This is a genomic window from Thalassotalea euphylliae (genome assembly GCF_003390375.1).
GTDB classification, from domain to species: Bacteria; Pseudomonadota; Gammaproteobacteria; order Enterobacterales; family Alteromonadaceae; genus Thalassotalea_F; species Thalassotalea_F euphylliae_A.
Window position 1 is genome coordinate 807,400 of record NZ_QUOT01000001.1, and the last position, 57,671, is coordinate 865,070.

At 43.3% G+C, this 57,671-nt stretch carries 47 protein-coding genes (2 of these 47 only partly in view); 17 read left to right on the forward strand and 30 right to left on the reverse strand.

Translation table 11 applies throughout. The annotated features are described in order from the left end of the window. Positions 1-111 carry the 3' end of a hypothetical protein gene (locus DXX94_RS03610; protein ID WP_116013912.1) on the forward strand. It extends 306 nt beyond the left edge of the window, so the window shows 111 of its 417 coding nt (coding positions 307-417); the start codon falls outside the window, past its left edge; the stop codon is at positions 109-111. Positions 112-303: 192 nt separating this feature from the next. Beyond that, positions 304-1,599: a Na+/H+ antiporter NhaA gene (gene nhaA, locus DXX94_RS03615; RefSeq protein WP_116013914.1), complete on the forward strand. Its 1,296-nt coding sequence runs from the start codon at positions 304-306 to the stop codon at positions 1,597-1,599. 57 nt (positions 1,600-1,656) lie between these two features. Here the strand turns inward: nhaA and norR are convergent, their stop codons facing one another. Then, entirely contained in the window at positions 1,657-3,291 is a 1,635-nt protein-coding gene (gene norR / locus DXX94_RS03620) for a nitric oxide reductase transcriptional regulator NorR (protein WP_116013916.1), read from the reverse strand. Between the two features lie 476 nt (positions 3,292-3,767). Between norR and DXX94_RS03625 the strand changes: the two genes are divergently transcribed. Genes DXX94_RS03625 through hmpA form a run of 3 tightly spaced genes read left to right on the forward strand, consistent with a single transcriptional unit; the run spans position 3,768 to position 6,527 of the window. Further along, positions 3,768-4,052, forward strand: a complete 285-nt coding sequence (locus DXX94_RS03625; RefSeq protein ID WP_258872090.1) for a hypothetical protein — start codon at positions 3,768-3,770, stop codon at positions 4,050-4,052. A gap of 1 nt (position 4,053) precedes the next feature. Continuing rightward, positions 4,054-5,283: an NnrS family protein gene (locus DXX94_RS03630; RefSeq protein WP_258872091.1), complete on the forward strand. Its 1,230-nt coding sequence runs from the start codon at positions 4,054-4,056 to the stop codon at positions 5,281-5,283. A 35-nt stretch (positions 5,284-5,318) separates the two neighbouring features. Further along, positions 5,319-6,527, forward strand: a complete 1,209-nt coding sequence (gene hmpA, locus DXX94_RS03635; protein ID WP_116013917.1) for an NO-inducible flavohemoprotein — start codon at positions 5,319-5,321, stop codon at positions 6,525-6,527. A 66-nt stretch (positions 6,528-6,593) separates the two neighbouring features. Here the strand turns inward: hmpA and recR are convergent, their stop codons facing one another. The 3 genes from recR to DXX94_RS03650 all read right to left on the reverse strand — a co-directional run bounded on the left by recR (position 6,594) and on the right by DXX94_RS03650 (position 8,378). After that, complete coding sequence (recR, locus tag DXX94_RS03640; protein ID WP_116013919.1) at positions 6,594-7,199, reverse strand: recombination mediator RecR; 606 nt, start codon at positions 7,197-7,199, stop codon at positions 6,594-6,596. Between the two features lie 202 nt (positions 7,200-7,401). Continuing rightward, the gene (locus DXX94_RS03645; protein WP_116013920.1) at positions 7,402-7,719 is read right to left on the reverse strand and encodes a DUF962 domain-containing protein; all 318 of its coding nucleotides are present in this window, start codon (positions 7,717-7,719) and stop codon (positions 7,402-7,404) included. Between the two features lie 2 nt (positions 7,720-7,721). After that, positions 7,722-8,378 (reverse strand): GNAT family N-acetyltransferase, encoded by a 657-nt coding sequence (locus DXX94_RS03650; protein WP_116018275.1) that lies wholly within the window; start codon positions 8,376-8,378, stop codon positions 7,722-7,724. Between the two features lie 306 nt (positions 8,379-8,684). Here DXX94_RS03650 and DXX94_RS03655 point away from each other — a divergent pair, with 306 nt between their 5' ends. Further along, on the forward strand, positions 8,685-8,915 hold the full coding sequence (locus DXX94_RS03655) for a DUF2789 domain-containing protein (protein ID WP_116013922.1): 231 nt from the start codon (positions 8,685-8,687) through the stop codon (positions 8,913-8,915). Between the two features lie 126 nt (positions 8,916-9,041). On the opposite strand, the gene DXX94_RS03660 is transcribed toward DXX94_RS03655, so the two are convergent. After that, positions 9,042-9,407, reverse strand: a complete 366-nt coding sequence (locus tag DXX94_RS03660; protein WP_115999897.1) for a DUF3192 domain-containing protein — start codon at positions 9,405-9,407, stop codon at positions 9,042-9,044. A 171-nt stretch (positions 9,408-9,578) separates the two neighbouring features. On the opposite strand from DXX94_RS03660, the gene DXX94_RS03665 reads away from it, so the two are divergent. Then, positions 9,579-9,935: a DNA-binding protein gene (locus DXX94_RS03665; RefSeq protein ID WP_116013923.1), complete on the forward strand. Its 357-nt coding sequence runs from the start codon at positions 9,579-9,581 to the stop codon at positions 9,933-9,935. A 40-nt stretch (positions 9,936-9,975) separates the two neighbouring features. Here the strand turns inward: DXX94_RS03665 and syd are convergent, their stop codons facing one another. After that, positions 9,976-10,548, reverse strand: coding sequence for a SecY-interacting protein (gene syd / locus DXX94_RS03670; RefSeq protein ID WP_116013925.1), 573 nt, complete (start codon positions 10,546-10,548; stop codon positions 9,976-9,978). A 66-nt stretch (positions 10,549-10,614) separates the two neighbouring features. Here syd and queF point away from each other — a divergent pair, with 66 nt between their 5' ends. Further along, positions 10,615-11,466: an NADPH-dependent 7-cyano-7-deazaguanine reductase QueF gene (queF, locus tag DXX94_RS03675; RefSeq protein WP_116013927.1), complete on the forward strand. Its 852-nt coding sequence runs from the start codon at positions 10,615-10,617 to the stop codon at positions 11,464-11,466. Positions 11,467-11,557: 91 nt separating this feature from the next. Here queF and DXX94_RS03680 read toward each other — a convergent pair whose 3' ends face one another. Next, positions 11,558-13,345: a M61 family metallopeptidase gene (locus DXX94_RS03680; RefSeq protein WP_116013928.1), complete on the reverse strand. Its 1,788-nt coding sequence runs from the start codon at positions 13,343-13,345 to the stop codon at positions 11,558-11,560. A gap of 339 nt (positions 13,346-13,684) precedes the next feature. Here DXX94_RS03680 and DXX94_RS03685 point away from each other — a divergent pair, with 339 nt between their 5' ends. The 5 genes from DXX94_RS03685 (at position 13,685) to DXX94_RS03705 (ending at position 19,426) form a co-directional block, all read left to right on the forward strand. Then, on the forward strand, positions 13,685-15,310 hold the full coding sequence (locus DXX94_RS03685) for a GGDEF domain-containing protein (protein WP_116013930.1): 1,626 nt from the start codon (positions 13,685-13,687) through the stop codon (positions 15,308-15,310). 91 nt (positions 15,311-15,401) lie between these two features. Beyond that, a complete protein-coding gene (ppnN, locus tag DXX94_RS03690; protein WP_116013931.1) occupies positions 15,402-16,796 on the forward strand; it encodes a nucleotide 5'-monophosphate nucleosidase PpnN in 1,395 nt (464 codons plus the stop codon). Then, positions 16,793-17,596, forward strand: a complete 804-nt coding sequence (xni, locus tag DXX94_RS03695) for a flap endonuclease Xni (protein WP_116013933.1) — start codon at positions 16,793-16,795, stop codon at positions 17,594-17,596. Before ppnN ends, xni begins: the two co-directional genes overlap by 4 nt. Before the next feature lie 182 nt (positions 17,597-17,778). Then, a complete protein-coding gene (locus DXX94_RS03700) occupies positions 17,779-18,156 on the forward strand; it encodes a DUF3192 domain-containing protein (RefSeq protein ID WP_116013934.1) in 378 nt (125 codons plus the stop codon). A 262-nt stretch (positions 18,157-18,418) separates the two neighbouring features. Further along, on the forward strand, positions 18,419-19,426 hold the full coding sequence (locus DXX94_RS03705) for an isocitrate dehydrogenase (RefSeq protein ID WP_115999888.1): 1,008 nt from the start codon (positions 18,419-18,421) through the stop codon (positions 19,424-19,426). A 150-nt stretch (positions 19,427-19,576) separates the two neighbouring features. On the opposite strand, the gene rlmM is transcribed toward DXX94_RS03705, so the two are convergent. From rlmM to DXX94_RS03725, 4 genes are all read right to left on the reverse strand, one after another. Then, a complete protein-coding gene (gene rlmM / locus DXX94_RS03710) occupies positions 19,577-20,665 on the reverse strand; it encodes a 23S rRNA (cytidine(2498)-2'-O)-methyltransferase RlmM (RefSeq protein ID WP_116013936.1) in 1,089 nt (362 codons plus the stop codon). Between the two features lie 10 nt (positions 20,666-20,675). After that, a complete protein-coding gene (locus tag DXX94_RS03715; RefSeq protein ID WP_116013937.1) occupies positions 20,676-21,086 on the reverse strand; it encodes a DUF423 domain-containing protein in 411 nt (136 codons plus the stop codon). Between the two features lie 62 nt (positions 21,087-21,148). Then, positions 21,149-21,925, reverse strand: coding sequence for an alpha/beta family hydrolase (locus tag DXX94_RS03720; RefSeq protein WP_258872092.1), 777 nt, complete (start codon positions 21,923-21,925; stop codon positions 21,149-21,151). Positions 21,926-21,986: 61 nt separating this feature from the next. Beyond that, entirely contained in the window at positions 21,987-22,904 is a 918-nt protein-coding gene (locus DXX94_RS03725; protein WP_115999885.1) for a transcriptional regulator GcvA, read from the reverse strand. Between the two features lie 307 nt (positions 22,905-23,211). On the opposite strand from DXX94_RS03725, the gene DXX94_RS03730 reads away from it, so the two are divergent. Beyond that, positions 23,212-23,496 carry a hypothetical protein gene (locus DXX94_RS03730; RefSeq protein WP_116013939.1) on the forward strand — a complete coding sequence of 95 codons (285 nt, stop codon included), beginning with the start codon at positions 23,212-23,214 and terminating at the stop codon, positions 23,494-23,496. 279 nt (positions 23,497-23,775) lie between these two features. Here the strand turns inward: DXX94_RS03730 and DXX94_RS03735 are convergent, their stop codons facing one another. The 10 genes from DXX94_RS03735 to DXX94_RS03780 all read right to left on the reverse strand — a co-directional run bounded on the left by DXX94_RS03735 (position 23,776) and on the right by DXX94_RS03780 (position 41,515). Further along, the gene (locus DXX94_RS03735) at positions 23,776-27,033 is read right to left on the reverse strand and encodes a WD40/YVTN/BNR-like repeat-containing protein (protein WP_116013941.1); all 3,258 of its coding nucleotides are present in this window, start codon (positions 27,031-27,033) and stop codon (positions 23,776-23,778) included. A 104-nt stretch (positions 27,034-27,137) separates the two neighbouring features. Continuing rightward, positions 27,138-30,416: a VPS10 domain-containing protein gene (locus tag DXX94_RS03740; RefSeq protein ID WP_116013942.1), complete on the reverse strand. Its 3,279-nt coding sequence runs from the start codon at positions 30,414-30,416 to the stop codon at positions 27,138-27,140. Between the two features lie 345 nt (positions 30,417-30,761). Beyond that, entirely contained in the window at positions 30,762-31,589 is an 828-nt protein-coding gene (locus DXX94_RS03745) for a transporter substrate-binding domain-containing protein (RefSeq protein ID WP_147302235.1), read from the reverse strand. Between the two features lie 338 nt (positions 31,590-31,927). Next, positions 31,928-33,592 carry a reprolysin-like metallopeptidase gene (locus tag DXX94_RS03750; RefSeq protein ID WP_181901470.1) on the reverse strand — a complete coding sequence of 555 codons (1,665 nt, stop codon included), beginning with the start codon at positions 33,590-33,592 and terminating at the stop codon, positions 31,928-31,930. A 496-nt stretch (positions 33,593-34,088) separates the two neighbouring features. Continuing rightward, on the reverse strand, positions 34,089-34,565 hold the full coding sequence (gene greA, locus DXX94_RS03755) for a transcription elongation factor GreA (protein ID WP_115999879.1): 477 nt from the start codon (positions 34,563-34,565) through the stop codon (positions 34,089-34,091). Between the two features lie 168 nt (positions 34,566-34,733). Next, positions 34,734-37,949, reverse strand: a complete 3,216-nt coding sequence (carB, locus tag DXX94_RS03760; RefSeq protein ID WP_116013947.1) for a carbamoyl-phosphate synthase large subunit — start codon at positions 37,947-37,949, stop codon at positions 34,734-34,736. A gap of 14 nt (positions 37,950-37,963) precedes the next feature. Next, on the reverse strand, positions 37,964-39,097 hold the full coding sequence (gene carA / locus DXX94_RS03765) for a glutamine-hydrolyzing carbamoyl-phosphate synthase small subunit (protein ID WP_116013949.1): 1,134 nt from the start codon (positions 39,095-39,097) through the stop codon (positions 37,964-37,966). Positions 39,098-39,441: 344 nt separating this feature from the next. Next, positions 39,442-40,245, reverse strand: coding sequence for a 4-hydroxy-tetrahydrodipicolinate reductase (dapB, locus tag DXX94_RS03770; RefSeq protein ID WP_116013951.1), 804 nt, complete (start codon positions 40,243-40,245; stop codon positions 39,442-39,444). Then, positions 40,242-40,754 carry a hypothetical protein gene (locus tag DXX94_RS03775; RefSeq protein WP_116013952.1) on the reverse strand — a complete coding sequence of 171 codons (513 nt, stop codon included), beginning with the start codon at positions 40,752-40,754 and terminating at the stop codon, positions 40,242-40,244. Before DXX94_RS03775 ends, dapB begins: the two co-directional genes overlap by 4 nt. A gap of 140 nt (positions 40,755-40,894) precedes the next feature. Then, entirely contained in the window at positions 40,895-41,515 is a 621-nt protein-coding gene (locus DXX94_RS03780) for an FKBP-type peptidyl-prolyl cis-trans isomerase (RefSeq protein ID WP_116002336.1), read from the reverse strand. A gap of 453 nt (positions 41,516-41,968) precedes the next feature. Here DXX94_RS03780 and DXX94_RS03785 point away from each other — a divergent pair, with 453 nt between their 5' ends. After that, on the forward strand, positions 41,969-43,279 hold the full coding sequence (locus DXX94_RS03785; RefSeq protein WP_116013954.1) for a Na+/H+ antiporter NhaC family protein: 1,311 nt from the start codon (positions 41,969-41,971) through the stop codon (positions 43,277-43,279). Between the two features lie 192 nt (positions 43,280-43,471). Here DXX94_RS03785 and DXX94_RS03790 read toward each other — a convergent pair whose 3' ends face one another. After that, on the reverse strand, positions 43,472-45,556 hold the full coding sequence (locus DXX94_RS03790) for a bifunctional metallophosphatase/5'-nucleotidase (protein ID WP_116013955.1): 2,085 nt from the start codon (positions 45,554-45,556) through the stop codon (positions 43,472-43,474). Positions 45,557-45,705: 149 nt separating this feature from the next. On the opposite strand from DXX94_RS03790, the gene DXX94_RS03795 reads away from it, so the two are divergent. Next, positions 45,706-45,903 carry a protein-tyrosine phosphatase family protein gene (locus DXX94_RS03795; RefSeq protein WP_374188844.1) on the forward strand — a complete coding sequence of 66 codons (198 nt, stop codon included), beginning with the start codon at positions 45,706-45,708 and terminating at the stop codon, positions 45,901-45,903. A 104-nt stretch (positions 45,904-46,007) separates the two neighbouring features. Here the strand turns inward: DXX94_RS03795 and sohB are convergent, their stop codons facing one another. Next, positions 46,008-47,054, reverse strand: coding sequence for a protease SohB (gene sohB, locus DXX94_RS03800; RefSeq protein WP_116013958.1), 1,047 nt, complete (start codon positions 47,052-47,054; stop codon positions 46,008-46,010). Positions 47,055-47,190: 136 nt separating this feature from the next. Further along, positions 47,191-49,611, reverse strand: a complete 2,421-nt coding sequence (locus DXX94_RS03805; protein WP_116013960.1) for a VolA/Pla-1 family phospholipase — start codon at positions 49,609-49,611, stop codon at positions 47,191-47,193. A 270-nt stretch (positions 49,612-49,881) separates the two neighbouring features. Between DXX94_RS03805 and DXX94_RS03810 the strand changes: the two genes are divergently transcribed. After that, positions 49,882-50,619, forward strand: a complete 738-nt coding sequence (locus DXX94_RS03810; protein WP_116013961.1) for a YciK family oxidoreductase — start codon at positions 49,882-49,884, stop codon at positions 50,617-50,619. Between the two features lie 220 nt (positions 50,620-50,839). Here DXX94_RS03810 and fadD read toward each other — a convergent pair whose 3' ends face one another. The 6 genes from fadD to DXX94_RS03840 form a co-directional block, all read right to left on the reverse strand. Next, on the reverse strand, positions 50,840-52,495 hold the full coding sequence (fadD, locus tag DXX94_RS03815) for a long-chain-fatty-acid--CoA ligase FadD (RefSeq protein WP_116013963.1): 1,656 nt from the start codon (positions 52,493-52,495) through the stop codon (positions 50,840-50,842). Positions 52,496-52,716: 221 nt separating this feature from the next. After that, entirely contained in the window at positions 52,717-53,586 is an 870-nt protein-coding gene (locus DXX94_RS03820; protein WP_116013964.1) for an alpha/beta fold hydrolase, read from the reverse strand. Then, positions 53,583-54,257, reverse strand: a complete 675-nt coding sequence (locus DXX94_RS03825; protein ID WP_258872093.1) for a M50 family metallopeptidase — start codon at positions 54,255-54,257, stop codon at positions 53,583-53,585. Before DXX94_RS03825 ends, DXX94_RS03820 begins: the two co-directional genes overlap by 4 nt. Before the next feature lie 118 nt (positions 54,258-54,375). Continuing rightward, positions 54,376-54,993 (reverse strand): hypothetical protein, encoded by a 618-nt coding sequence (locus DXX94_RS03830; protein ID WP_116013967.1) that lies wholly within the window; start codon positions 54,991-54,993, stop codon positions 54,376-54,378. 107 nt (positions 54,994-55,100) lie between these two features. After that, positions 55,101-55,793: a tRNA (adenosine(37)-N6)-threonylcarbamoyltransferase complex dimerization subunit type 1 TsaB gene (tsaB, locus tag DXX94_RS03835; protein ID WP_220348031.1), complete on the reverse strand. Its 693-nt coding sequence runs from the start codon at positions 55,791-55,793 to the stop codon at positions 55,101-55,103. Continuing rightward, positions 55,790-57,671, reverse strand: partial view of an ATP-dependent DNA helicase gene (locus tag DXX94_RS03840; protein WP_116013970.1) — the 3' portion only. It continues 50 nt past the right edge of the window; 1,882 of the gene's 1,932 nt are visible here — the last part of the coding sequence; its start codon lies off the right edge, out of view; it ends in the stop codon at positions 55,790-55,792. The genes tsaB and DXX94_RS03840 overlap by 4 nt, the downstream gene beginning before the upstream one ends.

The following is a 57,671-nucleotide window of genomic DNA, read 5'->3' on the forward strand; positions in this document are numbered from 1 at the left end:
GACTATCAGACATTCAAAAGTGTGCTAAAGAAAGCTGCAATTAATTATAACGCTCAGCTTGATGTGGAATCGGTCACCGACATTCTGGCGCGACACTACAGTTGCAAATAACACGCAGTTAATAGCACGTAAGCGCCACCTACTAACCTCACAAATGCGTTCAACGTGCCTATCAGCCCCATGCACTATATTTACTAATAAGTTCATAAGCTATTAACTCGCTTATGGCGCTTAAGGGCTTTCTCGTGATAACAAATCTTTCCTAACCGGAACTAAAGGGTAATTTCGACAACAGGTTAAGCTATGACCACGATTAAGAAGTTTTTGCAGCTGGAAGCTGCCGCAGGATTGATTCTTTTATTTGCAACGCTGTTAGCGTTATTAGTCGCTAACAGCGCTTTGTCTGTCTACTACGAGATGCTGATCCAAATTCCAGCAGGCATTCATATCGGTGGTCTAGCGATAAATAAGCCGATTTTACTTTGGGTAAACGACGGCCTAATGGCAGCGTTTTTCTTTTTGGTCGGTTTAGAATTAAAGCGCGAACTGCTTGAAGGACACTTATCTGAACCTAAAAACACCCTACTTCCAATTTTTGGCGCTGTCGGCGGTATGGTTATACCAGCGCTCATTTATTTAGCGCTCAATTATCACGATGAAGTAAATCGCATTGGTTGGGCCATTCCAGCCGCAACCGATATCGCTTTTGCGCTCGGCATTCTAATGTTACTTGGCAAGCAAGTTCCTGCCGCACTTAAAATATTCCTAGTGACCCTTGCCATTATTGATGATATTGGCGCCATTGTTATCATCGCGGTTTTCTACACTCAACAAATAGAAACCGTACCGCTATTTATCAGCGCAATATGTTTAGTGATCTTAACTTTGCTCAATAAAAAAGGAGTGTCTGACATACCGGCCTATATTTTAATTGGCGGTATTCTTTGGGTAGCAGTTTTAAAATCAGGCGTTCATGCCACTTTAGCTGGGGTATTACTCGCTTTCTTTATCCCAATGCGCGATAGCAAGAATCCCGACCACTCGCCAGTTAAGCAACTAGAATCTAGCCTACACAGCTCTGTTGCCTTTGTTATTCTGCCACTTTTCGCCTTTGCCAATGCTGGCATCGATTTTCGAGAGCTCACTTCAGAGGCGATAACTCATCCTATCACCTTAGGTATTGCGCTTGGATTAGTGGTAGGCAAGCCACTGGGTATTATGTCGATGTGTTTTATTGCCATCAAACTCGGCGTTGCTAGGCTACCAACAGGTATTGGGTGGTATCATATTTTCGGTGTATCAGTGCTATGTGGTATCGGCTTTACCATGAGTTTGTTTATCGGCTCGCTCGCCTTTGAAACAACAGGGAGCAACATTATTGTTGATGAACGCCTTGGTATTTTATTAGCGTCATTTATTTCTGCCATTCTTGGCTTTATGATCTTAAAAAATGCGTCTGCAACACAAACGTTAAGTGATGATGGTAATGATAATCGCCAGAAAGAAAGCGGTTTATCTGGAGACAAAACCAATCATTCTGATGATCAAAGTCATTTTGCAGCTAACAGCCGTAAAACAAATACTTCCAGTGAGGCATAGTGTGCATAAATTGTGTGCTTTAATTTGGCACATCATTGCTTTAGCTTAACTGGTAGACTAACGAATAACTTTATCAATATGAATATCAAGCCGTTTTGCAAGGCGTGTTAAGTTAGCGCGATCAACCCCCAGATGCTTAGCAGCCCTGCTCCAATTTCCTTGATAAAGGGATAAGGCACGACGCACCAGCTGACGCTGATAGGCATCAACGTTGTCTCGTAAATTTATTGGCGTGTCGTCAAATTGCTTGTTGGCAAATTCATTGCCTATTTCTGTTTGAGTAGAAACTGCTAACAAGTCCTCTTCTGTTGCTTGTTTCGAACCACTAAAACCACCAATTGGGGCTACTAATTCACTATCGTTATCCGTAATTGTTACTATCGATTCATAACGATTAGCAGCTGGCACTTTTGCACATGCTTTTAATGCCGCTCGATTTAACAAATGTTCTAATTCCCGAACATTACCAGGCCAAGTGTAATGCGTTAGCTGCTGCATTAGCTTGGTTGATAATTTTAATTGGCCGACACCAAGCTTGCGTTTTGCACGTTCAATAAAAAAGCCAGCCAGCAAGGCGACATCACCATGGCGATCGCGCAATGCTGGTACTTTGATCGGGTAAACGTTTAGTCGGTGATATAAATCAGCGCGAAAACGGCCATTTTCGACTTCATCTTTTAAATTGCGATTTGTTGCCGCAATCACGCGAACATTGACAGTGATAACTTCATCTTGCCCAACCGGTTGAACCTCTTGGCTTTGTAGCACTCGTAATAACTTGCTCTGCGCAGCAAGCGGCAGTTCGCCCACTTCATCAAGAAAAATAGTGCCGCCGTCAGCAATAACAAACTTACCAGCGCGCTTACTATCGGCACCAGTAAAGGCGCCTTTAACATGTCCGAATAGCTCACTTTCAATCAAATTTTCGGGTAACGCAGCACAATTCACGTGAATGATTGCTGCTTCAGAGCGGCTCGATTGCTGGTGAATACTATGAGCAATAAGCTCCTTACCTGTGCCACTTTCTCCCTCAATCAACACAGAGTAATTTGAAGGCGCAACCATACTTATCTCATGATTAAGCTTTTCCATCGCGGCACTTTGTCCAATAAGTTCGGTATGAGCACCCGACATGCTAGGTTCGTTGATAGCACGCATTACCGCTTTAGAGTGATCAATATTCGATTCGAGTGAGTTTAAGGTAAGCGCTGTGTGCAAATTAACCGCGACCATTGCACTTACCAAAGACAGTGCACGCTCAGACAAACCATTGAATATATTCGGTGTTAAGCTATCAAGCGTTAATACGCCAATTAAGTTTTCATCGAAATAAAGCGGTAGCCCCATGCAAGCGTGGATCGGTAAATCGCCTTCTTTGCTACTCAGCAGGCCATCATAGGGATCGGGAAGTGGCGAGTCAGCCGCAAATCGTATCGCTTCTATTGCATTGCAAATTTGGCGAAACCTAGGGTGCTCATCAATGGCAAAACGTCGCCCCATGGTATCAGCACTTAACCCTTGGCTAGCTATCGGTTGCAAGTATTCACCTTTGATAACGAGCAAAGCGATAGCATCACAGGTAATAACCTTGCGAATTGCCGTTAGGACATCATCAAAGCGCTGCTCGTTTGCCGCGCTCTGTGCCAATTCAATAGATAATTCTAATAATTGATTGTCAGCTAAATTGTTCATTTGATGGTTGTTCTTTTGATTGCCGTTATTTTGATTACTGTTTTTTTGTTTTTAATTTTGTGCTGTGTTCATTATGTCGGTATGGAAACGACTAGCTAGCTTCTCTCTACCTTTTTCTCTAATTAACTACCTACCTTTTTATCTAAGTACCTAGTTAAACCGTTAGCAGCTTTCAGCTGACTCAACCCAACTATATCAAATACACACAACCATGTCTTTATGACCTGTTTAAATCCTGTGTTATTTTGACTCAATAAAATCATAAAATTAAAATATTTATATATATTTCAATACATTAAAAGATTGGCACTAGTCTTGATATGACTCGTGTAGGTAACGCTTAGATAACTAAGCCTTAGAAAGTCATTCTAAGGTCAATAGCGCGCAGATAAGCCCCGCTAGCACTCCAAGAGAAATGACGTCGCGTAAGTTACAGATTTTAGCAAAAGCATTAAACCCAAAACGTCGGAGCCATTATGTACCCTGCACCATATTCAAATTTTCTAATTGCTGATGACCGTCAATTTGACCAAACACAGCTGAATTTTCAAAAATGCATTCTTATTGGCAATTGGATGATGCTTACTTCTTTAACCGTCACCTTGATGTGCGTTGCCATTACTTTTGGTTTTGACCAATACTTTTCGATTGCAAGCCAAGTCACCGCGCATATCGCGACAATCATTTTTGCTGGTGTTTTAAAAGTGGGTTACGTTTTACGCTGCGTTGGTGTCCACGGGTTAGGTCACAAGGTGTTTTAAGATGATGATATCTGAACCACCTGTAAATGCTGAAAACAATACCTCAGCTTTATCCATATTTAATGATCGCCATCCACTATGGCAATTGTCATTTCGCGCCTTCTTTTTAGCGGCAAGCTTGTTTTCTGTAGTTGCCGTTGCGCTTTGGGTGGCATCGCTATCAGATCTTAGTTTTGAGAGTCCAATTACTGCTAAAGCTCTCTACTTACCCAGCTTAGTTTGGCACGCTCATGAGATGATATTTGGTTTTGCTGCCACTGTTGCTATTGGGTTTATCTTAACCGCGGTGCAAACTTGGACAAGTTCACCAAGCATTAGCGGTCGTCCAGTTATGGCACTGCTTGCAATTTGGGTCATGGTGAGAGCGCTTCTTTGGTACAACACAATAACAAGTCTAGCTTTTGCCATTGCACTACAGAGCCTTTGGTGGCTTGCTATTATTGGCTACTATGTGCGTATTGTGTTGCGCGCGAAGAACAAGCGAAACTACTTGTTTATTCCTCTACTTAGTGCGCTAGCAACGGTCAATTTGCTCGTATTAGGCTGTGGTTTAGCAGGGAAAACAGATTTAGCACTGTATTTTGCACGCTCAGCGGTACTCATTTTTACCCTAGTGATGGCGGTTGTTGGTGGCCGTGTAATCCCGTTTTTTACAGTTCGCGGGGCTGGTACTGAGCCCAAGCAACCGCTACCTTCGCTGGAAATGGCGCTACTACCAGTCGCCATTGCTGGCATCACTATTTTTATCCTTGGGCAGTTTATCTCCCTGCCAATCACGCCAGCCCTATTTATGCTATCTGCTGGCATACTGCATCTAGTGCGCTGCGCTCGTTGGTCAGGTATGAAAACACTGGATGTGCCACTGCTTTGGTCGTTGCACTTAGCCTACTTATTAATGAGTCTAGGGCTTATCGCGCTGGGTTTGAGCTACCTTACCCCTATGGTTCAATTTAGCGCTGCACTGCATTTAATCACTATTGGCGCAGTAGGTTTGATGATCATTGCTATGATGAGTCGAGTATCACTAGGCCATACGGGGCGCGCGTTAATCACAAAACGCCATATCAATTTGGCATTTTACTTGGTAGCTGCCGCCGCATTAGTTCGTTTTATCTTGCCACACCTAGGCTATACCCTGCTGAGCTGGCAGCTTAGCGCCTTGCTATGGGGTATCGCATTTAGCTTATTTTTCTTCACTTACTGGCCAATACTTACTAAACCTCGTCAGTAAGCTCACTTTTAACTTTCTAGTTTGTTGGAGTAGACATGCAATCTAATCAAGCCCTTTCCGTTCAAGATATTAGCCTAGTGCAATCAACCTTACCGCTTATTGAGCAGGCCGGTGATGCTGTAACAGCGCACTTTTATCAACGAATGTTTCACCACAATCCTGAGCTGAAAGATATTTTTAATTTAACCAATCAAGAAACCGGTCGACAGAAAGCAGCATTGTTCGAGGCGATTGTCGCCTATGCGAAAAACCTAGATAAGATTAACGTGTTAAAACATGCCGTTGAGCGTATCGCCAATAAACACGTGAGCTTTCATATTAAACCAGACGATTACAAAATTGTTGGTCATCATCTTATTGAAACCATGCGCGAGCTGCTGGGCGAGCATTTCACACAAGCGATTGAAAAAGCATGGTCAACCGCATATCAAGTACTCGCCAACTTGTTTATCAACCTGGAAGAAGAATTATATGTTAACCGTGAAACTGCGACAGGTGGCTGGCGTGGTAAACGTGCCTTTAGCCTAGTAGAGAAAATTCAAGAATCTGAGTTGGTCACAAGCTTTGTTTTTGAACCGATTGATCAGCAGCCTGTCATGAACTACTTTCCCGGTCAGTACATAGGCATTGAGTTAAAGCCGACAACATCACCTTACAACGAAATTCGACAATACTCGCTGTCAACTAGCCCAAATGGTAAGAGCTACCGCATTTCGGTAAAACGTGAGTTAAGCGATGTAAGCGAGCGCAATGGTGTGATGTCGAACTATTTACACGATCATTTAAACCTAGGTGACATTGTTGATTTACACGCCCCTACCGGCGACTTTTATTGGCAAGATCGTCAACGACCTGTAGTGCTAATTTCAGCTGGTGTTGGCATTACCCCAATGCAAGCCATGTTGGATACGCTCGCTCAGAACAACTATTCACAACAGGTTATTTATTTACATGCCTGTGAAAACAAGGCGCAACACTCTTTTGCCAATCACACAGCAAAGCAATGTAAACAACAAGGTTGGCAAGCGTATACTTGGTATCGAGAAGGAGCAGCTGACCAACCAAACACCTTCACAGGTATATTGGATTTTTCAGTAATTGATTTACCATTAGATACAAATGGTGATTTTTATCTTTGTGGTCCAGTCGGATTTATGCAGTTTGCCAAGCAGCAACTACTCAAACTTGGTGTAGATGAGTCATGTATTCATTATGAGGTATTTGGCCCGCACGCCAACCTTTAAGGGCTATCGGGTAACAAGGATTTGCGGTGTCGAGTAAACCACTTGTCACCGCAGTTTTATAGTGAACTATACCTGATAGCTTTTTCGGCCTGACAACGCATGTGACAAAGTATTGCCATCAACATACTCAAGCTCGCCGCCTACTGGCACTCCGTGAGCAATACGCGATAAATTGACTTCAAATGACTTTGCCATTTCCGCGATAAAGTGCGCAGTGGCTTCCCCTTCAACTGTAGGGTTGGTGGCTAAAATCACTTCCTTAATACCGCCCTGTTGCAGTTGTGCTTCAAGCAAGTCTAACCCTAAATCTTCTGGGCCAATGCCGTCGATTGGTGATAAGTGCCCCATTAAAATAAAGTATCGACCTTGAAACTCACCCGTTTGCTCGATGGCAATAACATCTGCTGGGCTTTCAACAATACATAATTGTTCAGCATGCTGGCGACGCGGGCTTTCACAAATATCGCATAAGGTTTGTTCAGTAAAGTTACGACACTGCTGACAATGCCCGACCTGCTCCATTGCTTTTGCCATCGTTTCCGCCAGCTTAGCACCACCTTGACGGTTTCGCTCTAATAAGTGAAACGCCATACGCTGGGCAGTTTTGGCGCCAACACCAGGTAAACAACGAAAAGATTCAATTAATTCTTGGACAAGTGGGCTGAACTTCATAGAGATATAAATTAGGTAATTAAGGTCAAAAACGGGCAAAGTGTAGCAAGCTAAACGTCAGCAAGACAATAAAAATCAAGCCTATTCACGCGCATTGACATCTATTGGCACAGAGCCTAAGTAAATGAACGCTATTAACATAAAAAAAGCACCAATTGATTCCATCAATTTGGTGCTTTCACTAAATTCGCAATTTATAACACTATTGTTTTGGGCTTTGGCGGTTCGTTAAAAACTCTTTAAGCATTCGCCAGTCACCAATAAAGCTGTACCAAGGATAGGTAAAGGTTGCCGGACGATTCTTCTCAAAGAAAAAATGTCCGACCCAAGCAAAGGCATAGCCGGAAACAAGAGCTAGCAATACCAGCCACCAAGTTTGCTTAACAAAGGCTAATGCGAGTAATGCAAGTGCTACTGCGCTGCCGATGTAATGTAAACCTCGGCAAATTTTATTTTGGTGTTGCGATAGGTAAAACGGGTAAAATTCTTCAAAGCTTTGATATTTTTTGGGCGTTGCCATGCTTAGCTCCCCGTTAGTGTATTTTCTCTGTGATGCACCATGAGCGCACCCTTTACTTTACCCACTTGCACTTCTTTAATCAGTTCGTAATCGACGTCTTTGAAAAACTCTCGATACTTATCATTAGTGGCGTATACGGCAACACCTTGGCTATCAGGGTGTTCTTCAAGCACAGTATTAACCGCAGCCATTAAATAATGACCAAAACCGTGATGTTGATGCAAAGGGTGAATGGCAATAAAACTGAGCATATGGAATTTCGCTAAGGGCACTTGCGACATGATCAGCTTTTCTTTTTCCATCATTTGTTTGGTTGAGAAGTACCCTGCGTTTAACAGCATTTTTAAGCGCCAATGCCAAAAGCGTTCAAAACCAACGCCATCATCTGGACCATTTAAACAAGCAACGCCCACCATGGCCTCACCAAGATACAAGCCAACCATCGGTTGTTTAGCTTGCCAAAACGCGCCCAATTCTTCACGAATTGATGTGCGCAACCGTTGTTCATAATCTTCTTTGTCGCCATGGAAAATTTCTAAAAAGACAGGGTCATCGTGGTAGGCTTGATACAGTAAAGAAGCGGCAAGCTTAAGATCCTCTGCGGCTAAATAAGTTGCTCGAATATCAACATCTTGTGGTGCGGATACCGTTTGCGTCATAGACTCCCCCATTTTTTAATTGCTTGATAGCGTGTGATTTGTGCTTTTATATTCATACCAATTGAAATAAGCATCTTTATCACGGCAATAGCGTACAAACCTGTTGTTAATTTATTGTAGTAGTACGTGCACTATTCGCTAATCGTTTTTATTTTTCTTGTTTGCAATACCACCATAGCAACAAGCGAAGAATTAGGTCAATAAACAATCAGCATTCGCCTTTGCTACTTTTCCTCTCACCCTTGTTAAGCTTCACTATAATTAAACGACAAAAACATAACCTCGTTAGCTTTGAAAGGCCTGCTTATGGACACTTCCTTACATTCAATGAACACGCTGTTTGCACAATTGGGACTTGCAAATTCACCCGCTGAAATCAATGCCTTTATCGCCAAACATAAAGGCATACCCAGTTCAGTTCGGCTGGCGCAGGCAAGTTTTTGGAGTAAAGCACAACAAGGTTTTATTGAGCAAGCAATTGCGGAAGACGCTGATTGGGCAGAAATTGTTGATAGCCTAGATTCACAGCTAAGGTAGCTTTAACTTCTGATATCAATTTAATTAACTGAAACACCAATTCAAAATAGCCGAAAAACATCAGCACAAAAAAAGCGCTAACGTTAAGGTTAGCGCTTCGGCTTTAAGGTTAGCTGGTTTGTCGTTTTAAAGTTGAGCGTAAGCCATTTCACCCCAACTAACTAACAAACCATCGCGGAAAATGAGTGGTGTACATTCGTCTTTAGTAGTGATGCCGTCTTTGTGTTTACGGTTAGTGCGGTAATAAAGTACTTGCACATTTTCACCGTCTTTTTGGTAAACCTCGTTAAAATCTGCAACACCTAAACGTGATTGCACATCAGCAAAAGATGCATTCAATTGTAAGCGTGCGATCTTTTTACGGTTTTCGTATTCTCGATCACCTAAATCATACCCGTAGTGACCATCGTCACCCCCCACTGAAACTACACAGCCACTCAATGCCATTGTTAGCGGTAATGCAGTTAATAATAAAACAAGTGACTTTTTCATCTTCTATAATTCCCTAAGTTTGATTATTATTGCTTACCACTCAGCAAGTCATGCACCAAGATTTCAAGCTATTGATTTTATTATATTTTCAATGAATGCATCAAAGCTTTGAAATTTAGCACTTGGTCATATTTGCTAATACTTGTTAATTTTTTCACACGAATAAGCATTATGACGATTAAAGACGAAATTTTAGCCATTGCTAACCAGCTTGCCAACGATGGACAAAGCCCAACAGTCGCGAAAGTGAAAGCAAAGCTCAGCGAAGCCGCGCCATTACCCACGATTATTAACACCCTTAAAAGCTGGCAGCATCAGCCAGAGAAGACCAGTGTTGATAAGGCGAATAAGGGGTTAAATAGTGCTGATAAAAGTAGTGAAAATATCCAAACGGTAGAGTTATCTGAGGCACAATTGGCCCTGTTGCAAGATAAGCTACAAAGTCATATCGAGAAGGCGGTTGCAGCAGCGATTGAGCCACTGCAAGAAGAGCTTGCTGAAATAAAACAGCTACTTAAAGCTAAATAACCTCTGGCCTAGGTTGCGTCACAAAAACAATATTTTGCAATTAATCATAAATCATAGGCGTTAACTGGCTTAGAAACTCTGTTAAATTGTCTGCAAGCTTTTTATGTGGCGCTTTTCCTACCTGCTCGACCCAAACTTCACCCGTTTGGTTATCAAGCGATAAAATAAAGTCGTCTTGATCGGTAAGTGCAAAAAATATGGTCACGTCTTGTTTAAGCTTACGCTTCATTAGCACATGGCCAATAATGTTCTCTTGCAAACGAGCAAAATCGGCTTCGCTCCAAGGAAATAATAAGGTCAAGTTGCCATCATCACAGCTTAGATCGAAACTTTCGCTATAAAGTGTCGTGAAATAAGTTTTGATATCGGGGTGTAATGACAATTCAAGCGCCTGCTCAACATTATCAAAAGACAATGGGCTTTCTGTGCTTTCGGCACTTGTAGGCTGCCAAAAATTTGCATCAGCTGAGTATTCCCCTGCCAAACAAGGAGATGGCCATTCTTCGTCTTTTTCGATAACTGGCAAATGACCATGTTTGTCTTGAAATGCCGACACAAAACTTGATGCTAAGGCGTGTAATTGTCTGCTTAATTCATTGTCTGGGCGTGTCATCTTGGTCAAAATCCTAGTAAAATAGCGCCATTAGTTCGTTAACATTTCAATTTTATTAAGCAGTTCATGGCAAAGTATCAAAACAGTGGCCTATTAGAAGGTTTAACGTTAGGAAAAGCAACAGATTATAGCGACCAGTATGATCCAAGCTTGCTGCAAGGGGTGCCACGTAGTTTAAATCGCGACGATTTAGACATAGACCAAAGTAAATTACCGTTTTTTGGTGAAGATATCTGGTATGGCTACGAAGTTTCTTGGCTGAATGCTAAAGGTAAGCCAGTCGTTGCGGTTGCAGAATTCCACTTTCCTTGTTCAAGTGATAATTTAATCGAATCTAAGTCGTTCAAATTGTACCTAAACAGCTTCAATCAAACGCGTTTTGGTAGCCAAGCGCAAGTGATTGAGCATATGACCAATGATTTATCGAAAGTGGCAGGTGCTCACGCAACCGTGCGTTTATTTCCTGTCGATAACTGCCCGCCTCTGGCAATCGCAGCGACAAAGGCCACTTGTATTGATGAGTTAGATATCGAGATTGATCAATACCAATATCAGCCAACACTGTTAGCTGACGCTGCAGGCAAGGGTAAAAAACAAGTAACCGAACAGCTGGTTAGCCATTTGTTAAAATCGAATTGTTTAATCACCAATCAGCCAGATTGGGCCAGTGTTTATATTAGCTATACGGGCAATGAAATTGATAAAGAAAAGCTACTGAAATATCTAATCTCATTTCGTGATCACAATGAGTTTCACGAACAATGTGTCGAACGTATCTATTGTGATATTCAGCAGTTTTGTAACCCTAAGTATTTAACGGTTTTTGCTCGCTATACTCGTCGAGGTGGATTAGATATCAACCCTTATCGCAGTTCGCTGCCGTCAAACGCGCCTAGCTCACGCTCGCTAAGACAATAGCGTCCATTTAAATACAATTTAAATTGGTTTAAAAAAGCACCCTAGGGTGCTTTTTTTGTTTGTTCAACGTTTAATCCCAACTGAATTAACGCTATTTTTCAGGAAATGCTAAGCCTGTCCACGCTTGATAGAAGGCTTTTTGCGCTTCGCTCGCGTCAGCCATAGGTTGCACTTTTAGCTTACCTGCTGGTAGCTCACCAAGTTTAACTGTTTTAGTGACAAGCTGATCACGACGAAAGAAAGTAAACGTCACTTTTTGCTTTGGCTTAAAGTTGCTTAAGCGTTTAGTTAAGTCTTTATCTTTCATGCGCAAGCCATCAACCGCAACAATAATGTCATCGGTAGTTAATCCGGCACGCCATGCAGGGCTACCTTTTTCAACACTGGTAAGTTTCAAACCATTAGTATCGGCTTTAGTAGCAATACCTGACCACGCCTTAGTTTTATCCGTTTTACCATAGCTGATCTCTAAGCCGGCTTTGGCGAGCAGTTTGTCGAAGCTTGGCTTGGCATGGCCGTCGATATTTTCTGCCCACCACGCTTGATAATCTTCGCCAGTTACTCGTTTTAGGATATTGCGAACGTCTTGGTCGTTAAAGGTTTTAGGAATACTAAACTCTTTGTATAAAATGTCGTGAACATTGCGGTAGCTCTGTGCTAACCCCGTTTTTTCTAGAATGTCGACGTCCAACATCCAAGACACTAAGAAACCTTCTGAGTAAATATTCACGCTATGGTTTTTGTGGTAATCACCGCCTTCGCTGATCCACTTATCAAAACTCGCCTCAGCCACTGATTGACTGTCACGGCCCGGTTTTCTTAAATAGCTATTGATGCGACGAGCAAGGTGATCCAGCCATTCTTTGCTAGTCATAATATCACCGCGCATCAGCAGTTGATTTTGCAAGTAGCTAGTCGAACCTTCAGATAACCACAGTAAGTTAGAGTAGTTTTCACCTTGATAATCATATGGCACTAGCCCTTCTGGGCGATATTGCTTCACGTTCCACGTATGAACAAACTCATGTGCGGCAGTGCCTAAAAAGCTAAGGTAATCTTTGCGCTCAGCAAAGGTATAGCGATCACGCTGAATAATCGTTGAGTTAATATGCTCAGTGGCACCACGCGCACCGCTTGTGGCATGAACCATAAACACATAACGTTCGAATGGGAAGTCAGACCAAATGGTGTCACCCTGACTGACGATCTTTTCCAAATCCTCAACCATCTGATCAGCATCGTAGTTACCTTTACCCCAAATCACTAACTCGTAATCGCGACCATCAACATCAAATTTATAAAAGTCGTTAATGCCCGTTTCAATCGGCGAGTCGATCAGCAAATCGTAATCTGCGGCAATAAACTGGTGTTTGTTACGACCTTTTTTCAAACCAGAGACACTGCGCCACTTTTTCGGTACTTTCAATTGAATCACGTGTTTATCGTCACGGCTTTCATCGGTGTACATCACAACACCTGAGGCATCTAAAAACGCGTGGCTGTCGTCAACGTGACGTGTGCGGTAGCCCAGCTGATTGGCATACACTTGGTAACTCACATCAACACCGTCGCTTAAGTCACCGGTAATACGCCAAGTATCTTTGTCGATTTTCTGCCAAATAAGGTTACTATCTTTTACGTTGAATTCACGAATACCGTTGGCAAGGTTTAAAATTTCATAACGCCCTGTACGCCATGTTGGCAGCTTTAGGTCAATTGACGCCTGTGTTGAAGCAGGTAACGCCATTTTAACCTTGGCATAGTGATGCTCAGCTTTTGATAAATCAATGTTGACCTTAACATCGGCCAATGCAGACTGAGAAAAGGCGCAGGTCAAAAATAAAGCAATTGGTGACAAACGCTTAGTAATTTTGTTCATAATCAAACTATATTCTTAAAATAAGATGTTAAATAAATGTGTCGAATCATTCGATGGCGTAAGTTTACCTGCTTTGCCAATGATTACCATGTTAGTGCGCTTGAAAATTCGCGGCTTGGTCGAAAAATCTTAAATTTTTACAAAATCTCAGTGGGACAAATAGTTTTATTAACCGTTCTTCTATACAGTGATATTATAAATTGAACTATTATAGTGAAAGTAACTGCTGTCGAAATTCATCAGGCTATAACGTAATTTTCAAACTCATTTTCAGGTACGCGCAATTTTATTGCTAACCAACATATTGAAAGCCCATTTTATTCAGGAAATCATTTACCCATGAGTGAAACGTCTGTTTTTCAGAGTCAACTTCGCCAACTCAAAGCCAAGCTTGATGCCTCTATTCAAGCGCGTTCAACGCTAGAAGAAGACTTTAATAAACGTTCAACCTTGTTAACCGACTTTTTGGTTAAGTTGTCGCGTTTGTGTAAAGGACAAGATCTTGAATTAGACAACCGTATGGCAAAGCTACGCGCCATGCTAAAAAAGAGTGCGCCGCTAGCTGACGTTGAAAAAGAGCTCGCGAACGTTTCTAAGCTGTTAAACAAACAAGCCAGTAAAAACGAGCTTAATATTCGCGACTTACACCAAAAGTTTCACGGCGCTGGTACGACACTGCAAAAAGCGAAAGGTCTGCCACCACAGTCAAGACGCAGTTTACGAAGCTTATTAACCGAAAACTCAGACACCAAAGACACGGTTATTCAATATGTCCCGCAGTTAAGCGAACTGCTCTCCATCTATGGCGAAGTACTGACGGCAAAAGACAGCATTCAAGTAAGCGGACAAGCGCATGCTGCAATGCAATCTAGTGCCGCGTCGCTGATAAATCAATCGAATGGTAACCAGACCGAGGCAGCTAAGAGTGCCAAGAGCTTTATTGAGCGCATTACCTCAATTCTAAGCAACATTAAGTTATCTGAGCAGCTGCAACAAAAGCTGAACCACTTAAAGGATGAGCTGGGAAATACACGGAATATCGATGATAGCTTGCTCAACAACATAGTTGCAGTACTAAATCTTGTTGCTGAAGATATGGAACAAGAGCGAAAAACGGCTAAAACCTTTTTATCAACACTCTCTGGTGCGTTATCCAAAGTGCAGCGCGCGGTTAAGTCTACTCTGTCAAACTCTCAAGGGCACCGCAGTGAACAAGAAAGCATTAATGAATCACTTAACAACCAATTAGGTGATATCGCTGAGATGATCGAATCTGCGCCAAGCCTCACTGAAGCCAAAGCAGAACTGATGACAAAATTTGAAACCATCACACAAACAATTGAGCAAAAAAATAGCTTAGAGCTTGGCTATTTTGAACAGCTAGAGCAACAGCTTGTGGCCATGCGCACCAAAGTCAGTGAATTAGAAAAACAAAGCAAACACTTTGAACAACGCATGCTAGAGCAACAACGCATTAGCCTGCAAGATGCGCTGACTAAGCTAAATAATCGCGCCGCTTTTGACGAGTACTTTGCTAAGCAAATGGTGCGTTTCAATCACCAACAGTTTGAGCTAGCTGTCGCGGTTATCGATTTAGATGACTTTAAACAAATTAATGACACCTATGGCCACACTGCCGGTGATAAAACCTTGCAAGTCATTGCTGCTACCTTGACCAAAGCGCTAACCAAGAATGTCTTCATTGCCCGCTATGGCGGTGAAGAGTTTGTTTTAGTGTTTAACGAGTTAAATGAAAAGGAAGTAATGGCTGCGCTGGAAAACTTCCGTAAAACGATTGCTAAACTGCCATTTAAGTTCAGAAATAACAAAGTCAATATCACCACGTCAATTGGTATTACTCACATTAAGCATGGTGACAACATTCACCTTGCCTTCGAACGCGCCGATGAGGCGTTATATCAAGCAAAACATCAAGGTAAAAACCGAATAATCTACGCACAATAAGTAAACAGGCGCTAGCTGCTATTGGCTTACCCCGATGGCATTAGTGGGATCGTCATTGCTTTTCAATGACTAATTGAATAAGGGGATCAGGATGAAAACTTTAATTAACCCTGTTGGCAACATGAATTTATTGTCACAAATAGAGATTGATCAATTACAAGAATCTGCAGAAAGTAAGCTTTTTCAGCTTTACCGTAATTGCTCACTAGCCGTATTAAATGTAGGTAGCCATACCGATGATGCAGAAGAAATTTATCAGCAATTTCTAGATTTTCACATCAATGTATTGCGCATCGAACGCGGTGTAAAATTAGAGCTCACCAACCCGCCACAAGATGCCTTTGTCGATAACAAAATTATCCGTGGTATTCGCGAGCACTTATCTGCCGTTTTGCGTGACATTTTATTTATCAATGATAAATACGACGGACTGTGCGATAACCTTAGCTGCGAAAGTGAAAAAACGACGCATATTGTTTTTGATATTTTGCGCAACGCCAATGCCATTTTACCCGAGTCTGTACCCGGTTTAATTACCTGCTGGGGCGGACACTCAATCAACACAACCGAATACAAATACACCAAAGAAGTTGGTTACCAACTTGGCCTACGGGGCTTTAATATTTGTACAGGTTGTGGCCCGGGCGCCATGAAAGGGCCAATGAAAGGCGCGACTATTGGCCATGCCAAACAGCGCAATCTTACTGGCCGCTATTTAGGGCTAACCGAGCCGAGTATCATTGCTGCCGAGCCGCCAAACCCTATTGTAAATGAACTGATTATTATGCCGGATATCGAAAAACGGTTAGAAGCGTTCGTTCGTTTATCACATGGTATTATTATCTTTCCTGGTGGCGCTGGTACGGCAGAGGAATTTCTTTATATTCTTGGCATTATGCTCAACGAGAAAAACAAAGAGCAACATTTGCCCATTATTTTAACGGGCCCGAAAGAGAGCGAAGCGTATTTCCAAGAAATCGATAAATTTGTCGTTGCCACGCTTGGCGAGCAAGTGCGTAAGCATTATCGAATTATTGTTGATGATGCGCCAAGTGTTGCCCGCGCGTTAAGCGAAGAAGTTGAGCAAGTGCTCGCCTATCGCAAAGCCAAAGGTGATGCCTTTCACTTCAATTGGTCATTAGAAATTGATCAGGAATTTCAACAACCATTTGAACCAACCCATGAGAACATGGCAAACTTAACGGTAAAAACAGATATGGATACCGCAGCTTTAGCCGCCAACTTGCGCCGAATTTTCTCCGGTATTGTGGCTGGCAATGTCAAAGCCAACGGTATTAAGGCCATTAGGGAACATGGCCCGTTTGTAATTTCTGGGGAAGAGAAAATTATGTCGTTAATGGATAAATTGCTAGATTCATTTGTAAAACAGCAGCGGATGAAACTGCCGGGTAGCGAATACATTCCTTGCTATCGCGTTGCACAAGGCACTGATGCCGCTTCAACCATTCAGGGTCAGCCTGCATGACAGCACATGTCGTACTAATTGATGCGCTTAATTTAATTAGGCGCATTTATGCTGTTCAAGAACGACCGTTCCTGCTCAACAATGAGTTATCGGAAAACACTAAACAGCAGGTGCTTCACAACACAGCGCAAGCTTCGGCGACCGCTGTTGCCAATATTTTGGAATTTTTAATGCCTACTCATGGGGTTGCCGTATTCGACAGCGAGCAGCCCTGTTGGCGCTATCAGCTCTACCCAGACTACAAAAAAGGCCGCAAAAAAATGCCTGAGCATTTAGCGACCAAATTAAGTGACATTCAAGATGCCTTGTTAAGTAAAGGTATTGATTCTATTGAGCCCGAGGAAGACGAAGCAGACGATGTGATTGCCACCTTGGCGATCAAAGTGGCACTGCGAAACCAAAAAGTCACCATAGTCTCAACCGATAAGTGCTTTTTATCGCTGATTAATGAAAACATTCAAGTTTACGATTACTTTAATCGTCGCTTCTTAGACGATAACTATATCGAACAAAAATTCAGTGTAAAATCGAATCAACTAATTGATTTATGGGCACTAACAGGTGATAGCACCAATAAAATTCCCGGTGTTGCTGGCATTGGCCAAATTACCGCTGCGGAGTTGATCAAAGACTATGGTTCGGTCAATGCTATTCTAGCGGCAGATAAAATAAAGTCCTCGGTCAAACAAAAGCTAGATCAAGGGCAAGACATGCTTAAACTTAGTCATCAACTTCTTACTTTAAAGCAAAATATTCCCCTAGGTTTTAACCTCAAAGACATTCGGCTAATGACAGTTTAGTGAGAATTGGTTGGCCGATAAAAATTGTTGCAAATCATCAACAAGCTATTTAAAACTTGCCAATAACTCGCTATGCTAAGAGTCAGCTACAATAAATATTAAGGTTAGTAAGTCGCGGCCATAGTGGCCGAGTTCAGCGGCCAAGTTTACTAATCAAAATTCCAGCAAATTCTTCTAGGGTTATGAGTAAAAAAGTTATTTTCCGTATTTTATTGGCATTAGCAGCTTACGGCATTTTTGTGTTGTTAGTGGTCAATTTTTATAACGACGACCCCGCCAATATGAAATGGGAAGATCGCGAAGCGTTTAACCGCCAATATATTTCAAAGCTACAGCTTGATAACTTTACCTTTGAACAGGCACTTGAAAATTTGGGCAGCCCAGATATCACTGAAGCGAAAAAAGTAGAGAATGTGAACTATCAAGTGATGTTCTACCGCACTCAACACGTGAAATCAGATGGCATTACCACCCAAGAAGAGTGTACACCGCTACTGTTTAGCAATGGCCTACTTACTGCCATTGGCAATGTCGCTTACGAGCAGTTTAAATCCCTTTAAGCTGCTCAATTGCAACGGCTAATCTTTTTACGTGCTGAATTTCCGTAATAAAACTCCTACATATAAAATTTGCCCAGTAAGTTTTCATACTAGCTTACAACCTTAAGCCATGGTATAAAGGCGCGCTTTTTTTCACATAGCCTAACTAAATACTTACTTTAGCGCACCATGCGCACGTTTATTTCTTGCCAATTTGATGCTGGAAATAACGATTAGGCTATGCTTTGAAAATACTTCTGACAAATCTTTAAAGGTACAATAAATGGCTAAGCAAACTATCACAGTAATTCCTGGCGACGGTATCGGTCCTGATATTATCGACGCAACGATCAAAGTATTAGACAAAGCAGGTTGTGATTTTGAATATGAATACGCTGATGCAGGCCTAGTAGCACTAGAAAAGCACGGTGAATTAGTTCCAGAAGAAACTTTAGAGCTAATTAAAAAGAACAAAATCACGCTTAAAGGCCCATTAACTACACCAGTTGGCGAAGGCTTTACTTCAATTAACGTTACCTTACGTAAACAATTCCAGCTATACGCAAACATGCGCCCCGTAATTTCGTTCAAAGGCACTAAAGCTCGCTACGAAAACATCGACATTATTACCGTTCGAGAAAACACTCAGGGTATGTACTCTGGCTTAGGTCAAAACGTTTCTGATTGTGGTGAAACAGCAGAAGCAATGAGCCAAATCACTCGTGAAGGTGCTGAGCGCATTGTTGAATTTGCTTACGAAACTGCACGCAAAGAAGGCCGTAAAAAAGTTACTGCGGTACACAAGGCTAACATCCTTAAATCAACGTCTGGTTTATTCTTAAAAGTTGCCCGTGAAGTTGGTGAGCGTTACCCAGATATTGAATCTGCAGAAATGATCGTTGATAACTGTTGTATGCAGTTAGTAATGAACCCAGAGCAGTTCGATGTTATTGTTACTACTAACCTTTTCGGTGATATTTTATCTGACTTATGTGCAGGTTTAGTTGGTGGTTTAGGTATGGCTCCTGGTGCTAACATCGGTGACGACTGTGCAATCTTTGAAGCGGTTCACGGCAGTGCACCAGATATCGCTGGTAAAAACCTAGCGAACCCTACTTCAGTTATTCTTGCTGCAATCCAAATGCTTGAGTACTTAGAAATGGGTGACAAAGCACAAGCGATCCGTAACGCAATTACTGAAGTTATCGAATCAGGCGATCGTACAACACGCGACTTAGGCGGTTCTCACGGTACAACTGACTTCACTGACGCAGTACTAGAGCGTTTATAATTTACGCCTTTTCGCTTAGGCTTTTTGCTCTAGCTTATATATCTAGCTAAAAGCATTAAAACAAAAAACCGACTTAATAGTCGGTTTTTTTATCTCTGCCTTCAGGTCTATTAAGTAGCCTGAGACACTGTTAGCTTTAGCCCAATAAACTTAGCGCGCTAGTGGCGCCGGCGATAATAATCGGGCGTGTACGGTGATTTCTTCACGATCGTAATATAAATGCTTAGCGTACATCTCATATCTAACATCGTGCTCAGCAAATCTGTCTTTGATCATTTGCAGGTCTTTTTGCACTTGCTGATAACGCCCTTTCATTGGCAACTTAAGGTTAAACATCGCTTCTTTACAAAAGCCATGTAGTAACCAGTCAGTCATAAGGTAAGCAACGCGATGTGGCTTTTCCACCATATCACACACTAACCAATACACATTTTGCTTGGCGGGTTTAAATTTAAAACCATCAATTTGATAATGTTTAACCTGCCCTGTTTCCATTAACGATTCAGCCATTGGGCCATTATCAACCGAGGAAACCATCATTCCACGGCGTACTAGTTGGTATGTCCACCCCCCAGGCGCAGCGCCTAAATCCACCGCATTTAAGCCAGAAGTTAAGCGTGACTCCCAATCTTTTTTCGGGACAAAGTATAAAAACGCTTCATCGAGTTTTAAGGTTGAGCGACTTGGCGCTTGTGATGGGAATTTTAAGCGTGGAATACCCATCACATGCTGTGAGGTATTGGTGCCCAACGAGAAGCCTAAAATCACTTCCTTGCCAGATAAGAACAAAGCATGCAGCACAGCACCGTCATCATCACCTTGCTCGGTAAGAATTTTTTGCTTTCTAAGCGCTTGGCGCAGTGGCACCGCTAATTTACGGCAGAACTTAGTGAGCGCTTTGCCATCGTTAGTATCTGGCGTTTCCATCCGAAGATCGGCATATTGCCAGTCGCTACCTAGTGCTTCAACAATCGCCTCGACGCGATTGTAATCAGGCAGTTCAATTTTTTCCGTTAAAGTGACAAACCACTGACGGACGAAAATCAAGCGCTTTAACGGCAACTTGCTCATTAAAGTCTCGCCGTCTTCAGCGTTATGCAGATGGAAAAAAACCAAGCCTTGTTTTTTAACTATTTCTAAATAGCCGTAAATTTCGTTCCATGCCGCTTTTTCCTGAATTTCCGCACCACACTCTTTTTCAAAGCCTGGGCGGCAATATAATACAATGGAGGTTTTCATTTATTACGACCTATTTCAATTCTTCAATACGCTGGCTTGTTGCTGCCCCTGTAACACCATAAATAGCAATACACAGCCACGCCAGCGCTAAACTCACGCCACCAAAAGGCGCCATTTTGCCAAGCTCAGGCATCATTAGTAAGGTTTTAAAGTATAAACTACCACTAAAACCACACATGCCAGCCACCATTAGCCAACTACTTGCTGCTAATATTCTAGACTTAGCTTGCTGACGCCAAATCACCAGCCCTAACAGCGCTAAGGTGTGTAAAATATGGTATTGGTGAGCTGTTTCCAATCGGGTTACCACTTCTAGTGATAAATGCCCGCCAGCATGGGCGAGCCAAGCGCCGAATAATACGCAAAAACACCCACTAACGCCAATAAAAACCGCTAAAACGCGATGTTGCCAAGTAAACATTAAATGTGGTCTCCATTTTTAAGTCTTAGCCAACCGGCAAAGTCTAACTGATTGGCTTGTTCTTAACGCGAAACAACACTATCAATATATTCACTAATCGCATTAGCTGCCGATTGGATATGCTCCGCATGAGTAAAGCCTGATTTTACCCGAGGCTTTAAATCGTGATCGCCGTCTTCGAGAAAAGTGACTTGGCATTGAGCAGGTAAGCGGTAGTTTTCAATTGCTTGCTTGTCACCAAGCTTGTCGCGACTGCCCTGCACTATCAATATCGAGTTATCTTTGTGGCGCTCAGTAAGCGGCGTTAAACGGGTTTTCTCAGGTTTACCAATTGGATAAAACGGATAGCCTAAACAAAATGTGCCTGCAACTTTTCGATTTAGCTTTATATCTTCTTTTAATTCGCCAGCTAGTGTTTCGCTGGTGATGGTTGCCGCAACGCGACTACCCATAGATTTACCGCCAATAAACAAAGGAGTTTTTGCCAATTCAGTGGCATCAACGTCAGTAAAGTACTCGCTCAACTGATTGATGATATTTAGAAAACAAGGCAATAATTTTGGCATGCGATCCGGTGGGCGCTTTTTACCATCCGCCAAGCGTTTATCCATATAAGGAAAGTTAAAACGCAATACCGAAATATTATGTGCAACCAAGTGCTGACTGACCTTTGCCATAAACTCATGGCTTTTATCGGCGCCGGCACCATGGGCAAAAATCACAATGGCTTTGGGGCTTGCTGCCTGCTCAATAATAACTGATGTTTGTTCAACACCTGCTTTTTCAGGAGTAGTCACTTGAGAGGTAGTCACTTCACGGGTATGGTTTTGTTTTGACAACTTTTTCTCGCTTTTTCTTTCGCTTCTGGCCTTGCTTAAATTTGTTATTTGATTGAACAACTTATAACAGTTGTCCATCTTCAATTTGATCTTGCTCTTCTTCCACTGTTTCTAGTACCCAATCGCGAAACGCAGAAATTTTACCGACATCCGCCTGATGCTCACGACAGACAATGTAGTAGGCATTATTACTGACCAACACATCGTTAAACGGCGTAACCAAACGACCGGAGTCAATATCGGGCTTGGCTAGCACACTATGGGCTAACGCCACCCCCTGACCGTGAATTGCCGCCTGTAATACCATCGAAGAGTGACTAAATATCGGCCCATGATTCACATTCACCCCTTTTACCCCCACTTCCTTAAACCAGCGCTTCCAATCACGACGGGAAGTATCGTGCAATAAGTTGTGTTGGGCTAAATCGTTTACGGTAAATAGCGGTTTTTTACCATTGACCAGTAGCGGCGAGCAGACAGGGATCAAATACTCGGTATGAAGCTTTTCCGCAAGCACATTCGTCCAACGGCCACGACCATAATAAATCGCGACATCAACATCTTCCGTTAATGAGTTATCGGGTTGGTCAACCGCTTTAATTCGCACATCAATATCTGGATGCAAAATATTAAATGCATTTAAACGCGGCACCAGCCATTGAATGGCAAAACTCGGCTGTAAACTTACCGTGATAGCACCTTTAGCGCCGCGGGCAAGTAGCTTTTCTGTGGCGTCATGCAGAGCAGTAAAAATATCTTTTATATCGAGAAAGTACGCTTGCCCCTCTTCAGTCAACAACAAAGCACGGTTTTTACGCATAAACAGCTTAATACCAAGATGCTCTTCTAAGGATTTTATTTGATGACTGATTGCCGCCTGCGTAACAAAAAGCTCTTCTGCCGCACGGGTAAAACTTAGGTGCCTAGCAGCTGCTTCGAAGGCGCGAAGTGCGTTTAAAGGAGGTAAACGAGAGGCCAAAATGAATTCGCTTCAAAGTGAAATACTATAGCCTGAGATTATGACAAACAAATGAAAATTCAGCAATATTTTGCATTAGTTTTTCTAATGAATAACGTGAATTTATGTCAGTGTCACTTTTTGACCAAGATGCTTAGAATATACACCGTAGATGAAGGACAACATCTCTAGGCCTTATATATTAATAGATATGGCTACAATACTTTAGTTGTGTTCCCAACCCACAACTTAACGCGATAGATATTGGTCCTTTGACATCTATAAGGAATATTGACGTAACTTATGTATGTAAGATAAAGGTACCATCATGAAAACAACTCTGCTTGCACTTATCACTGGCGCGCTCGCATTTACCGCAAATGCAGAGAGTGTCTACAGTTTAACAACTGCTGAAACTGCAGTTGCAATTAACCCAGTTCAACTGCAAGTTGTGGCGCAAGATTATCTTCGCCAGAGCTTAAACAATCAAGCACCACTGACGATTAAGTTAGACAACGTGCTAGTCACACAAAAAACCGATACGCACGGTAAGCAAACGGCAAAAGTAGAAGCTGAAACTGTTGCCTTAAATCAGTTAATCGAAAGCGAATAAGTTAATTAATTAAATATAAGCTTGTTTTTCAGCCTAGATTTTAGGAGTTGGAGTCAGACCAAGTATCCCCAACCAGCTTGGTTTGGCTCTGAGCCTGATTAACTAGCAAACACTTGTTTAATATATACAAAAGGCGCTAAGCATATGCTTAGCGCCTTTTTTAATAATCCTGTCTCATTCTTCAAATGCATATAACCATTTAAAGAACTGAGTATTGCCATAGAAAACTAAATGGCTTAACTCAATAAGCCATTTAGTACATTAAGGTTACCTCAACGCCTATTGACCATCCGCTGGCATAGTGCCCGGTAACCAGTTACCGCCCGCTTTGGCAATTGCTTCTTCTGTGAGTTTTACAGATTCAGCCAACTGGACAATACGTTGGTAGATATCAGCATAGCCTTCGCTTGCACGCTTAAAGCGCAGCTTTTGCTGGCCACTAACAGGGCTAGTGCTTTCGCTACGAGACCACAGTAAGTAACCAATATAGCCATTCACTGACGTTGGCGTTGGCTCAGCACGTCTTGCCACAACTGAGTCACCGTTTAGATCGAGTTTGATCTCTTGCAAGTCACGCAGCATTTGGTGAGCAAGAGCAAGCGTTGCTTGGTCAAGCGCTAGTGTTTCAGTAGTTGCAACCTTGATGTGCTTGATACGTGATTCCAGCTCACCTAGGTATTTACGCGCGCCAGCAATCGCATTGCTTAAACGACCTGCTTTCATGTCAAAGGCTAAATCTGCTTTGCGATCTGTACTTGGGAAAGTACGGTTGTCGATAGAAACCACTTCAAAGCTTTGCTCTTGATCGTACGGCGTTTCAACACCTTTCACGAGTTTAGATAGCGAAACCGTGTATTTACCCGGCACCACTAACCAGCCGGCATCTTGGTCGCCACTGGCATCAATTGGCTCAAAGCCTGGGTAGCGTAGATCCCAATGAATGCGGTTAAAGCCTTTTTTCGCAGGTACTTTGATGCGACGAACAATATTGCCTTCATAATCGCGTACTGTTAGCAATAGGCTTGGCTTTTGCTCAAAGTCTTCTTCTTTGAGTGCGTCCCAGCTTGGGTAGTAAACTGGCTTTTCATCTTTACGCAGCTCGGCTTCTTTTGCTTGTCGTTGTGCCTTTAACGATTTGAACTCTTCGTTAATGTAGAAACTAAAAGCTGCACCGTATTCTGGGTTTTCCGCAAAGTAGAAATCAGCACCGCGCATTGCTTTGCCTGGTAAGCCTAACGGACTGTGCTCGATAAATTGGAAAGCACGGCGCACAGGGAATAACGTTGCATCTTGCTTTTTCACGGCTTTGGCATCTTCACGCAGTGGTGAATAGTCATCTAAGATGTAAAAACCGCGACCAAAAGTCGCTAACGCTAAATCGCTTTCACGGCGCTGAATTTCAATATCGCGTACGGCAATGGTAGGCATACCAGATTTTAACTGTACCCAGTTTTTACCGCCATTTTGCGTAAAGAAGACACCAAATTCAGTACCAACGAAAAGTAAGTCTTTATTTTGGTGATCTTGGGCAATGGTGTAAGTTGAACCACGTACAGGTAAATCACCTGTGATGTTTTTCCAGCTTTTACCATTGTTGTCGCTGCGGTAAACGTATGGTTTAAAATCGCCACGCTTATGGTTATCAAACACCGCGAATACGGTATTTTTGTCAAAAACTGACGCTTCCATATCGGCAACATAAGAGTTGTCTGGCACTTTTGAAGGCCAGTCTAATTTTGTCCACGCTTGGCCACCGTCTTTGGTGACATGCATCACGCCATCATCACTACCTGTATATAGCAAGCCTTCTTGCAATGGTGATTCTGTTAACGCGATAAGCGAGCCGTAGAAAGACGTTGAGGTATTTTTCGCTACCGTATCTACACCCCAAACTGTGTCCATCACTTCTAACTTATTGCGGTCAATATTACGTGATAAATCACCACTGATCGCACGCCAGTCATCACCGCGATTATCTGATTGGAACAAGGTTTGTGAGCCGTAATAAATACGTTCATTATTATGCGGGCTAATCAGCAGCGGCGAGTTCCAGTTAAAACGCTGGGCGACAGAGGGATCTGGTGTAACCGGTTGCATTTGCACACGCTCACCAGATTGCTTGTCATAGCGGGCTAAACCGCCGTACTGGTATTGCGAGTAGATAATATTTGAATTTTTCGGGTCGATAACCGTTTTAAAGCCATCACCAAATTGGGTAAATAACCAGTCGCTGTTTTGAATACCCGACTCTGTTGTGGTGCGATGCGGCGCGCCTAGTGAGGCGTTATCCTGCGTACCACCAAAGACGTTGTAGAATGGGTAGTCGTTATCCACCGTCACTTTGTAGAACTGAGTTAACGGCATATTGTCTTTAAACGTCCAGTTCTTGGCGCGATCCCAAGATTCATAGACACCACCGTCACTACCAATGATCAAGTGATTCGTGTTGTTCGGGTCAATCCATAGCGCGTGGTTATCAACGTGCTTGTGTGCTTCGCCTGCGCGAGTGAAGTTTTTACCACCGTCTTCAGAAACCATTAAGTAGGTATCAAGCGAGTAAACACGGTGTGGATTTTTAGGGTCAACAACAATTTCTTGGTAGTACTGCGGGCTACCCGACACATAGCTGCTTTGCTTATGCCAGCTAGCACCAGCGTCGGTTGAGCGATAAAAGCCTGATTTGCCATCTGCCGCTTCAACAATGGCGTAGATAATATTGCCATCGGTTGGCACTACATCAATACCGATGCGGCCTTTATCAACGCTTGGTAAGCCCTTTTCAATCTTGTTCCAGGTTTTACCGGCATCGGTTGATTTATAGATGCTTGATTCTGGGCCACCGTTGATCAGCGTCCAGACATGGCGACGACGCTGGTAAGACGTTGCGTAAATCACATCTGGGTTTTGTGGGTCAAAGGCGATATCACTCACCCCTGTGTGCTCGCTAATTTCTAGCACGTTTTCCCATGTTTTACCGCCATCAGTGGTTTTAAATAAACCGCGATCGCCGCCCTTGCTCCACAATGGGCCTTGCGAGGCAACGTAGACCACATCAGAGTTTCTTGGGTCAATTAGGATCTCACCGATGTGCTCTGAATTTTTCAGACCAACGTTTTCCCAACTTTGACCGCCATCAACCGATTTATATACACCATCACCATAGGCAACAGAGCGCTGCGAGTTGTTTTCACCTGTACCCGCCCAAATCACATTTTTATTGTTTGGGTCCATGGTGACATCACCATACGAGTAACTTGGCATGCTGTCAGCGACTGCTTGCCAAGTAACGCCAGCATTGTCAGTTTTCCACATACCGCCTGAGGCAGTGGCAACAAAGTACTCTGCTGGGTTTTCTGGATTAAAGGCAAAGTCACTGACACGACCACCAGTGACGGCTGGCCCCATGTTTCTTAATTTAATACTGCTATAAATGCTAGCATCCGCTTTTTTATCGCCTTTCGCCGCGAATGCGTCGCTCGATGCGCCCGATAAGCCAAGTGCAATCGATGCAGCAAGTAAAGAAGGTAGTAATCTCATTTCACTTCCTTAATTATTATAAGTTCTGTTGGTTTTACTAAAGAGAAAAAGCCCAAAACGATATTGGGCTTTTGATTTTTTTATTTTAGCTAGTTCGCTAATAACTAGTTAAGCGCGATTGGTTGAGTGGTTGATAACAAGCCCAAACCAGACGCTTGGTAAGCCTGTTTAAACTCAGTGAGGTCTTGCTGAATAAACTCATTCACTTTACCTACGCCTTTATCTAACTCAATTTTCGCTTTTTCAAGGTAGATTTCAGCGGTTGGTGAAGGCTTACCGTAGCGACCACCTGCATAACCCCAAGCCATAAAGACATGTGATGTTACTTTATAAGTTTCATCAACAATGCCTGTGGTTTTGGGAATAGAACGCAGGTTTTTATCTAACTCGCCAATTTTCTTGATCAGCTCATCGGCAGACTTAGCTAACTTGCTCGCAGGTAACTCGTCTTTGTTTTCAGCTTTGTTCTCAGCCTCGGTACTACCAAAATCTTCAAGTGCCTTATCCGCCATCGCTTTGATCACTTCAATATCTTTTTTACTGTCGTGCAAAGCATGAACTGCTTTAGTCAGCGTGCCGTACATAGCAACGGCTTGATGCTCAAGTGCGTAGCGCGCTTTCATATCCGCCATGGTGACATCGGTAAATCGAGGGTCTTTTAACACCTTAGCTGTGGTTTCAAACTCGTTATCGTTAAGTTTTACATGAATGGTGTAAGTACCCGGTACCACTTCAGGGCCAGCTGGTTTAATGTCTTTGTCTTCTTTTGGCTCTTGACCCGGCATACGGCCTTGACCGTCCGACTCCAAGCCCCAAACAATGCGGTTAACCCCTTGTTTTAGCTTAGTGACGAAAGTACGAACGACTTCACCGTTAGCATCTTTAACTGTGACGCGAGCCTTTTCTGAAAGCGGCTTTTCATCCTTCTTGTCGCTATCTTTGCTAGCGGCTTTTTTCGCTTTCGCTAACTGACGTGCTTTTTCTTTGTCTTCATCTGGGTGAACTAAGTGATCACCCGATGCCATGACATTAATGGTGACACCGTAAACTTCGTTATCGCCCACATAAGCAGCATCACCCCAGAAACGGGTTGAAGGTGCGCGGCTAGATACGTATTGCTGACCATCGCCAACACTCAATAGTTTTAATGAAGCGTTAAACGATTTTTCATTTAAACCACGCAGCGGGCTGTAATCGTCAATTACAATGACAGAGCGACCGTGCGTACCTAATACTAAGTCATTTTCACGTTGCTGAATGGCCATATCCATTACAGACACGGTTGGTACGTTTTGATCGTACTTGAACCAAGAGTCACCACCATCAGTTGAGGCGTATAAACCAAGCTCTGTACCTAAGAATAATAGGTCTTCGTCAACATGATCTTGTACAACCGATAAGGCATAACCACGAATGTTTTTAGCGGTTAAGTTGGTAAACTTGCTACCGTACTTAGACGCTTTGAACACATAAGGCTTCATATCACCACGTCGGTGGTTATCAAACACGATAAAGGCTTCTTCTGGATTGTGCAGCGATGGTTGAATATGCGGAACAAATGCATTTTTTGGTGCTTTGCGCGCTTTTTTCTCTACGCTCTTCCAGGTGTCACCGCCATCTTGCGTGACATGAATACGGCCATCATCCGTTGCGACCCAAATCACCCCTTGTTTAATTGGGCTTGGTGCAATAGTAATAATCGCAGTATGGTTTTCCGCCGCGGTGACATCTGGCGTTAAACCACCTGATTCTTTATAACGCTGCCAATCTGGGTTGTTAGTCGATAAATCTTTTGAGATCACCTGCCACGTTTCGCCGCGATCTGTTGATTTGTGGACGAACTGGCTACCGTAGTAGATAGTGTTGGCATCAAATGGGTCTTGCGCTAAGCCAGCATTCCAGTTGAAGCGCAATTCTGTTTCGTAATCCGGTGCTGCTGGGCGAATAAGCTTTTGTTCGCCAGTGACTAAATCGTAACGGTTTAGGTAGCCACCTTGCGATTGCACATAACCTTTAGTGACATCATCTGGGAATGGCATGGTATCGAAACCATCACCAAAGCCGACTTCTTGCCAATGCACATTGCGAATACCTGCGGTATGGAACACTTCCGCAGGGCCGCGCCAAGAGCCGTTATCTTGCAAGCCGCCGTAAACATTATAAGGCACAGCATCATCAACACGGATATGGTAGAACTGAGATACCGCTAGGTTTTGCACAAAGCGCCAGCTATCGCCTTTATCTTGGGTGATCGCAATACCGCCGTCATTACCTAAAATTAGGTGCTCAGGGTTTTTCGGGTTGATCCACAAGCTGTGGTTATCAATATGAATAGTGTTACCTGTTGCACAACAATCAACTTTATCGATTTTGCTAAAGGTTTTACCGCCATCAATTGAGCGGCGAATAAAAGTCGCGATATTGTAGATAATATCTGGGTTAGTTGGGTCTACTTCAATTTCTGAGTAATAGAACGGGCGATCGGCAACATTGTATTCGCTGTTTACTGTCTTCCAACTATCGCCACCATCGTCACTACGTAGTAACGCACTTTTCTCCGCTTCAACTAGCGCATAAACCGTGCTTGGCTGACTTTCAGCGATATCAAACGTAATACGGCCTAGTTCACCTTTTGGCAGGCCATCGGCAGACGTGCGTTGTTGCCAAGTTTCACCGCCATCAATTGATACATACATGCCAGAGCCCGGACCACCTGATTCAAACTTATCAGGCCAACGTTGAAACTGCCACATTGACGCGTATAGCTTGTTTGGATTGCTAGGATCCATTTTAATATCAGACGCACCCGTGACGTTATCTACATACAGGATTTTTTGCCACGTTTTACCACCATCAGTGGTTTTATAGATACCTCTGTCTTCATTTTTTGACCACAGCGTGCCAAGTGCAGCAGCATAAGCGATATCAGGGTTGGTTGGATGCAGCGCGATGCGGTTAATGCGCTCAGTGGTTTTTAAGCCCATGTTTTGCCATGTCTTACCACCGTCCATTGACTTGTAAATACCGCCGCCAATCGACGTTGAGTTACGGACATTACCCTCACCCGTACCTAACCAAACAATATCAGGGATGGCCGGGTGCACTGCTAGCGCTCCCGTTGACGCCCACTCTTCGTCATCAAAAATCGGCTGCCAGTTAAGGCCAGCATTTTCTGATTTCCATACGCCACCCGACGCTGCACTGGCATAAATAATATTTGGATTAGAAGGCACGGCTTCAATATCTGAAATACGACCACTGGTTGCTGCTGGGCCGATATGGCGTGCTTTAATACCTGATAATAAATCGGTGTCGATGGCTGCATAACTGCTTGAGGCAAATAGCGCCGCCGAGACAAATAGTGAGGTTAAGGATTTTTTCATTAGAATTTATAACCTTAAAGTAATGAGTGAGTTAACTAAACGAATATAAAGCAGCCACGTAAAGGTCGCTACTTCAAAAAGTAATTTTTGTTTTTGTATTAATGCGTTATCTGTTTTGCTTTCTTTACTTGGTTAACGGTTAAGCTAGCATTGCACGAACAACACGCCAACAACGCGCAATCACTTGATTCAACAACTGAAAATCACTTTACTAGCGATTCTTGCGCCAAGTAATTCATTGCAAACACAAAATTATCAACCTTTGAATATAGCTAATAAACATGATGAATGTATTCAATACACGATAAATATTGCGGTTTAAGCGATGAATTGCAAAATCTATCGTTATTGGAACTGACGGCAACTGGTTTGATATTGCTTGGAGTTTATTACTTGCGCAGTTTGCGCGGTAAGTAGTTGGTTTTTGAGTGTGTATATTCGTCGGTTATTAATATTAGCTTTAGCGAGCACACTCTTACTGTAAGGGTTTTGATTAAAAAATTGTTCAAAGCTGCCGTCGGCCATCATTTTGTTTAGCCCGTACTCAATGCGCTCAGCGAGTCGCTTATCTTCTTTACTAACAAAAAAGAAAAATGGTGCCGGATAGTAAAGCAGCGATGATTGCTCGACGATTAACTCTGGAAATCGCGCGGCTTCGCTATATGCTTCGTGTAAAGCACGAGGAAAATAGTCAAATCGCTGCTTGGTGAGCATCGAAAACAAGCTATTGTGTTGTTTCGCAGTAATAACATTAAAGTTATTTGCTTTTAAAATACTGGTATCTGGCCAGTCTGCTCCTTGACCAGCAAGCAGATTTTGTAGATCAGACACCTGTGTTATTTGACTAAATCGCTCTTGCTCTCCTTGTCTGATCAAGAAAATACGACAGCCACCTAAGCCTTTGAACAATGGAACACGAATCGGCAGCAACTCACGCTCACGAGCTTTTGAAGTCATGGTCCAAGCGACATTGACAATATGACGGTGCTTGATGAGCTCGATCATATTGGTTTGCGTTTTACCTGCATCAACGCCATTGAGTTGATATGGTCCGAATCGCGGTGATGATTTGTTCAACGCAAGTGCTAGTAGCTCTCGATAATACTTATCATAGGGTAAATTGTCTCGACCATGGGACGAGTAATTAACAACATCTAACGCGACTGCTGGCAATGTTATCAATGCCAAAATCAAAAAACTATAGATTTCATCGTCATCGTTGACAGCTACAGCCTAATATCCATTTGTGTAAACCACTCATGTCATTCTCACAATTATGCGCCGCTTATTAGGTTAGCGACTTTCTCAAGGACTTCTCAAGGACTTCTCTTAACTTTGAATGAACATAGACCTGACAAGTTAACTATCGCTTGCAAAAGTCAGCCTTTATCTAAAACTATTTATAATTCAGCGTAATATGCACAGCAGAGTTATACAATTTTTATTCAGGCTTTTATCCTTTGGCGCTTTCGCCGTTTTGGAGTGAATAGTTCCCTAGACTACTTTTGTAATTAACTTTCCCTGCGATTTTGAGTCAATTCTCGAGCGGCAAACGCCAGCGCTGCCAATAGCGCCAACCAAAAGTTCACGCCACCACCTGATGACTTTTCAGGTTCAATCACTAAAGGTGACAATTGAATAGCAAGCTGATCAAAAACTTGGCTACCATCAATTGCTTCTAATTGAATCATGACAGTTTCAGCGATATCTATATTTCCTGCTGTGATAGTTACATTTTCACTGGCATTTGCGCTGGTAAATTCCATTATTTCAGGCGTTATCGTCAAATGCTCAGAATCAAAGACTAACGCCAATAAAACGGGAATATCAAAATCAGCAGCACGATTCACTGTTAATGCTATCGACTGATTGCTTTCTAGTTCAACACTTTCAAGAGAAAAAGACAGGCTCTCTTGGCCAGCGGCGTCATTAATCTCTACCGTCAGCTCGTTAGCGCTACCGTTGACATAATCCCCGTAACGGGCACCAATTTGCAATAATTCGGTCGGCTCTTGTTCATTATCGCCCAACGTTGTTACTGAGATGGACTGAGTTGACTGACCTGCTGAGAAAGTTACCCGCTGTGTTGCATTGATAAAGTCAACATCAGCAAGTGCTCCATTGAAGCGAATATCGCCATCGCTGCCTGCATCTCCGTAGGTATATAGCTCGATGCTAACTTCACGATCTAAGGTAATAGCATTATCATCGCCATCTACCAAAGTGAGTGTCACAATAACCGACTCGCCTTCGGCAATGCTTAATTTATCGATGCTCACTGCAACAGATGCTATTTTTTCGCTAGCCGCCTGCTTGTTGCCTAAGTGGTTAGGTAACGCCACCAACTCATTTAGGACGCTAATGAAGTCGGCCTCACCTAGTTTGCCGCAAGCTTCGCCATTAACTGAGATATCAGGGCTAGAATAAATGTTATGACGAGTATTCCAGTTATTTGAGGTACTCATAATCGTGCCTTCACCAGCACAGTTATAGCCTCGTGCGTCTGTTCTTACTGGAGTATCAGAGCTGTTGGCAATATCGTGATCGGCACCATCATTATGCCCCCATTCGTGAGCACCTAAAGTAGCACTGGTGCAAAACCCACCAACTTCCATAATGGCATAAGGGTTGTCGTAATACGCCCAGCCACAGAAATTATTGTCGGTTTGTGGGCGTAAAATGGTCAAATAATCTAACCCAAATCGCTCGCGAATATTTGATAACGCTGAGAATGCTTGGTCTGAATAGACATTCGCGAGAAACAAATTGATCGCGGTATCTGGCTCATTGGCCATAGGAAACGGTCCCACGTAAGAAACTTGTCTGCGAATCGCCAAGCCGCTATTAATCATTACTTGATTCGCCGCGCTAATTTGCTCGTCAATATAACGGTCTATTTCCGCCCGTCCAATTTGAGCGAGCAGATCTTCCGTGTAGAAAAAACCAATTTCAATAACATGCTGATTAGATTCACTAGTCGCCTTTTCACCAAACTCACTAATAGCATTGATGTTCGATTGTTTTGATAACTGGCTAGTGTTATGCAAGCGCTCTAGCATGTATACAGGTGCTAGAGCCATAGAGCTATTTGTATGCTCGTAATCAGCAGGCGTTTCTCCTGATTTTTTCGCGGAAAAAGGAATTGGCGTACTTGCTATGGCGTTAAAGTGACACATGGCAAATAGCAACAACATACTACGTGAAATATGTCGACGCTTATTGCTTAGAAAGCTAAGAACTACAGGGCAAGAATAAAGCTTTAGAGTAATTGAAGGTAGGTTGAACAGCATGGTGGTTTACAACTTTTGTGACTAATATAACTTTCGTTTTTAGGTAGTATTGGCTTTTGATTGGACCTGATATTAGACCAATATCGCCAATAGCTTGGGAATTGTTATCGTATCAAAACTTGGTGACTAATTAGTGACGGCAAACCAATTTACCTACATTAGTCATGCTGAACAAGCGAGTAAAATGTGCGCTAATATTTACAACTGTTCAACACCACTTACGACGAGAATAAAATCAAAAGGCGCTGGTATAAAAAACCGAGCTAAATACTCGGCTTTTTCAAATATCATCTTACTTTCTATGTAAAATTTGCTTAGTAAAATCAGCTCAAAAGAGTCTGCTATACAGAATCTGTTAAGTAAGTCGCAACTTAAGTTCGATTTACTTGTGATCTACAGAAATAATTTCGTATTCCACTAAACCCGCTGGAGTTTTGATTTCCACTTCAGAATCAACGGTTTTACCAATTAACCCACGGGCAATCGGTGAATTGACTGAGATACGGTTATTTTTAATATCCGCTTCGTCATCGCCAACGATTTGGTATGTCACTTCTTCATCAGTATCAATGTTTAATAAACCGACTGTGACACCAAAAATCACTTTACCTGTGTTAGGAATTTTAGTGACGTCAATGATTTGTGCATTACCCAGCTTGCCTTCAATTTCTTGAATACGGCCTTCACAGAAGCCTTGCTGCTCACGTGCGGCATGATATTCAGCATTTTCTTTTAAATCGCCGTGCTCACGCGCTTCGGCGATCGCTTCAATAATTTCTGGGCGCTTTACTTGCTTTAAATGGGTCAGCTCTTCGCGCAATGCTTCTGCGCCTGCTGCCGTCATTGGAATTTGATTCATTCGAGGTGTATGTTCCTAAAATAGATAAAGGTGGCTACTAACCACCTTTATAAAATAATCGTATGCGAATAAGCATAACAAAACTGTCATGATTCGACAAAACTATCTTTCTCAGCCAAGGCTTTAGCCTAGTTTGTCGAATCTTACGTTATGCCGCTAAATTAACGACTAACAGCGAGCGTGTAACTCTTGAATAGAAGTTACTTTATCGCGGTCATCAGCAGCGTGCGCCTGACATGCTGCAAAAGCCGCATTCAAGGTTGTGGTATAAGCCACTTTATAGCGCAACGCACCGCCACGTAACACTTTGGAGTCTTCAATCGCCTTACGACCTTCAGTAGTGTTGATAATGTAGCTGTACTCACCATTTTTGATTCTATCAAGAATATGTGGGCGACCTTCGTGTACTTTATTCACTAAGCGACATGGTACGCCTGCTTCACCTAACATTACCGCAGTACCGTGAGTGGCGTCTAGCTCATAACCTAGTTCAACCAACTGCTTACCAAGCTCAACTACGCGCTCTTTATCAGAGTTACGTACAGATACTAACGCACGACCAGATTTTGGTACCACTACATTCGCGCCTAAGTTCGCTTTGGCATACGCTTCTTCAAACGTTTCACCAACACCCATAACTTCACCAGTTGAGCGCATTTCTGGACCAACTAGAGGGTCAGAGCCGTGGAACTTGTTAAACGGAATGACCACTTCTTTTACTGAAAAGAACGGTGGAATAGTTTCTTTAGTAATACCTTGCTCAGTCAATGACTTACCAGCCATTACACGTGCCGCCACTTTCGCTAGCGGTACTGATGTTGCTTTTGAAACAAATGGTACAGTACGAGCAGCACGAGGGTTTACTTCAATTAAGTAGACCTTGCCCTCTTTTACCGCCATTTGGGTATTCATTAGGCCAACAACGCCTAGTTCAAACGCAAGTTTAGTCACTTGCTCACGCATCACGTCCTGCACTTCTTGGCTTAGGCTATAAGCAGGCAATGAACAGGCTGAGTCACCTGAGTGAACACCCGCTTGTTCAATGTGCTGCATAATGCCGCCAATCACTACGTTTTCACCGTCACAAATAGCATCAATGTCTACTTCAACAGCATCGTCAAGGAAGTGGTCAAGCAATACTGGCGAGTCGTTTGACACACTTACTGCTTCGTTCATATAACGGCGTAAGTCGTCTTCATCGTAAACGATTTCCATCGCGCGACCACCCAATACGTAAGATGGACGAACAACCAATGGGAAGCCGATAGTTTTGGCTTCTGATACCGCTTCTTCTAATGAAGTTACTGTTGCGTTTTCTGGTTGCAATAACCCTAAACGCTCAACTGCTTGTTGGAAACGCTCACGGTCTTCCGCACGGTCAATCGCATCAGGTGAAGTACCGATAATTGGTACGCCAGCCGCTTCTAATGCACGAGCAAGTTTCAGTGGTGTTTGACCACCGTATTGCACGATTACGCCTTTTGGTTTTTCAACATTAACGATTTCTAACACGTCTTCAAAAGTGATCGGCTCGAAGTACAAGCGATCAGAGGTGTCGTAGTCAGTTGAAACTGTTTCAGGGTTACAGTTCACCATAATGGTTTCGTAACCGTCTTCGCGCATTGCAAGCGCCGCGTGTACACAACAGTAATCGAATTCGATACCTTGACCGATACGGTTAGGACCGCCGCCAATGATCATGATTTTTTCTTTGTCAGAAGGTGCCGATTCGCACTCTTCATCATAAGTTGAGTACATGTAAGCGGTGTCAGACTTAAATTCAGCCGCACAGGTATCAACGCGCTTATAAACAGGGCGAATATCAGCCGCATGACGTTTCTTGCGAATTTCTGATTCGTTAACACCAATTACATCAGCTAAGCGTTTATCAGAGAAACCTTTGCGCTTTAAGCGTTTCAATGACGCAGCATTTAAGCCCGCCATACCGCTTTCGGCTAATGCTTTTTCCTCTAACACGATGTCTTCAATTTGTACGAGGAACCAACGGTCAATCTTAGTCGCATTGAATACTTCATCAACTGACATGCCTAAACGGAAGGCATCAGCCACATACCAAATGCGATCAGCGCCCGCTTCTTGCAACTCGTGCATAATTTCAGAGCGTGCGTCTTTGTCGTTAATATCAACTTTTGGATCAAAACCGCTAGCGCCAACTTCTAAGCCACGTAGTGCTTTTTGCATCGACTCTTGTTGGTTACGACCAATTGCCATCACCTCACCTACCGACTTCATTTGCGTCGTTAAGCGATCTTCAGAGCCGGCAAATTTTTCGAAGTTAAAGCGTGGGATTTTCGTTACCACGTAATCAATCGTCGGTTCGAACGATGCTGGTGTTGCGCCGCCTGTGATGTCGTTTTGCAACTCATCAAGGGTAAAGCCAACCGCTAGTTTCGCAGCCACTTTCGCAATTGGGAAACCCGTCGCTTTTGATGCTAATGCAGATGAGCGCGATACACGCGGGTTCATCTCGATAATCACAACACGACCATCTTGCGGGTTAACACCAAACTGTACGTTTGAACCACCAGTTTCAACACCAATTTCACGCAATACCGCAAGTGATGCGTTACGCATGATTTGGTATTCTTTATCAGTTAGGGTTTGCGCTGGTGCCACTGTGATTGAGTCACCGGTGTGAATGCCCATCGGGTCAAAGTTTTCAATCGAACAAATAATGATACAGTTGTCGTTCTTATCGCGAACCACTTCCATTTCATACTCTTTCCAACCAATTAATGATTCATCGATCAGTAACTCGTTGGTTGGTGATAAATCTAAACCACGAGTACAAATTGTTTCGAATTCTTCTTGGTTATACGCGATACCGCCACCGGTACCACCCATGGTGAAAGAAGGGCGAATAATACATGGGAAACCGATGCGCTTAGCAGTTTCTTTCGCTTCTTCCATCGAGTGCACAATTTCAGCACGTGGACATTCCAAACCAATGTTTTTCATCGCTTGGTCAAAGCGTTCACGGTTTTCCGCTTTGTCGATAGCATCAGCAGTTGCACCGATCATCTCAACATCAAACTCAGTAAGTACACCGTTTGATTCAAGCTCTAGTGCACAGTTAAGTGCTGTTTGACCACCCATGGTAGGTAAAATCGCGTCTGGACGTTCTTTTTCAATGATTTTTCGCACAACTTCCCAGTGAATAGGCTCAATATAAGTTGCGTCAGCCATTTCTGGGTCGGTCATAATGGTGGCTGGATTAGAGTTCACCAGAATAACGCGGTAACCCTCTTCGCGCAGGGCTTTACAGGCTTGTGCGCCTGAATAGTCAAACTCACACGCTTGACCGATAACAATTGGACCAGCACCTAAGATTAGAATACTTTTTATGTCAGTACGTTTTGGCATAGTCTTGTTCTCTCTTAACCTTGCTTGGATGCTTGAATTAGTTCAATAAAGTGGTCAAACAACGGTGCTGCGTCATGTGGACCTGGGCTTGCTTCTGGGTGACCTTGGAAGCTAAAGGCTGGCTTGTCAGTGCGGTGAATCCCTTGAATTGTGCCATCAAACAGTGATTTGTGGGTGACACGCAGGTTGTCTGACATATTGTCTTCGTCAACTGCGAAACCGTGGTTTTGCGCGGTGATCATCACCACATCGCGGTCAATATCTTTCACTGGGTGGTTACCACCGTGGTGACCGAACTTCATTTTAATCGTCTTAGCACCACTCGCTAAACCAAGCAGTTGATGACCTAAACAAATACCGAACACTGGAATATCAGTTTCAAGGAAAGATTTAATCGCTGCAATTGCGTAATCACATGGCTCTGGATCGCCTGGGCCATTCGATAAGAAGATGCCATCTGGATTCATTGCTAGTACATCAGCCGCTGGAGTTTGCGCTGGCACAACCGTAAGCTTACAGCCACGATCCACTAACATACGTAAAATATTGCGTTTGGCACCAAAATCGTAAGCAACGACGTGAAAGTCGAAGTTTTCCGGCGTAACGTGGCCTTTGCCTAGCTGCCAGCTACCTTCCGTCCACTGGTATTGCTCTTTGGTCGATACGACTTTTGCTAAGTCCATGCCTTTTAAGCCTGGGAAGCCTTTTGCTTCGGCTAGTGCCTTAGCCTCATCTAGGCTATCACCCGCTAAGATACAGCCGTTTTGAGCACCTTTTTCACGTAGAATACGTGTTAGTTTACGCGTGTCGATATCAGCAATACCTAAAATATTGTTGCGCGCTAGGTAATCGCTCAAGCTTTCTTCGTTTCTAAAATTACTGGCCAGTAAAGGTAAGTCGCGGATCACTAAGCCTTTAGCCCAAATGGTGCCAGACTCTTCGTCTTCTGAGTTTGTACCAGTGTTGCCAATGTGAGGATAAGTGAGGGTAACAATTTGTTCTGCGTAGGAAGGATCAGTCAGGATTTCTTGGTAACCGGTCATGGAAGTGTTAAACACCACTTCACCAACCGCCATTCCTTCTGCACCAATAGCGGTGCCGTTAAATATAGTGCCGTCTTCTAGCACCAAAATGGCAGATTTAGTCAATTTAGCCTCCGAAAAGAAGAAAGTAAACTTAATCGCTTTTAACGTTTTTTTGCGTATTTCTCGTTAAAAGCACTAAGCGCGAAAATTGTTCAATAATCCGTCTTTTGGCTTGCGAATCGCAAATTTTTGACAAATTCCGCGCATTCTACGCCCATTAGTGTTTTTCGTCTAGTAAAATTAGGAATATTTAGCTTTTGAATGATTTTCATGACCAAACGGTCAAAAACCTACGTTTTCTAACCTCAATATCACTTAATTTGTTTAGAAAATTAAACTAGTATAAATAACTAACAAGCTGTTTTATATGATTTATTTAATCAATTTATGCCGTTCATTCGGGTGTATTATTTCAACCCCAGAACATCTTGCATATCGTAATAACCGTGCTTAGCCTGTGCTAACCAAAGCGCTGCACGCATCGCCCCTTGAGCAAAGGTCATACGCGAACTTGCTTTATGGGTGATTTCGAGGCGCTCGCCCAAATCCGCAAAAAATGCCGTATGTTCACCAACAATATCGCCAGCACGAACCGTTGCAAAACCTATAGTCTTGTTATCGCGCTCATCAGTGATGCCCTCACGACCATAAACCGCGCATTCATTTAAATCACGCCCTAAGGTTTCAGCAATCACCTGCCCCATCTTCATCGCGGTGCCTGACGGTGCATCTTTTTTGAATCGGTGATGCGCCTCAAAAATTTCTATATCAGTATAGTCGCCAATAGCCTGAGCGGTAATTTCCAAGAGTTTAAATAGCAAGTTAACACCAACGCTAGTGTTAGGCGCTAATAATACGGGCATGTCTTGACCAGCCTTTTTGATCAACTCAACTTGCGCATCTTCAAAGCCGGTAGTACCAATCACTAACGCTTTATCATTCGCCTTACACCACTCAATATTGCTTAACGTAGATTCAATCGAGGTGAAATCGATAAAGACATCGGCGCGGCTGACCGCTTCAAGCGAGGTGCTTGAGGCCAAATCAAGTTTGCCAATACCCGCTAACTCGCCTAAGTCAAAACCAGCAAAAGAAGAATTTTCGCGCACCGTGCCACCAACGAGTTCTATTTCATTATGCTCTACAGCTGCTTTGATCAAGTTACGGCCCATTCGGCCGCTACAGCCTAAAATTGCAACTTTGGTGGTCATTTATCGGTTTCCTTATTGTTTGTATCGTTAGCACTATTGTTTGTATCGTTAGCTCTTGGGATTAAGGTTAACTCATGAGCTAAGTCAGCAAGCTGACACATATCATGAGAAATAACGTTAATAATTCTATAGGCTTCTTGTTGATAGCTTAAATGATAAATTGCTGAAAATTCGCTAAAAAGGTTATTAGCTTGGTCATAAAAACGCCAATCAATTTTCACTAAGCTAATTGCTTCATTAATATGCTGATAACTGGCATTACTCGCCTTAAATCCGGTGATGTTATGTTCAGCTAACATGGCAAAAATGCCACTAAACTCTTGATTGAAGCTTTGCTCACCATCAAGCACTAGTACTTTATCTGGCGTGCTTAATACACAAGGGAGTTGATAGCATTTAGCTACTGCTGTAATAATGGCCGTAGAGAAAGCGTGAATGTAATTTTGGTAGAAGGTAGCCAACTGCAGGGCTTTGTTAGCATTGTCTTGTTCTTGGCGCTGTTCGTTCATTTTTTTAATGCGTTATAAAAGGTGCGTAGTAAAGATGCGTAATAAAAGTTGCGAAGTAAAAAGTGCTGTTTGCTCTGGGTTATGATGCGAATTAAAAGAATTCCAGACAAAGAAAAGCCGGGCTAGCCCGGCTTAATCATTTACAGTATGTCTAATAGTTCAACATCGAATACTAACGCTGAGTATGGAGGGATCGCACCGTGCGAACCACGCTCACCGTAAGCTAAGTTGTAAGGAATGTATAAACGCCATTTTGCGCCAACACTCATTAGCTGTAATGCTTCAGTCCAACCAGCGATAACACCGCCAACTGGGAATTCAGCTGGCTGACCGCGATCAACTGAGCTATCAAATACTTCACCATTAATGAAAGTACCGTGGTAGTGCGCACGAATAGTTGATGCTGTTGTTGGCTTTTCGCCTTCTGCATCTGCTAGTACTTCGTACTGTAAGCCAGATTCAGTCACAGTCACTTCTGCGCGCTCAGCATTTTTTGCTAAGAATGCTTCACCTTCAGCTGCTTTTTCTTTCGCTTGTGCTTGCTCTTGCTCTTGTAGTTTCTTAGAAACAACAGCAAATGCTTCGTTTAAGTCTTGCTCGCTTACTTGGCTATCTGCAGCTGCTAATGCGTCAGCTAAACCAGCTTGTACCGCGGTTACGTCAAACTCTTTAAATGGGTTATTGCGTAATTGGTCGCCAAGTTGACGGCCAACGCCGTAACTTACGCGTGCTTCGATTGATTCAAATTTGTTATCAGACATTTGCACTTCTTCATTGTAAAAATTGGCGGCAAGAATAGCACAGAGCGCCACCATAAAGTAGGGCTAATTCCGCTACGATTGATAAAAATAGAGGGATTATATCGCTAAATTATTGAACCTAGTTTTTAACGAAATTAGGTTCATTACTCGCATCAGTTTAACATTAAGTACTTTTAGCCGTCTAAACATCTAGATTGACAGTAATGCAAATCACTTTATAATTTGCGTTATTCCTAAAATTTAATTTTTCAAACTGCTGTTTTGCCTTTCCCCTGATCGAGTGGAATGATATAAAAGTTTATTATTTAAACACTTTATAGTTGCATTCATGCATCACCGTTTGCCACACATGACCTCTACGTAGGCTGAGCAAGCAAGTCAAAACCAAGCGTTTAAAATTGAACGCTTAAAGAGAATGGCAACAACCATTAACAATAAGAATTAGAGCATTATATGACTGAACAAACCTCACCACCCCGCCTCCTCAGCCTATTGCCGTTTGGCGTATTCCTCTCGCTCTTTATCGGCACGGGGATTGTCCTAACCCTGCAAGGTGTTGAATTTGCGTTTTACCAGCTGCCAGCCAGTGTTGCCATCATTCCTGCCATTATCGTTGCAATAATGATGGGGAAGGAAACGATTAGCGAGCAAGTTAACCAGTTTATTGAAGGTGCCGGCCATAGCAATATTATTACCATGGGGGTGATTTATTTGCTGGCAGGCGCGTTTGGCATGGTTGCGAAAGCAACAGGCAGTGTTGATGCGAGTGTGCAACTGGGATTGGCGCTGTTTCCCGACTATTTAATCATTCCTGGGCTATTTATTGTTGCGGCATTTTTATCAACAGCTATGGGAACATCGGTTGGTACCATCGCCGCCATCGCCCCGATAGCAGCTGGCTTTATTGAAGCTGCAAGCCTAAGCCCGGCATTAGTTGCAGGTAGTATCATCTCCGGCGCTATTTTCGGTGACAACTTATCGATTATCTCTGACACAACCATTGCCTCAACGCGAACACAAGGGGCGCGAATGAAAGACAAGTTCCGCGTGAACTTTAAATTTGCTCTTCCCGCCGCACTTATCTCTCTCGTGCTATTCGCTTTCTTGGGAGGTAGTGCTGACTATCAAAGCGAGCAAGCGATCGACGTAATTGGCCTATTGCCCTATGTCGTTATTCTTGGCTTAGCATTGTCAGGGGTGAACGTGTTTGTGGTTTTGCTAGTTGGTATTTTGCTAGCAGCTGCGACAGGCTTTGTCAGTAATGGCTATCAACTGTCTGCGCTCGCGTCTGATATCAACAAAGGCTTTGCTAACGTACAAGACGTATTTATTTTAGCGCTATTTATCGGTGGTTTAAGCGAGTTAGTGCGCCGCCAAGGTGGTCTGCAAGCGCTTACGGTAAGCTTAAAAAAATTAGCGGGGAAACTTAGCCCCAATAACCCAAAACGCGCCGCTGGTTTAGGTATTGCTAGCCTCGCTTTTAGTGCGAACTTTTTTACCGCCAACAATACAGTGTCAATCATTATCACAGGTGAAACAGCGAAAGAGCTCGCCGAAGATGGCAACATTAAAGCGGCAGAATCGGCTAGTTTACTGGATATTTTCGCCTGTATTAACCAAGGTTTATTGCCTTATGGCGCACAAGCCTTATTGCTTGGGGCAACTATTGGTATCTCACCAGTGGATGTGGTGGTTTACTCGTTTTACCCGATGATTTTGTTCTTTGCTGCGTTGATTGCATTCTGGCGCATTACCAAAAACTAATGTTATCTTGTCTTTAGGCAAAGAACCTGGACAAAGAGCCTAGACAAAGCACCTGCACAAAACAGCTCCATGAAAAAGGCTTGCTAATGCAAGCCTTTGTTATTTTCTGTGTTTGCTTTTGCTTTTAATTGGCACAAAACAATCACAATAATCTGTGTTTCGCCGCTATTTTTGACTGGACTTAATTCAACTTTACTTTAGTTTTAGCACGCTATCTGTAACCACTTCTGACAAATTTTGAATTCGCGTATCTTGCTCTGCTGGCAAATCTTTTTTATCAAATGTGGCCCCTGCTTTTAAGTACAGACTTGATAAATATTCCGCCAACGCATCTTGCTCTGTACCATCATCCGTTATCGTAACCATGCCTGATTTTTGCCCCGCAACTTTAAGGTTCACAAGGTTTGCTAGCGCATCTGTTGGGAATTGATAACCATCTCCGCCGTCCACTAAAAAATCAAGCGTCACTAAACGAAATGTTTGCTTAGCAACAGACGGATCAAGTTGGCCATTTTTAACAACAGTTACCGTATTACCACCGGGTAATGCGCCATTGCCATCTAGCACCACTAAATTTTGTACGCGCGAGTTAACCGCTTTGGCAGGGTCGAAACTAAACCGTATACCAGCCACTTGTGGAAAACGGCCTGGGGTTGCGCCAGCGCTAGTTGCCGACACGCCATATTCAATAATCCCCTTTAACTGGCTACCGGACACCGTTAAGTTATTTAGCGCGCTGTTAAATCGCAATGCAATTTCCATATCGAGTTGGGTAACATCGCCTGATTTATTAATACCCTGTACACCTGCTGGTGGACTGCATATGACCTTAGCGTCAGTAGAGCCAGCCGGCACCACACAAGAGCCAATTGGTGCTCGGATACCACCACCATTTTTAAGAGAAATTGCGACACTTTTATCAATGCTTTGCGCGTAAGCTAAATTTGCATCAGCGGTAAGGTTACCCAGATTCGTTTCTTCAGTTCTTACTGACACCCGATCTCCATTTAAATATACCGAGGTATTGCCAAAAACTGTGCCTAGCTTTGCTTGCAATGCTTGGTTTAAGGTGTTGGTGATTGTTTGTACTTGTGGAATGGCGTCGGCTAGCGTTAAGTTATGCTCGATTAAGCTTTGTTTATCCGTCGCGTAAGCCCCATTAATGGTGGTATCGAGCGAGCTGGGTACCATCACGCCGTGCTGGTCAAATGTCACCACAAAACGCCCTAAATAGGTATAATCACCATCGGTATTAACTACCACAACAGGCTCTTTTGACGCACTTTGATAAACAAGGGGATATGCCCCTTCAGCTACATCACCGTCGCGTAACCTATCATTCTCATCAGCCAAAATGGTATTAGAGCCGCCAGCAACAATAATATCGACACCGTCAAGTAAAGGCGCAAGTTGCTGTTCAATGGCAATTTGCTGCATATGTGCCAGTAAGATAATTTTGTTAATACCACGCTTTTTCAATGGCTCGACATGTTGTTGGATTTCGGCTGCAAGCCCAGCTATATCATCTTCATCGGCCGGAAGTACAATCATACCGCCTGTTTTCGTGATACTGCTAAGCGCTGGTGTTGATGCGCCAACCACGCCAATCATTTCGCCATTAACCTGAATGACCGTACTGGCAGCGACCTGCCCTACCTGATCAGTATTCATTAGGCCATTGTCAGCAATTAAAGGCGCTAAATGTTCGTCGGTAGAAAAGTCTAAATTGGCAGAAAGGTAAGGAAATTGAGCCCCCTGCCACACGTTACTGTCGCGCGTTTCAGGCGCAATTAACTCGGCAAATTCGTCTGTATTTAAATCAAGCTCATGGTTGCCGACCACAGTTGCTTGCAAACCCATAGCATTAAGGTAAGCCACATGTGCTCGCCCATTTGCAGCAACGCCTAAGATAGGAGCCAAGGAGTCATCGCCGCCAACATTGTATTCGGGGCCAGGGATCCAATTGTCACCTGAGCTCAGTACCAGAGTGTTAGCGTATTGAGAGCGGAACGAACCTAATAGTGCAGAAAAACGAACGGCATTGTTAAGAATATCGCGGCCGCCATCAATATCGGCGAAGTGCAATAGTTGTAATTGAAAGGCACCATCAGAACAATGAGCGAGTTGTTGGTTATCCTGTCCACAATATTTAACTTGATTAGCTGGCTCAACATCATCAATAGCAGCGTTATTACCTTGAAGATTTGCGTTCTCACCACAGCCCGCTAACGCCAGCACACTTAAAATGGGTAATAGTGAGCTCTTCCAGTTTTTCATTTTTCTCTCCGCAATAGCTATTTCACAAAACTAAGTCCACAAAACAGCTAGGCCTCATTCGTAATGAGGCAAAGGTTAGCTACATCTATTTAACAAAACAACTGCAACACGCCGAAATTAAAAAACATTTTTGGGGACATGAAAGCTCAATACTCAACAACCAAGGGGCAGTTGCAGTTCACTGCAAAGGTGGCTCAGGTCGCACTGGGCTTGTAATCGCACTATTACTTTTGCAGCTTGGTTATAACAAATCAGAGGTTGTGGAAATGGTGCAAGCTATTCGACCTAAAGCCTTAGTTAATCCAAGTCAAAAGGCATTTTTTGAAAGGTTTCAGCCCATTGCTTAGATTGCTTATACGTTTAGGACTGCTAATTGAAAACATAAAAAAGGCGCTTGGTACATCAGCACTAAACGCCTTTCAAGCTAATCAATATAAATTTGACTGCTCGACTAACTAGGGAAGATACGATTGCGCTGAATTAATCGCGAGATAAAGCTATCTGCTGATATTGAAGCAGCCTTTGATAGTTTTTCCGCTAAGCCTTTTTTCGTCGCATATTTTAGGCCGACAATCTTATGAGTTTTCGCTGCTGCAAATAAATAATCGTCGCTGGTTTGAATATCATCAACTAAACCCAATGCTTTGGCTTTTGTTCCAAACCAATGTTCACCGGTAGCTACTTTGGCAATGTCTAATGACGGACGATGTTCGCTAACAAAGTCTTTAAATAACTGATGCGTTTCTTCTAGCTCTTCAACAAACTTCTCACGACCTTTGTCTGTATTCTCACCAAACATAGTAAGCGTGCGCTTAAATTCACCAGCGGTTAACTGTTCAAAGTCGATATCATTCTTTTTCAGTAGTTTATTAAAGTTAGGCACTTGGGCGATCACACCTATCGAACCTAAAATCGCAAATGGCGCAGCAATAATTTTATTGGCAACGCAGGCCATCATGTAACCACCACTCGCCGCCACTTTATCAACTGAAATGGTGAGTGGAATATCTCGTTGGCGAATACGATCTAGCTGTGATGAAGCAAGACCATAACCATGCACCATGCCACCGCCTGATTCCAATTTTACAAACACTTCATCTTCAGGCTTAGCAACTGCTAACACGGCTGAAACTTCTTCACGTAAACCCGAAACTTCTTTTGCGTCGATACTGCCATTAAAGTCTAATACAAACATTCTCGGTTTAGTTTTAGCGGCTTCGTCACTACCCTTATTCGCTTTCGCTGCTTTGGCTTTGTCTTTTTCAGCTTTTTTATCTTGTTTCTCTTTTTCTTTTAACTCGTCTTTAGTTAAAAGTGCATGAGTAACTTCTAGTTCAACGTCTTCAAAATGCTCTGATAAATCTTCGATCTCCAGCTCACCTTTACGACCCTTTTGCTTCATCGCAGCACCAGCCCCGACAGCGACGATCACCACAACCGCCAACACAAAAGTGACTACTTTGGCTAAGAACAAACCGTATTCGTATAAAAATTCCAATGCTATCTCCAATTTTTCTAGCAACAGCCTGCCATGGCCGTATGATTTTGACTAATGACTTTACTACTATATATGGATGTTTTAGCAAAAAAAAAGCTCCCAATTGGGAGCTTTTAGCAATATTTCTTCTTGTTGCTTACATCACAACGTCGCTGTTAGTGATTGAAACTAACTGTCCCATTGTCGCAAAGAAGGTAGCCACTTGACCTTGCATCTCAGCAGTTGCTGCCGCTGTTTGTGCAGGGTTAGTTGCTTCTGGGCGAATTGACGGGTCAAGAATTGACGCATGGTGACCGTAAGTGAAGCGAACCGCACCAGAGCCTTCAGTTGTTTCGCTAACACCTGGTAGGCCAAGTAGTGCAATCGCAGCTTCAGTACCTGATAGCGGTGTTGAGCTCACCGTGTTAGGAATAACTTGGTCTGGTAAGTTATCAGCACCATTACCAACTACTTCAATTAAGTGTGTCGGTGTTTGTGTCATCGCCACCATACCTGCGTAGTTAGCTGGGTCGCCAGCATCTGTGACAGTTTGTGCTGCAAAGGTAAATTGTGCAAACGCACCATTTAATTCAGCTTGTTGCGCAGGCGTTAACGCTGCAAAGAAGGTATTGAACGCTTGTACAAGCTCAGCTTCACTTGGCTGGCCTGGGAAAGTTGCTGCTACAAATGCTGCGAACTCTTCTGATGTTGCTAGCGTTAAGCTTGCTTTGATCAGACCGCTAAATGCTGGTGATTCAAGCAATAAGTTGGCAACACCAACACCTGGCATCGCAAACGAAGTTGCCGATACTTTAAATAACGGATCAACCGCAGGATCTAACGGTAAGTTTGCTAATGCAACTGTGTTGATACCAGAGATAGCACCTAGTGAGTGGCCTAAGAAGTACACTTTAGAGCCGTCTAGTGAGATAGCAGCACCAGCTGCGTCAACACCGCCAGCAAAGTTAAGGCCTAAGCGTAAACCAAGTGTATCAACGGTACTTTGACGTAAGTTATCACGCGTTGTTAGCAAGTTACCTAGGTTCATGTAGTGTGTTGCTGAAACGGTTGAAGCATTTAAATCATCAACACCATCACCATCTAAATCAAAGCCACGGCTACCGTGAATTGGGTGATCAATCGCTGCCGTTGCAATACCTTGGATTGCCAATGCACCGGTAATCGCTAGCATGTCTTCTTTTCGAGAAGTAATGCCGTGCTGTAAAATAGCAACAGGCCAACCCGCTTCTGGTTGTGTTAACGCTGGTAAACCTAAGCTTGCGCGTACCGCATTAGCCACCGCCATGTCTGGCGTAGTTACTTGCACATCAAGCGTCATATCTGCGCGCTTTTCTGGCATTGGGTTGAATTTTGTGATGTTACGCTCTGTATCTAAATCTAATACGCCACGTAAATCACGTAAACCTGGTGCAGCTAAACCTGCCGCAGCAGAAATTGCTAAACATAGGCCGTCACCTTCACTCACTGCGTCAGCCGGAATTGCACCTGGGTTTTGTGCAGCAAGACCCGCTAGCATTGCACCCGAATCACATTGTGCTTTCCACCAATCGTTTACTGGTGCCAATGGATTTTCAGCACTTGGTGTGCCTAAGTAATATGGCAAAGTAATTGAACCTTGCATCAGGTTAGCTGCTTGGTAAACCGGTGCCAATTCAGCTGGTAGCGTTACACCTTGTGATGTTAATGCGTCAAATACCGAAATCGAGGTATCTTGAATAGCAATCGTCGGCACGTTACCTAGTTGTAAGCCCGCAGCCATCACTTGTTTAACCGTTGCAACCGCATCAACCGTTGATTGTGTGGTCATTGCCGCTGTGTAAATAATGCTAGATTTATCAACACCAGCACCGCTTACGGCATTCTCAAAACTGTTTACTGCGCCTTGAAGTGCTAACTGAGAATCAGTGGCTAGCGGCTTAGTCGCTAAGTCTTGCTGGACAAGCTCATAAGTAAATGAACCAGCAACTGACTTACCAGTATCGTCTTGCAATGAATCAGTTAAAACAATGAGGTAACCCGTTTTAGCTTTGAGCGGTTTTAATGGCACAACAGCTACGGCATCGCCAGACATTTGCGAGATAAAGTCAACGCCAAATGTTAGTTCACCAACTACCTGACAAGCAGCACCTTGTGGCAGTGCAGCACACTCTGCTGATGATGCAGTTGGGCCACCAAATTCTGTTTCAAAAATACGTACAGATGCTGGGTTCGCAACACTGTTCGCTTCTAAACTCACACCTGGCGGTAAGTCGATATCAATTCTAAATGGTTGAACGGTAGACCAACCATCAAGCGCGCTAAGCGCAAAAAATGGATCTGAAGAATCAGTAGGATCGCTAACCGGCGGGTTTAACGTACCATCAGTGGTTCCTAAGAAAAGTAAATCGTTTGGAACTGAAAGATCGCCCGCTGTTGGATCAAAAATTATACGGGCTGTTGGTGTGGTTACAGGGCCGTTTTCTGCGACCTCTTGTTCTACATCGCGAATGGTTTCATCATCACAGCCACTTAATCCAAGTGCACCAGCGATAGCGATACTTAGTACTAGCTTTTTCATTGCATCTCCCCAGAGTCTAGTCTATTTATTTTTTGCTTTTATCCATTTGACTTTGTTAGCTTTTTTTCCAAAAAAATTAGAGCTTTTACACTACTTCTGCCAACATATTAGACAATTTTTAAGCTACACAAAGTTGCACAAGAGCGCTAGCGTTTTTTTGTTTTTATCTCGCTTTTTCAATAAATCTGCTGAATCTTGGGAATTTTCACTCGTCATATCTGCTTAGTAAGCGTAAAATTACAGCACTAAAATCAATGTGATAATTACTCGATGTTTGACTACACAATTCAAAATAGCTGTTTGAAAGATAAAACAATTTTGATCACTGGTGCTGGTGACGGTATTGGTAAGCAGGCAGCATTAACTTATGCCGAGCTCGGCGCGACTGTTATCTTGCTTGGCCGAACGGTTGAAAAGCTTGAAAACGTTTACGATGAAATCGTTGCCGCAGGTAATCCTGAGCCAGCTATCGTTCCACTCGATATGAAAGGTGCGACAAAGCAACACTATATCGATATGACCAACACCATTATCGACCAGTTTGGTAAACTCGATGGCGCATTACTTAATGCCTCAGTGCTGGGTGAGTTAACCCCGTTTGTGAACATTCACGAACAAACGTTTGACGATGTCATGCAAATTAACGTCAAGGCACAAATGATGATGGCGCAAGCCCTAATTACAGCGCTACAAAAAGCTAACAAAGCCTCGTTAGTATTTACTACCTCAACCGTTGGTGGCAAAGGCCGCGCATTTTGGGCGACTTACAGTATGTCGAAATTCGCCACTGAAGGTATGATGGAGTTAATTGCTGACGAATTCGAAGGGACGAATTTACGCACTAATGCAATTAACCCAGGTGGCACGCGCACAGCGATGCGTGCAACAGCCTACCCAGGTGAAAATCCAGACACGCTAGCAACACCTAAAGACATTATGCCGCTATACGTTTACCTAATGTCAGACGATAGCGCAGCGGTTAATGGCCAAATATTAAAAGCGCAATAGTGTTTGTAAGTTAGAGTTTGTAAGGTATAGAGAGTTAAGGCGCCAAGTACTGTTGCACTAGTTACTTTTTACGTTAGTTACTTTTACGTTAAGTACGTTTGCATTAATAACTGTTGTCTGCGCCTTTAATAGCAGCCACAAAAAAGCCGACAATATGTCGGCTTTTTTAGTACTACGAAATTAATTAACAGTGTTACGAAGTTCACTAATTGTAGTGGTACTACCTTAGTTCACGACGTAAAATCTTACCTACGTTGGTTTTCGGTAGATCGTCTCTAAATTCAATCAACTTAGGTACTTTATAATTCGTTAAGTGCTTAGCACAGTGTTCAACAATGTTCTTTTGCGTAAGTGAATCGTCTTTCTTAACGATAAACAGTTTAATGATTTCACCACTAACTTCGTGAGGCACACCAACCGCAGCAGCTTCAACAACACCTTCGTGCATCATCGCCACTTCTTCAATTTCGTTAGGGAAGACATTAAAGCCAGAAACCAAGATCATATCTTTTTTACGATCAACAATTCTGAAGAAGCCATGCTCATCCATCTCAGCAATATCACCTGTCGCTAACCAGCCGTCAGTTAATATTTCATCGGTAGCTTCTTGGCGATTGTAGTAACCTTTCATGACTTGTGGGCCACTAACACACATTTCGCCTGGCTCATTCACGCCAGCAGTTGTGCCATCTTCACGCACAATTTTAATATGAGTAGATGGTGCCGGTAAGCCAATTGAACCGTTAAATGCGGTTTGGTTGTACGGGCTAATGGTCACCATAGGAGAACATTCTGTTAGGCCGTAACCTTCAAGCAAACGCGTTTTTGTAACATCTTCCCAACGCTCTGCAACTGGACGCTGCACTGCCATACCGCCACCTAGCGATAACTTCAGTTTTGAGAAGTCTAATTGCGCAAAGCCCGGTGTGTTCACTAAACCATTAAACAGCGTATTTACACCTGTAATCGCGGTGAATGGATATTTACCTAGCTCTTTAACAAAGCTCGGCATGTCGCGCGGGTTAGTAATCAACAAGTTAGTACCACCTAATGTCATAAACGTTAGGCAGTTCGCTGTTAGCGCAAAAATATGGTAAAGCGGCAATGCAGTAACCACCAACTCTTCGCCATCTTTTAATACCGGACGAATCGCGGCTTTTGCCTGCTCTAAGTTCGCTACCATATTGCGGTGCGTTAACATTGCCCCCTTTGATACACCCGTGGTGCCACCCGTGTATTGCAAGAAAGCTAAGTCTTCACCAGCAATCTCAACTGGGTCTAACGTTAAGCTCTCGCCTTTGGCAATGACGTGATTGAATTTAACGGTGTTTGCCAGTGAGTAACTCGGCACCATTTTCTTCACGTATTTCACGGCAAAATTAACTAACTTGCCTTTTAAGCCACCCAAGCGATCACCTAAACCAGTTAGGATAACTTTTTCAACAGGCGTATCTGAGATAACTTCTTGCAAGGTATGAGCGAAGTTTTCAACGATCAACATGGCTTTAGTACCAGAGTCGTTCAACTGATGCTTAAGCTCACGCGCCGTGTACAGCGGGTTAACATTAACAACCGTTAAGCCTGCTTTTAGCGCACCAAATAAAGCAACAGGGTATTGCAAGGTGTTCGGTACCATAATGGCAAACTTGTCACCTTTCACTAAACCCAATTCCTTTTGCAGGTATGCTGCAAACGCACTAGCCTGTTCGGCTAATTCACTGTAAGTGATTTCTGCGCCCATATTAATAAAGGCGGTGCGCTGCGCGTAAATGCCAACGTACTTGTCAAACATTTCGACAATTGATGAGTATTTGTCGGGGTCTATTTCGTGTGGAACACCGGGTGGGTAACTTTTTTCAAGCCAAATTTTTTCCACAGTCATCTCCTCAATTCTATTTAGACACGCGTGATAATTATAATTTTTATAGTAATACCAATATGAATTGGCATGCGTTCGTCAGGCGGTTTGCGTAAAGATTTACGGTCTACTTTTACCTGAGCTTTTACTCGAAAGTTAGAGATGATTCCACACTTTGGCCAAAAATCCTAGTTTTTTGTGGAGTAACTTAGCGACAACTTTCGCGAATTTTGTAAATTTTACGGTACTTTTGCCGCGATTTGCTGCCAAAATGCGGTTATCTTTTCAGCAACCTGCTCTGGCGCTTCCATGTGTACATGATGCCCACCAGAGACTTTATGTACCGTTAAATCACTGAATAGTGCTGAGAATTCTTTGATGCCTAAATGCACCATTTCCAACCCTTTGTCACCGTAAACTAAATTAACGGGACACTGCACATCTGAAATAAGTTGTTTGGCTTGCTCTACGGTTAACCGATATGGCGAGGCATTTCTTAATCGGCTATCAGCACGCCAAATATAGCTACCACCCTGCTGTACTAGGCCGCGTTTGACAATTAATTGCGCTTGCTCATACGCCATATCAGACACCGCGACTCTTGCTTTAACAGCAGATTCTATCGACGGATGTTGGTTTTTTTGCTTCGACAACCCTTTAAGGCGACTGCTTAAACCTTTTCGCAACTGCTCTGTGGTATTTTCCGGCTTGTCTGAAATAAGCCCAATTGAATCAAGTAAAGTTAACGATTTTACTTTTTCAGGAAATGCAGCAGCAAACGCCGTAGCTACCATGCCGCCCATCGAATGAGCAACAATATCGACAGCTGGCCACTGCGTTATGTCAAATAACTGAACTAAATCATAAACCCAATCAATAAAATGGTAGTGAGCATCTAAGCTTCGGTGCGACGAAAAACCGTGCCCTGGCCAATCTAAGGCAATTAGCTTACGGTCTGGTAAGTATGGCATGAGTGGTAAAAAACTGGCGGCGTTATCAAGCCAACCGTGCAAACATAAAGTGATTGGCTGATCGTCATCGCCTGTGGTTAAGCCATGCAGTGACACTTCATTAATGTCATAACATATTTCTTCTGTTGTTATTCTCAACTCGGTCTCTTATTGGATTGTTTTGCCAGTCGATATAACAAAACTACAGCGATTGCTAGCCAGATTGCAACCCATAAAATTTCTGGCACGCTAGTTAAGCCCGCTAAGGTTGCACCATCGCCGCGATGACGACCATCGATCAAATACAGTGGGCTAAACAAGGCATTTAGCAGCACGGTTAGGCCGACGAGTTGCACACTAACATTTAACCAAGGGTGGCGATAAAACTTCACTTTGAGCGCAAAAAGCGCAATTAAAACAGCGAGTATAATGAGCGTTAGTATATCTCTGACCCAAAAAATACAGCTCAATACCAAGAGTATTAGAATACTAGCGGTTACTAATTGAGTGACCCGCTGATTAACTGACGACAAGGAATAAATTGCCGCTCCCCAAATAGCCGCCCCGCTATACCCCATAAACGCTGTTAGTAATCGGCTGCCGCCTTGAGTAGTACATAAGCCAGCGCCGTTGGGAAAAAGCTCTATTTGAATAATTTTCCCACCTGCAATAATTGCTGCTAAACCATGACTGATTTCGTGAAAATAACTTTCTAACCAATTAAATGGCAGAGAGACTATTGGCAAGTGACGCAAAGTCGCAGCAGCTAACAACAATAACCAAAAGCGGTGTCGATAAAAGAATGAAGGTTGGTGAAGCGGGCTAGTCACGATTGGCTCTATAGATTAGTTTGCAGATCATAGTGGAGGTTAAGCCATTATTTGGCAAGCACGTTTATGTAACTGAAATTGATAATATTTAACGCTATTCGGAGGCGTGCACGAAGTTTTAAGCGTATAAGTCTACGCCAAGAATTTGCTCAAGGTTATCCCTTTCTTCTAGGCCTTCAACTGTTTGATAGGCAGAAATGGCTGTGCGGTTGGCGGCAGATGGGCGGTCGTAACCCGCAAATTGTCCCGATGAAGTGTCTTGTTGTTGGCGGCTTCTTTGCTGAAGGTTAAATCCCTGCTGCGGGTTAACATCTTGTTGCCGATTAAATTCCTGCTCAAAATCGAGCTCTCGCTGAAGGCCAGCATCTCGCTCACTTGCTAAATCTTGCTGACGGCTTATATCTTGCTGAAGGCCTATATCTCGCTGACGGCTCTGCCGCTGAGTGCGCTCTTCTAAAATGGCAATCGCCGCTTCGCTATAATCTAAACGGTTTTGCCGCACTTGCGGTTGATTTTGTGGCTGGGCTGATTGTGGTTGAGCTGATGGTGGTTGAGACGCAGGAAGGTTTTGTGGCGAGTTTTGATCAACTCGCTCAGTATTACGAGCACGACGTATCTGCTCTATTTGATTGCCGTTATCGGTGTCGCTATTGCCACTAACACGCTGCTGATTAGTAGCAAAAGCTCGGCTTTGGCGTGTTAGCGGTATCGTAGTATTAGTGTTATAGATTTCCATTGCATTAAGCTGGCATCAATTCTAACAAGATGTCCTAACGCAATGGGTGTTATACCGCTTAACTAATACCTTCTTTTACAATAGCGTTACAGTCATTTTATAACGGACTACTCTCGCCCTGGTAGCTTTTTCCACGACACGGTATCACGCACATAAACAGGTTGTGCTTGCTCCGCTGGTAACGCTTTGCCTGTAATAAATTCTTGTTTGGCAAGCGCCAACATATATTGGGCGTTAGGATACATCACACTTATCTTTTCTAGGTTAGCACAAATTGGCTGAAAAGCTTCTTCATAGGCCTGCCATCCAGTGCCTGCGCCATATTTATATTCACCTTGCTCAAGTGATTGCGCAAATTGCTCAGGTGGCAGCACGCGCTCTTCACCGACAAGTGCCATTAGCCCTTGCTCGTTTACTTGCCAGTTACTGCAATAAACTTCAGCCATTCTCGCATCAATAGCTACACTAACGGTGTCTTTGCCTTCTTGTTCGTATGCCTGCTGGGCCATTGCCTGCATGGTCGAAATACCAATGGTCGGTAAATCGGCTGCAAACGCTAACCCTTGCGCGACACCAATTCCAATGCGAACACCGGTAAAACTGCCAGGGCCACGGCCATAAACTAAAGCGTCAAAATCAGTTAATTTCGCGCCAGCTTTGACAAGTAGCTTGTCTACCATCGGCAACAACACAACGCTATGTGATTGCGGGCATAACTCAAAATCACTAAATACTTGATCGTCTTTTAAAATGGCGACTGAACATGCTTCAGTCGATGCATCAATAGCTAGTAAATTCACCTTGATTGGGTCTCACTATGAATAGTTGTTAAAAAAGATGCCGCTTTGTCTAAATCTCGGCTGCGTCGCATTTCCGGTAGACTGGACAAAAATACTTGCCCGTATGGGCGATTGACAATACGGTTGTCACAAATCACTAATACACCGCGATCATTAACATCACGAATTAATCGCCCAACCCCTTGTTTTAAGGCGATAACGGCTTGGGGCAATTGAATTTCAGCAAAGGGGTCTTTACCCTGCCTTCGGGCGTCTTCACTTCGAGCTTGTAATAACGGCTCATCAGGAGAGGCAAACGGCAATTTGTCTATGATAACACAAGTTAATTTGTCGCCTCTAACATCAACACCTTCCCAAAAGCTTGCCGTTGCTAGCAATACCGCATCAGGCTGGGCAATAAACTCAGTCAGTAAGTTGCGCTTAGCCATTTGCCCTTGCACCAAAAGCGGGTTATCTATTTTATCTTCCAGTAGCTCTGCTACTTGGTTCATCATGCGGTAGCTAGTGAACAGCATAAAGCAAGCACCTGCCGCACTGTTGATTAACGGCACAGCTAATTCCGCTAGCGCTAACGCCCTGCCCCCATCGTTGGGCTCAGGTAAATAGCGTGGCACCACAAGCTGAGACTGATTTAAATAATCAAATGGGCTGTCGAGCATTAACGTATGCTCTTGTGATAAGCCCAGTGGCCTAGCAAAATGCTCAAAACCATTATTTACCGCCAGTGTCGCACTGGTAAAAATCCAACCCGCACCGGACTCGCTAACCACTTGGCTAAACTTGTCGGCAATCGATAACGGGGTTTGATGCAGCGTAATATGGCGGCGTGTTGTTTCGTACCAAAGGCTAACTTCAAAGGCGTCGATATTAGCAACGATGTCGTACTTAGATAACAGTGTCACTGCTCGCTCAAAACAGTTATCCACTAGCTCATTGCGCGAGACATTCAGTTTGAGCACTTGATATAAAAAGTCTAAATCCGTTTTTAAGTGTTCAAATGCTTGACGAATGCGGGCATTGTGCCATTTCTCTCGCCAATTACCGCGTTCCGGATCGTGAGCAAACAACAAGCGAAAATCTTGGCAAGTTCGCTCAAGCTTTTCTGCGGCTTTACCCAGTTGTTTCACGTCCGTAACGGTAGTTTTGTAGGCTTGAATAACGTCGCTACATAACTCTTGCACTTGCCTTGTTGAAAACGACTCGCCAAAGTATTCGCTGGCAATATCGGCTATTTGATGAGCCTCATCAAATATCACCACATCGGCTTTCGGGATTAACTCACCAAAGCCAGTGTCTTTCAACGCCATATCCGCAAAAAATAGATGGTGGTTAACCACAACAACATCGGCTTCGATCGCCTTTTGACGGGCTTTAACCAAGTAGCAATCTTCGAAATGTGGGCAGTCTCTCGCCAAACAATTATCAGCGGTACTGGTGATATGTGGAAATATGCTAGAGTCTTCGGCAATCGAGTCTAGCTCACCGATATCGCCTGCATGCGTGCCATTCGCCCAATGTTTCACCTGCACAAAATCAGCTAACCCTTGCGCATCTAATACACCACGCGTGTGCTGAAATTGCTCCATACGGTAGATGCACAAGTAATTGGCACGCCCTTTTAACAGTGCCATTTGTGCGCCCGTTGCTAACGCCTTGCGGATAACTGGAATATCTTTGTGAAAAAGCTGCTCTTGCAGGGTTTTAGTACCCGTTGAAACAATCACTTTTTTATCCGACATCAACGCGGGGATCAAATAAGCAAAGGTTTTACCGGTTCCGGTACCCGCTTCAACAATTAAGGTATGTTGCTTGGCAATCGCTTGTTCAACCTCTAGCGCCATATCAAGTTGTGCTTGGCGAGGGGAAAAACCATGAATG

What these genes read in the sequence shown, in the direction of transcription:
- DXX94_RS03645 (WP_116013920.1), bottom strand. Translation starts at nt 7,719, where the DNA reads ATGGCAACGCCCAAAAAATATCAAAGCTTTGAAGAATTTTACCCGTTT.
- DXX94_RS03805 (WP_116013960.1), bottom strand. Translation starts at nt 49,611, where the DNA reads ATGAAAAAGCTAGTACTAAGTATCGCTATCGCTGGTGCACTTGGATTA.
- queF (WP_116013927.1), top strand. Translation starts at nt 10,615, where the DNA reads ATGGCAAAGTATCAAAACAGTGGCCTATTAGAAGGTTTAACGTTAGGA.
- DXX94_RS03830 (WP_116013967.1), bottom strand. Translation starts at nt 54,993, where the DNA reads ATGGAAATCTATAACACTAATACTACGATACCGCTAACACGCCAAAGC.
- DXX94_RS03630 (WP_258872091.1), top strand. Translation starts at nt 4,054, where the DNA reads ATGATGATATCTGAACCACCTGTAAATGCTGAAAACAATACCTCAGCT.
- DXX94_RS03730 (WP_116013939.1), top strand. Translation starts at nt 23,212, where the DNA reads ATGAAAACAACTCTGCTTGCACTTATCACTGGCGCGCTCGCATTTACC.
- rlmM (WP_116013936.1), bottom strand. Translation starts at nt 20,665, where the DNA reads ATGAAAACCTCCATTGTATTATATTGCCGCCCAGGCTTTGAAAAAGAG.
- recR (WP_116013919.1), bottom strand. Translation starts at nt 7,199, where the DNA reads ATGAAGTTCAGCCCACTTGTCCAAGAATTAATTGAATCTTTTCGTTGT.
- DXX94_RS03715 (WP_116013937.1), bottom strand. Translation starts at nt 21,086, where the DNA reads ATGTTTACTTGGCAACATCGCGTTTTAGCGGTTTTTATTGGCGTTAGT.
- DXX94_RS03740 (WP_116013942.1), bottom strand. Translation starts at nt 30,416, where the DNA reads ATGAAAAAATCCTTAACCTCACTATTTGTCTCGGCGGCGCTATTTGCC.
- norR (WP_116013916.1), bottom strand. Translation starts at nt 3,291, where the DNA reads ATGAACAATTTAGCTGACAATCAATTATTAGAATTATCTATTGAATTG.
- greA (WP_115999879.1), bottom strand. Translation starts at nt 34,565, where the DNA reads ATGAATCAAATTCCAATGACGGCAGCAGGCGCAGAAGCATTGCGCGAA.
- DXX94_RS03790 (WP_116013955.1), bottom strand. Translation starts at nt 45,556, where the DNA reads ATGAAAAACTGGAAGAGCTCACTATTACCCATTTTAAGTGTGCTGGCG.
- DXX94_RS03775 (WP_116013952.1), bottom strand. Translation starts at nt 40,754, where the DNA reads ATGAACGAACAGCGCCAAGAACAAGACAATGCTAACAAAGCCCTGCAG.
- DXX94_RS03685 (WP_116013930.1), top strand. Translation starts at nt 13,685, where the DNA reads ATGAGTGAAACGTCTGTTTTTCAGAGTCAACTTCGCCAACTCAAAGCC.
- DXX94_RS03705 (WP_115999888.1), top strand. Translation starts at nt 18,419, where the DNA reads ATGGCTAAGCAAACTATCACAGTAATTCCTGGCGACGGTATCGGTCCT.
- ppnN (WP_116013931.1), top strand. Translation starts at nt 15,402, where the DNA reads ATGAAAACTTTAATTAACCCTGTTGGCAACATGAATTTATTGTCACAA.
- dapB (WP_116013951.1), bottom strand. Translation starts at nt 40,245, where the DNA reads ATGACCACCAAAGTTGCAATTTTAGGCTGTAGCGGCCGAATGGGCCGT.
- DXX94_RS03625 (WP_258872090.1), top strand. Translation starts at nt 3,768, where the DNA reads ATGTACCCTGCACCATATTCAAATTTTCTAATTGCTGATGACCGTCAA.
- xni (WP_116013933.1), top strand. Translation starts at nt 16,793, where the DNA reads ATGACAGCACATGTCGTACTAATTGATGCGCTTAATTTAATTAGGCGC.
- DXX94_RS03735 (WP_116013941.1), bottom strand. Translation starts at nt 27,033, where the DNA reads ATGAGATTACTACCTTCTTTACTTGCTGCATCGATTGCACTTGGCTTA.
- DXX94_RS03660 (WP_115999897.1), bottom strand. Translation starts at nt 9,407, where the DNA reads ATGAAAAAGTCACTTGTTTTATTATTAACTGCATTACCGCTAACAATG.
- nhaA (WP_116013914.1), top strand. Translation starts at nt 304, where the DNA reads ATGACCACGATTAAGAAGTTTTTGCAGCTGGAAGCTGCCGCAGGATTG.
- DXX94_RS03680 (WP_116013928.1), bottom strand. Translation starts at nt 13,345, where the DNA reads ATGAACAAAATTACTAAGCGTTTGTCACCAATTGCTTTATTTTTGACC.
- DXX94_RS03810 (WP_116013961.1), top strand. Translation starts at nt 49,882, where the DNA reads ATGTTTGACTACACAATTCAAAATAGCTGTTTGAAAGATAAAACAATT.
- DXX94_RS03650 (WP_116018275.1), bottom strand. Translation starts at nt 8,378, where the DNA reads ATGACGCAAACGGTATCCGCACCACAAGATGTTGATATTCGAGCAACT.
- DXX94_RS03655 (WP_116013922.1), top strand. Translation starts at nt 8,685, where the DNA reads ATGGACACTTCCTTACATTCAATGAACACGCTGTTTGCACAATTGGGA.
- carB (WP_116013947.1), bottom strand. Translation starts at nt 37,949, where the DNA reads ATGCCAAAACGTACTGACATAAAAAGTATTCTAATCTTAGGTGCTGGT.
- DXX94_RS03700 (WP_116013934.1), top strand. Translation starts at nt 17,779, where the DNA reads ATGAGTAAAAAAGTTATTTTCCGTATTTTATTGGCATTAGCAGCTTAC.
- DXX94_RS03780 (WP_116002336.1), bottom strand. Translation starts at nt 41,515, where the DNA reads ATGTCTGATAACAAATTTGAATCAATCGAAGCACGCGTAAGTTACGGC.
- DXX94_RS03785 (WP_116013954.1), top strand. Translation starts at nt 41,969, where the DNA reads ATGACTGAACAAACCTCACCACCCCGCCTCCTCAGCCTATTGCCGTTT.
- DXX94_RS03750 (WP_181901470.1), bottom strand. Translation starts at nt 33,592, where the DNA reads ATGTGTCACTTTAACGCCATAGCAAGTACGCCAATTCCTTTTTCCGCG.
- hmpA (WP_116013917.1), top strand. Translation starts at nt 5,319, where the DNA reads ATGCAATCTAATCAAGCCCTTTCCGTTCAAGATATTAGCCTAGTGCAA.
- syd (WP_116013925.1), bottom strand. Translation starts at nt 10,548, where the DNA reads ATGACACGCCCAGACAATGAATTAAGCAGACAATTACACGCCTTAGCA.
- DXX94_RS03665 (WP_116013923.1), top strand. Translation starts at nt 9,579, where the DNA reads ATGACGATTAAAGACGAAATTTTAGCCATTGCTAACCAGCTTGCCAAC.